Genomic DNA, 55,721 nt, shown 5'->3' with positions numbered 1-55,721 from the left:
GAGCCGGTGCGCGACCGGCATGCACATCGCGACATCCATGGATATCAGCGGAACGTGACCGATTACAAGTACTGGACGTGACCAGCGCAGCGTGTTTTCGCGCTGATAAAAGCGGGCGATTTGTGTCAGACAAATCGCCCGCTTTCTTTTCCAATCCTGTTGAACGGCGAGCGCGGTTTTTATTGGCTGCTCCCTAAAACGAGGCATCAAACCCATCGCTCGCAGCTTCGATCACCTCGCAATCAGTCAGGCAACTCCGTGTGGAAATAAAACCAGCGGGCAAACAGGCAAGACGCTTTGTTTCCGTGACCCGATCATTCGCTCAATGACACTGGTTCGACTGAACAGGAAACGGAAATGGGCAAAAAAAAGGTGATCCGCATTTACAGCGACCCCGCAGGCGGTTGGGGCGCGCTCAAGGCAACGGGTGAAGCGCTGACGCTTCAGGGCATCCCCGTCTCCGGCGCCAAGACGCTGCTGCACATGAACCAGCCGCAAGGCTTCGACTGTCCGGGTTGCGCGTGGCCCGACCCGAAGCACACGTCGTCTTTCGAATTCTGCGAGAACGGCGCGAAGGCCGTCGCATGGGAAGCGACCGTGAACCGCTGCACGCCCGAGTTCTTCGCCGCGCACAGCGTTTCCGAGCTGACCGCATGGGACGACTACGACCTCGAAATGGTCGGTCGTCTGACGCATCCGATGGTCTATGACGCGATCACGGACCGCTATGCGCCCATCAGCTGGGAAGATGCCTTCGCGCTCGTGGGCCGCCATCTGAACGCGCTCGATCATCCCGATCAGGCCGATTTCTATACGTCGGGCCGCGCGTCGAACGAAGCGGCATTTCTCTACCAGCTGTTCGTCCGCGAATTCGGCAGCAACAACTTCCCCGACTGCTCGAACATGTGCCACGAAGCGACGAGCGTCGGCTTGCCGCAATCGATCGGCGTCGGTAAAGGCACCGTGCTGCTGGAAGACTTCGAACACGCCGATGCGATCTTCATCTTCGGGCAGAATCCCGGCACCAACAGCCCGCGGATGATGAGCGACCTGCATTCGGCATCGCGCCGCGGCGCGAAGATCGTGTCGTTCAATCCGTTCCGCGAGCGAGCGCTGGAGCGCTTCGCGTCGCCGCAGAATCCCGTCGAAATGGCGACGCTCGGCTACACGCCCATCAGCACGTTCCTGTATCAGGTCAAGGTGGGCGGCGACGTCGCCGTGCTCAAGGGAATGATGAAGGCCATCGTCGAAGCCGACGACGCCGCGCTCGCCGCCGATAAACCGCGCATCCTCGATATCGAATTCATCGAAGGCCATACGCACGGCATCGATGCGTTGCTCGACGATCTGCGCGCAACGTCATGGGATGCGATCGAACGGCATTCGGGCCTGTCGCGCGCCGATATCGAGAATGCGGCCAACCTCTACATGCAGGCCAAGAACGCGATTCTCGTGTACGGCATGGGCATTACGCAGCACCATCGCGGCACGGAAAACGTCCAGCAGATCGCCAATCTCGCGCTGCTGCGCGGCAACGTCGGCCGCGAAGGCGCGGGCATCTGCCCGGTGCGCGGACACTCCAACGTGCAAGGCAACCGCACGGTCGGCATCACCGAGAAACCGAGCAAGGGCTTGATTGAAGGCATCGAACGCGCCTTCGGTTTTCGGCCGCCCGCCAACCACGGCAACGACGTGATCGCGACGCTCGAAGCGATGATGCGCGGCGACGCCAAAGTGTTCATCGGCCTGGGCGGCAATTTCGCGGCCGCGATTCCCGACTGGGTGCGCATGCAGGAAGCGATCCGCAAGCTCGATCTGACCGTGCACATCGCGACCAAGCTCAATCGCAGCCATCTCGTGCACGGCAAGGAAGCGCTGATTCTGCCGTGCCTCGGCCGCACGGAAATCGACATTCAGGCGGGCGGTCCGCAATCGATCACCGTCGAAGATTCGATGTCGATGGTGCACGCGTCCGCCGGGCGCAACGAACCTGCGTCGCCGCATCTGATGAGCGAGCCGGCCATCGTCGCGGGCATTGCGCGCGCGACGCTCGGCGAAAAGTCACGGGTGCCCTGGGAGCAGATGGTGGCGAACTACGACCATATTCGCGATGCAATCGAAATCGTGTTCCCGATTTTCCAGGCATACAACGAACGTATCCGCGTGCCGGGCGGTTTCCATCTGACGTCGAGCGCGCGCGAACGCGTGTGGGACACGCCGACGGGCCGCGCGAATTTCCTCGTCTTCAAGGGGCTCGACGAGAACCCGTGGCACGACGATCCCGACGCACTGTGGCTCACCACCATGCGCAGCCACGATCAGTACAACACCACGCTCTATTCGCACTCGGACCGCTATCGCGGCGTGTTCGGCCAGCGTGACGTCGTGTTCATGAACCAGCATGAGCTGCAAAAGCGCGGGCTGCATCCGGGCGAGCGCGTCAATATCGTCGCGCTCTCGACGGATGGCATCGAACGCGTGGTCCGCAGCTTCAAGGTGGTCGAGTATTCGCTGCCCGACGGATGCTGCGGCGCGTACTACCCCGAGGTGAATCCGCTAGTGCCGCTCTACGCGTTCGATCCGCAAAGCCGCACGCCGTCGTACAAGTCTGTGCCCGTGAAGATCGTGCGCGCCGCCGCCGTCGGCCCCGACTCCGCGACGCGCGCCATCGTCGTGCAAGCCGCGCCGCAAGCCGAGGAGGCCAGCCATGCTTGATCATGTTGCCAACCTGTCGCGTGCGCAGTTCGCGATGACCGCGATCTTCCACATCCTGTGGCCGATCCTGACCATCAGCCTGTCCGCTTTTCTCTTCCTCATCGAAGCGCTGTGGATCAAGACGGGCGACGTGATGTACTACCGTCAGGCGCGCTTCTGGAGCAAGCTGCTGGTGCTGAACTTCGCGGTGGGCGTGGTCAGCGGCATTCCGATGGAGTTTCAGTTCGGCACCAACTGGGCCGGCTTCTCGCAGTACGCCGGCCAGTTCATCGGCAACATTCTCGGCTTCGAAGGCGCGATGGCCTTCATGCTCGAAGCGGGCTTCGTCGGCGTGATGCTGCTCGGCTGGGGCCGCGTGCCGCGCGGCGTGCATCTGTTCGCAACGGGGATGGTCGCGCTCGGCTCCAGCATCTCCGCGTTCTGGATCATGGTCGCCAACTCGTGGATGCAGACGCCCGCGGGTTACACCGTGGTCGACGGCAAGATCGAGGTGACCAACTATCTGGCCGCGATCTTCAATCCCGACATGGTGTGGGGTGTGTCGCACATGTGGGTCGCGGCAATCGAAACGGGCATGTTCGTGATCGCGGGCATCTCCGCGTACAACCTGTTCCGCCAGCGCCACCCCGAGTTCTTCGCGCGCTCGTTCAAGATCGCGCTCGCCGTGCTCGTGATCGCTGCGCCGTTGCAGATCTGGCTCGGCGATTCGAGTGGCGTGAGCGTGTTCGAAACGCAGCCCGCGAAGGGCGCGGCCATCGAAGGTCACTGGCACACCAATGCGCCCGGTACGGGTGCGTCGTGGTCGCTGCTCGCGTGGCCGGACAAAGCGGCGCAGCGCAACGACTGGTCGCTGGAAGTCCCTGGCATGCTGAGCGTGCTCGGCACGCACTCGCTGCACGGCCAGGTGAAGGGCCTCACCGACTTCAAGCCCGAAGACCAGCCGCCGATGATCCCCCTGCTCTACTACGCGTTCCGCGTGATGGCGGGCATCGGCTTCTGCTTCATGCTGCTGGCGTTCTGGACCGTCTACGCGCTGCGCAAGGCACGCGGCAGCCTCGCTGCGCTGCTGGCGCGCCGCAAGCTGCTGCTCGCGTGGGTGCTGTGCATTCCGCTGCCGTATGTCGCCGTCGAAGCAGGCTGGATCGTGCGTGAAGTGGGACGTCAGCCGTGGGTCGTGTATGGGCTGCTGCGTACCAGCCAGGCGGCATCGACCGTCGCGCCCTCGTCGATCTCGCTGAGCATGGTGATGTTCTTCGCGTTCTATGTCGTGCTGCTCGTCACGTTCTTCGTCCTCGCGCGTCGCTGGCTGCGAAACGGTCCTGATCTGACCAGCGTGCCGCCCGCCATCGTCACAGCGCGTGCCGCGACGACGCCGACTTCCATCTCCGGCTATTGATGCCGCGTACTCCGCTCAAAAGGTTGCCTCATGGATAGCTCTACCCATTCGCTACTGGCCTACACGTGGTTCGGTCTGCTCGGCCTGATGCTGGTCTTCTACGTCGTGACGGACGGCTTCGATCTCGGCGTCGGCATTCTCAGCCTGCTGCGCACGCGGCGCGAAGATCGCGACGTGATGGTCGAGTCGATCGGCCACGTCTGGGACGCGAACGAAACCTGGCTCGTCGTGCTCGGCGGCGGACTGTTCGGCGCATTTCCGCTTGCGTACGCACAGCTGATGCAGGATCTCTACCTGCCCATCATGGCGCTGATCGCCGGGCTCATCATGCGCGGCGCGGCGATCGAATTCCGTCACAGCGTCGATCATGGTCCGCTGTGGGACAAGGTGTTCGGCATCGGCAGCCTCGTCGCCGCACTCGCGCAAGGCGTCGTGCTCGGCAAGATCATCACGGGCCTCGTGCCCGGCGAGATGAGCCAGGGTTTCATCGTCGTGGCGGCGATCGGCGTGGTCGCGGGCTATGCACTGCTGGGCGCGACGTATCTGGTCAAGAAGACGGTGGGCATGATCGAGCAATGGTCGCGCCGTCTCGCGCTGCTGAGCGCGATGCTGACGGTTGCGGCTGCGCTGCTGCTGACCATCGCGACGTGGTTCTTCAGCGATGTCGGCCTCGACCGCTGGACGCAGCCGGGTGTCATGCATGTGCTGATCGCGCTCGGCCTCGCGGCGGCGCTGGCCTTCGCGTTCATCGTGGCGTCGCTGTACATGGGCGCGTCGCGCGGGCCGTTTCGCGGCGCGGTGACGCTGTTCATCGTGTCGTTCGTCGGCCTTGCCGTCAGCCTGTTTCCGGACTTCGTGCCGGGCAAGCTGGGCATCGTGCAGGCCGCTTCCGATTCGCACACGCTCGCGTTCATGCTGGCCGGTATCGGGCTGATCTTCCCTGTGATGATCGGCTACAACCTGTACCAGTACTACATCTTCCGCGGCAAGGTCATCGGCGAAGCGCACGCGGGCGAGTGACGCTTCTTATGTTCGACGATGCGGCCACGCTTCCGGCCGCATCGGCCTCACATTCCTGGAACACCGTCATGTCCCATTCTTATGCCTTTGTCGACGCGACACCCGCTGCGCAGTTCAGGCCTTTCAGCGAACATGCTGTCGAGGATATTTCGTCGCACCTGAACCCGTTGCTCGCCGATGTGTTCGCGCTGTATCTGAAGACGAAGAACTTTCACTGGCATAGGTTCGGTCCGCAGTTCCGCGATTGCCATCTGCTGCTCGAAGAACAAGGCGAGCGCATCTTCGGGATCACGGATGCGATTGCCGAGCGCGTTCGCATGATCGGCGGCACGACGCTGCATTCGATCAACGATATCGCGCGCCTGCAACGGCTCGCCGGGAACGAGGTGCCCGTCGTGCCGCCGCAGCAGATGCTCGCCGAGTTGCGCGCCGACAACCTGCGGCTCGCCGCCTTCATGCTGAGCGCGCACGCGACCTGCGAAAAGCATCAGGATGTCGCGACGGCGAGCCTGCTGGAGAACTGGATCGCCGACGCGCAGCGGCGTGCGTGGTCTCTCGCCGCAGCGAACCGGTAACGCGCCGTCACTCGCGCGAGCTTCAGCCTTTCCAGCCTTCGAGAAAGTCGACCAGAATCCGGTTGACGATCTCCGGCTGCTCTTCATGCGGCAGATGTCCCGCGCGCGGAATCGCGTGCGTCACGACATCGCGCGCCATGCCCTTCCAGACGTTCGCCATGTCGAACATCTGGCCCACCGCATAGAACGCCTCGCCCCACAGCGCGAGCGTCGGCGCTTCGATCAGCACGTCGGCGTCTTCCTTGTCGTGCGCAACGTCGACGGCGTTCGCGCGATAGTCGGCCATCGCGCCGCGCACCGCGCCGGGCGCTTCGTACGCACGCACGTATGTCTCGAATGCCTCGCCCGAAATCGCGTTCGGGTCGTAGCACCAGTCCGAGAAGAAGTGCCGCAGCCATGCACGCTCCTTGCCCGCGATCAGCGTCTCCGGCAGGTCGGGCACCTGATGGAACAGGAAGAACCAGTAGGCCCGCGCGATGTTCGCGTCGATCGATTGCGCGACGATGCGGGTCGGCACGTTGTCCATCACGACGAGACGATCCACCGCTTCGGGATGATCCTTGGCAAAGCGCGTCGCCACGCGCGCGCCGCGATCGTGGCCGACGAGCGCCACGCGATCGATCGACAGCGTCCTCAACAACGCGCGCAGGTCGTTCGCCATGGTCCGCTTGTCGTAGCCGCTCGCGGGCTTGTCGGTATCGCCGTAGCCGCGCAGATCCGGCGCGATCACGCGATAGTGCTGCGCGAGCACGGGAATCTGATGACGCCACGCGTAATGCGTTTCGGGAAATCCGTGCAGCAGCACGACGGGCGCGCCTTCGCCCGCTTCGACATAGTGCTGGCGAATGCCGTTTGCTGTGACCGTGTGAGGCGTGAGGTCGATCGTGTTCGTCATGACTGATTCTCCAATGGTGATCCGGTCGATGCCGGTTGAGAATCAGTCTATTGAGCACGCGGCCTGTGATTAAGCCAGGTGCGGGGATAAAGAGTCTTGATGGCGCTGCGGGTAATCGTATCGATTCAAACGTTGATTCAAGCCCGTTTCGCGGCCGGCTCGACTGCGCGGCTCAGTGCTTCGATGCGTTCGCTGGCGTTGTCGAGCGCGGGCGTCAGCGTCGAACGCAGGTGATCGAGCAAGGTGCGGACTTTCGCCTCCAGATAGCGCCGCGAAGGATACACGGCGTACACCGTGAACGGCTTGAGCCGGTACTGCGGCAACACCCGCACCAGCTTGCCGGAGACGAGATCATCGACAGCGGTATAGGTCGCGAGCGTGCCGATCACGTCGGGCGCGTTGACCTGCAGCGGCGCATGCGCGAGCGTCACCACCTGCGTGTCGTGCGCACTTTCGAGGTGCCATTCGTCGGGGGGCGAAACGGGGGTTTCGAGCTTGAGCAGCGCATGCGGGGCGAGATCGTCGGCTGTGAGCGGCATGCCGTTCTGCCTGACGTAACCGGGCGAGGCCACCATCAACGACCACGCGGAACCGAGCGACTGCGCGACATACGCGGAATCGGGAAGCTGCGTCGCCGAGATCAGCGACACGTCGTAGCCGTCCTCGACCAGATTCGGCATGCTCTGCTCGATCTTCAGCTCGACGGAGACGTCGGGATACGCGCGCTGATAGGCGACCAGCGCCGCCGCTACCGTGCTTTGCGCGAGACCCGGCGCGCAATGAAGCCGCACCTTGCCCGCCGGCGACACGCTCGCATTGCGCGCCTCGTCGGTTGCCGCATCGAGGTCCGCGAGAATCGCCTTCGCGCGTTCGTAGAAACGGGTGCCCGCTTCCGTCAGCGACAGGTGGCGCGTCGTACGATGCAGCAGCGCCGTCTGCAACTGCTCTTCGAGCGCCGTGACCGCACGCGAAATCTGCGCAGCCGTTACGTCGTTCTCTTTCGCAACCGCAGTGAAGGAACCCGTCTCGACCACCCGGGCAAAGACGCGCATGCTGCCGACGATATCTGCCATTCGCTGACCCAGGCAAAGTGAACATTCCATCTCGCGCAATGCGTCCGGTGCGTCTGGTACACCCGTTCGCGGCCGCATTGCGTCCCCAGGCGGGGACTATGCCATACGCGCCGTGTGGCTCGCATGGCAGGGGACATCGCAAGTCGCCGGCATGGCACGATGCGCGCCGTTCAGAGGGTCTCCGCGTCGCGCAGCACGGACGCCAGGATCATCGCATCGCCATTGACGGGGGTGGGCCGCGGGTTCGGCTTGTACACCGCGTCGCCGGGGCGAATGGCCTGGCCGCTCATCGCGCAGAAGCCCGGCAGGCGGGCACGCGCCATGCGCCAGACCTGATCGCCGAAACAGCCGCGCGTCGAATCGCGCCATGCGATGGTAGCCGTCGACGGCGTCGGACGGTCGATCAGCGTGACCTGCGCGCCGACCGGCTCATCCGCGCTGCGCGTCTTGTGACGCGGCTGCGCTGCGGCTTCCGTGACGGCCATCAGGCGCGAGGTCGTTCCTAGCAGACCGATGGTCTGGGTCCATGGATCCATCACGTTTGCGTTTGCCAGCATGTCGAAACTCCTGTGGAAAGCGATCGGTTCGGGCGAGGCTTCTGAACTGTCTGAAGGTCGGGACGGCGCGTTAGCGCGCGTCGCTGGTCTTTTCTTTCCAGCGATGCGGCGTTTCGCCGACGAACTTCTTGAACACCGTCGTGAAGTGCGCCTGGGAGCGGAATCCGCAGCTGAGTGCGACATCCATGACGTTGTGCTTCGATGTCACGAGCAGATGCTGCGCATGCTCGACGCGCCGGCGCAGCAGATATTCATGCGGGCGCACGCCCGTTGCGCGGCGGAACTGCGCGGCGAAATGCATGCGCGTGAGGCCGGCGCTCGCCGCGATGTCGGCGAGTCCGATGGGTTCGGCGAGGTGGGCTTCGACGAATTCGATCACGCGGTTCATGCGCCACTGCGGCAGCGGCGCGGCCTCGCGCGAACGGCGGGTCGCGCCAGCGAAATGACGCCCGACGATATGCGACACGATGGCGAGGCTGACGCTGTCGGTGAACATCTTGCCGAGGGCGGCGTCGTTGCTCTGCGAGACGGCCAGCGCCTGGCCGAGACGCTCGAGCACGGGGTCGCGGATGAGTTCGGGATCGTCGAGCACGATGTCGCCGTCGCGCGAATGCTGGAACAGGTCCTGATGGCACTCGGCGAGCACCTGCTGCGACACGAACAGATGCAGCACGTCGGCGGACGATGCGAACACGGCTCGGGTCGGCACGCCGGGCGCGGTCACCTGCACGGCGCCTGCCGTCAGACGGCCATGCACGAGCCTGCGGCCGGCGTGATCGAAGGTGAGTGCCGCGCACTTCAGATTCAGGCCGATGCAGTGATCGGCGACGCTGCCTTCGTTCGACACATCGAGCGGCGCGTCGCCGCCGTGGGTCCAGCGCATGACGACGACGTTATCGCGTTGGGGCGCGGCGTCGTATGCGGAGGCGTTCATGCGGCGCCATTGCTGCTCGGCGACGATGGGGGATGCCGGGCGGCGCGACACGACATCGGCAAGCGGAGCGGGCAGGTCGATCAGTGCGGTGGTCATGGCAGGTTCTTCCGGTTTCAGTGATTCGGTTGCGGCGTAGATGACGCTGCCGCGATGGAATCAAAGTTAAACGGATGGGCCTGGCGCGACTAGCCGTACATAGGGTTGCCCTTGCAGTCGAATGGTTGAGTCAACCTATATCAAGGTTTAATACCGGGTCTGCCGCGCGGGTGGCTGGGTTGGGTTTTTTGGTTTTTTTTTGCTGGCTCGCTGCGTTGTGGTGGTTTGCCTGTGGGTTCGCTGGCATCCGCGTTTTGCTTTCGTGCTTCACGCGTCGCCCCTGTGCGGGGCGGCACCTACTTTTCTTTGCCGCCGCAAAGAAAAGTAGGCAAAAGAAAGCGGCTAACACCGCCAGTTCTTGTTTCTGCCTGAGGGCCCCCAACCGGTCCTACGCTTCACACGGCAGCATTTCTGCTCGCGTGCGTTGCCAATGCTTTGAATGGATGCCTCACCCGCTTCAAACGCCCGTACAAGCGCCAGCGGCAGCAAATGGTTTGTGCCGCCCAGGCGGCAAACTGTGTGTAGGTTGTAGTGCCGAAAAGGTCCGCGCTCTTACAAGAGACACCGCCCTTGCTTCTCAGTCCGGAGTGATGCGTGTGGAGCACTTGAGCCTACACACAGTTTGCCACCTGGGCGGCGGAGGAATATCTGGCATGGCACGCTGTAATGCGGGTGCCTGAAGCGGGTGAGGCGGACTGAGAGAACGTTGGCAACGAGCGCGGACTGGCGCGTTGCCGTGTGAAGTGTAAGACCCTCCGGGGGCCCTCAGGCGAATACAAGAACTGGCGGTGTTAGCCGCTTTCTTTTGCCTACTTTTCTTTGCGGCGGCAAAGAAAAGTAGGTGCCGCCCCGCACAGGGGCAACGCTTGAAGCACCAATAACATTGCGCGGATGCCAGCGCAAAAAAGCCCGAAACACCAAACGCCACAACCGAACAGACGCGGCCCGCAGCAAATTTAAGACCCGCGCTGCGTCCGCGTAGACCCCGCCCCCGCCTCCAAAGACTTAACCCCAAGCGCTTCAGCCTTAAGAACAAAATCCGCCAACGACCGGGACTCCATCTTCTTCATCGCCTGCCCACGATGAATCTTGACGGTAATCTCACTCAGATTCATCTCAGCAGCAATCTGCTTGTTCATCAGCCCACTGGCAACAAAAGCCATCACTTCACGCTCTCGCGGCGTCAGCGACTCATACCTTTTCCGCAGATCAGAAACCGAACGTTCGGACTTTCTCCGTTCCTCATCTTTAGCGAGCGCAGTCGCAACGGCATCCAGCATGTCCTGGTCGCGAAACGGCTTGGCGAGAAAGTCCATAGCACCGGCCTTCATGGCCTTGACGGACATCGCAATATCGCCATGCGCAGTCATAAAGATAATGGGCACATGCACGTTGCCCGCAGCGATCTGCTCCTGCACAGCGAGCCCGCTCTGCCCCTTCAGCCGCACATCCAGAATCAGGCAGCTAGGAATATCCGGCTTGTCCAGCGACAAAAACTCCTGCGCAGACGCAAACGCCTCGACCCGCAAGCCCACCGACCGCAGCAGCATCGTGACGGCCGCGCGCATCGAATCGTCGTCGTCGACGACATAAACGATCGACTGATTCGCGTCGTTCATTTCATCACTGCTCATCACACGTTCCTTTATCGATCGGCAAAACGAATTGCATCGTTGCGCCCTGTCCTTCCTCAGACTCGGCCCAGATACGGCCGCCGTGCGCCTCGACGATGGACCGGCAAATCGACAGCCCCATGCCCATACCATCCGCCTTGGTCGTGAAGAACGCGTTGAAGAGCCGCCCCACGTTCTCCTCGCTGATGCCCGTTCCCGAATCTTCGATGGCGACCTGCCCATACTGCCCGTCCACCTGCGTCGTGGCGATGCGCATGCGCCGCGCTCGCCCGGTCACGCCCGCCATCGCCTGCACGCCATTCATCACCAGATTGATGACGACCTGCTGCAGCTGCACGCGGTCACCGCAAACCAGCGGCGGCGGCTCCGCGTAGCAGGCTTCCAGCTCGACCCGCGCGGCGTCCAGCTCGCGCCGCACGAGCTCGATTGATTCTCTCACGATACCGTTCAGATCGAGCACCGCCTGGCTCGGATCGCGCTTCTGCGCCATCGAGCGTATCTGGCGGATCACGTCGCTGGCGCGCTTCGCGTCGCGCACCATCTGGCTGATCGACTGGCCCACTTCGCCGAGATCGGGCTTCGCGCGGTTCAGCCAGCGCGTCGCGGCATCGCCCGCCGTGACGATCGCGGCAAGCGGCTGCGTGACTTCGTGCGCGATCGACGCAGCGAGTTCGCCAAGCATCGTCACGCGCGTGACGTGCGCGAGTTCCGCCGTCGAGCGGTCGAGCGCGTCCTGCGCGAGCTGGCGCTCCGTCACGTCCATCAGCGCCCCCACGTATTCGATGCTGTCCGACTTCGGCACGGCCAGATGCGCGACGTAGTGCACGTACTTGATCCGCCCATCGGGCATCAGCAGCCGGTGCTCGTTGTCGATGTACGGCGCGCCCGACAACGCCGATTCGTACGCCTCGCGCACCAGCACGAGATCGTCGGGATGCGTGCGCGCGAGAACCAGCTCGATGCCCGGCGTGTAGTCGGGCGCATATTCGAAGATCCGGTAGACCTCGTCGGACCACCACATTTCGCCCGCGGGCAAGCGCGTCGCGATGCTGCCCGTGCGGCTCAGGCGCTGCGCGTCGGACAGGAACGCCTCGCTGCGCTCCAGCGCCTGCTCGGCCTGCTTGCGCTCCTCGATATCCGTATTGACGCCGTACCAGCGCAGAATCTCGCCGTTCTGATCGCGCAGCGGATCGGCGCCGATATGCATCCAGCGGTACGAGCCGTTGCTCTGGCGAATGCGTGCGACGTTCTCGAACGGCTTGCCCGTGGCAATCGCGCCGCGCCACGCCGCGTGCATCGCCGGCCAGTCGTCGGGATGCACGATCGATGTCCAGACGTCGCCGCTGCCGCCCGTCAGCGTGATGCCCAGCTCGTTCCAGCGGCGGTTGATATAGCTCAGCTCGCCGTCGCGCGACGAACTCCAGACCATGCCGGGAATCGCGTCGATGGTCGCGCGCAGGTCTTCCTGCTGCCGCAGCAACTCAGCTTCCATGCGCTTGCGCATCGTGATGTCGTTGTTGGTCGCGAGTATTGCGCGCGGCTTGCCCTTGTCGTCGCGCCACAGCGCAAAGCGGCTCGACACGACGACGGTGCTGCCGTCGCTGCGAACGCGCTCGAGTTCGCCTTCCCAGCGGCCCTTGTGCACGACCTCGTCGCGCAGTGCGTCGATGGGAATGGCAGAACTGGTGCGCGTCAGTTCGTGGATGCGCTGGCCGATCGCCTGCTCGGCGGTCCATCCATACAGTTCTTCCGCGCCCTGGTTCCAGAACGTGATGCGATCGCTCATGTCGTAGGCGACGATCGCGTCGTGCGTCAGATTCAGCAACTGGATCTGCTCCTGCAGCCGGACCGTGTTCGCCTGGTTGCGCAACGCGAGAAACGACGTCGTGCCGATGGCAAGCAGGCTCACGATGCCGCGCGCAATCGAGCCGCCCGAATAGTTCTCGTCGTGCGACATCAGGAAGGCGATCACCGTCAACGCCGCACACGCGCATCCCGTTGCGATCGTGGCATGCCGCAAGCCCGTCGACGCGACGAGCAGCACGACGACCACGTACAGCACGGCAATGGCGATATCGAGCGGCGTCAGCGCGTCGATCACGAACACGATCACGCCGACAATGCCCGCAAGAGAAAAGAGAACGCGCGCGTCGCGAGCCGACGTCATGCCTGCGCCCGGACGGAGCATCATGACGCCCCGTGAGCGCGCGGTATTGCTGTGGAGTGGAATGGATGGCACATCTTCGGCATAGGCGTCCTCGCGAGCGCTTGTCTGCGGCGTTTATTAGCGGCTATCCGTTGCATTGATCAGCCGCATTTGTCAGCGGGCAGCGGAACCCTGGTTCGCGCCGCCACACGCGTCGCTCGACAGTCGGACATCCCGCAAGCCGGCCCATTTCAATCCGGTAAGGATTCTATCCGAATAGCTCGACAAGCCTTGTCATAGGGGCCGCGGCGCGGCATCCCGCGCCGGCCTCATTCGGCCTGCGAGCCGTCGGGTTCGAGCCGCGAGAGGCAGCGCGACACTTCCGCGCCGTCGACGGGTTTGGTCAGCACGCACATCGCGCCCAGATCGAGTGCCTGGCGGCGCACCGCGTCGGAAGCGAAAGCGGAGATGAAGATGATGGGCTGCGTCACGCCCTTGTCGAGCAGATGACGATACATGTCGAGCCCGCTCATGCCGGGCATTTGCACATCGGAGATGATGCACGCGACCTGGTCTACGTCGGATGCAAGGAACGCCTCGGCCGATGCGAACAGCCGGACGTCCCAATCCAGCGAACGAACAAGGCTAGACATCGCGGTGCGGACGGATTCGTCGTCGTCGATGACTGAAGCGATCGGATGGTTGTGCAAGCGACTTTCCTCGGCCGGTGGTTTGCGACGGCACGGTTTTGCGTCATGCCGTTCAAGATGATTCCATCTTATGGGAAACACCGTGCCGCGAGAATCATATGTAGGTATAGTTCTGCCCCTCCGCGCGGCCCCGAGCCCCGCCCGTCAAGCCCGGCCGGCCGGCCTTACGGCTGATTCCGGCCTGCCGCCGTGCGTTTCAAAACCCGCGCGTGCCTTGCGGAAACCCGCCGGCGCCCGACCTCCCTACATTGTCGACGTCGCGGGCGTATGCCCGGCTCAACCCCTATCGACGGGATGACCCGTCTTCTTGCAAACGAGGAAACACAACGTGTCCGCCGTCATTGAACATCTCGAAGGCGAAGCGCGCGAGCGCCTGATTGTCTGGCTCAAACGCCGCATGCAGGAGTGCAATATCACATTGGAAGCACTGCAACACGCGCTGCAGCAGGATATCGACGAAGCGAACAGCATCCGCTACCGCGATGCATGGGGCAATACGTGGACGGGCGACGGCGAGCACCCGGAATGGTTGCGCCGCGCGGTCGCGGCGGGGCAAAGCATCGATCACTTCCGGTGCGAGTGACGCGGCTGGCCAGCATGGCGCGAACGACGCAAATGCGACATCGCGCCGGGCCTTAAGCGTCTCTTCATCTTTGCGTCCTTATCATGGCGACGGTTCCTGTGCACCCCCTCGTAACCACGGGAACCGATTCAGCCGACGACGACGTCGGCTTTTTTTCGCGTCGATCCAGGGGCGCGGCGGCTGTCGCGCTATGCCTGGCGCTCGGGCGGCACGGCCCCTGTCAGCACGTCCAGCACATATTCCTTGACCAGCGCGCGCACGTCGCCCGAGGTATTGCCGAACTCGGCGCCCACCAGGGTTTCCCCGTCCTTGGTACGGCGGTTGCGCGCGATGCAGTTCAGCGGCGCCGTGCGCACGCGCCCGGCACGCGTGAGCGGCAACGAGAGCTTGAAGTGCTCGCCCGGCGCGAGCGAATTCGCGTTCGAATTCACCAGCAGGCCGACGCCCGCGGCGCTGAGATCGACTGCTCGGACTTCCGTTCCTGCCATGGGCCGGTCGTTTTGCGAGAGGCGCGCGGTCACGTCGATGCCGACGCGCACATGCCGCCGCAGTGCGCGCGAGCGGACTTCCGTGGGGTAACGCAGATACAGCACGTCGAACGGCGTCGCATGCCGGCCGATGACTTCCGATTCGAACGCATGGCGATAACGCCCCGCGATGAACTGCCCTTCGACAGCCTCGCCCGGCGCGAATGCGGGATCGACGCCCGCGCCCGCCAGCAGCAGACTGACGTCGTCGAGCGCGCCGACGAAACGCGTGCGCGAGGAAACGGCCGGGCCGTTTGCCAGCGTGATCACGAAGTCTTCGGGAATGCAGCCCGACACGGGAAATGGACCCACCAGCGTCTGGTCTTCATGGCCGCGCCGCGCGCGCCCAGCGGACGCGGGCGTGGTGTCTCCGTCCTCAGGCGCCGCGTCGTCGCGGCGCTCGCCGGGGAACGGCTGCCTGAACGGCCCTTGCGCGAAGAGCCGCTCGCATTGCTCCGCGCTGTGAACGATATGCCCGCGCGCCATCAGCAGCCTGCCGTCCGCCGTATAGACGGAAAACGGCAATGGAACGCCGATCGTGACCTCCCGTTGCGACAGCGGCACCAACGGCATGACTCGTTTTCTCCTCTCGAATTTTTTACCGCATCGCATTCGCGCAGTGCGTGCAGGCAGCAAGTATGCACGACGGCGACCTCCGGACCAACCAGGCAAACGTTTGTCCGACCCGATTGTTTCGATAGACGTATGCAAAACGCCAACGCGCGCAATGCCGGTCGCCGCAAAGGTTGGTTTCCTGCGGCTCAAGAATCTTCGCGGCGTCGCGTCCCTATAATGGCCGGCATCACCGGCGTTTGCGTCGACGCGTTTGCGTTACTGCGTTTCGCGTGCTATCACGGGACAAGCCGCCCGCTCACTGCACAGGACAATTCGACATGACTACCCAGGCACTCACCTCCGGCATCGATCACGTCGGGCTCGCCGTTCGCGACCTGAAGCTGACGCGCGACTTCTTCGTCGAATGCCTGCAGTGGAAGCAGGTCGGCGAGAAGCCGGACTACCCCGCCGCGTTCGTGTCGGATGGACACGTGATGCTGACGCTGTGGCAAGTCACGAATCAGGCGAACCTCGTCGAGTTCGACCGCAAGACCAACGTCGGCCTGCATCATCTGGCGTTGCGTGCCAGCAGCGAAGAGGCGCTCAATGAGATCTTCGCGCGCGTCTCGCAGTGGCCGGGCATCAAGGTCGAGTTCGCGCCTGAGAACCTCGGCGCGGGACCGAAACGTCACACGATGATCTATGAACCCGGCGGCATCCGGCTCGAGTTCGACTTCGATCCGCGTCTGACGGCGGCGAGCTGAATCGCACCAGGCCCGCCAGGCCCTGATCCATGCCCCACAGGAAAGGCCGCGGTGATGAGCTATCACCGCGGGTGATACCCCTATCAAAACAAACCGCGCGATCTCCCCGTGATCTGTTGCTAGAGTGATGCCAGTGCAGTTGGGCAGCGACAGAGCAGAGGTTGAGCATGGACCAGCTTTACATGTTGAGGGCGTTCGTCTCGGCGGCGCAGCATCAGAGTTTCAGCAAGGCGGCGACCTCGCTGGGCGTGACGACCGGCTCCATTTCGAAGGCCATTGCGAAGCTGGAAGCGTCCATCCAGACGCGCGTACTGCATCGCACGACGCGCTCCGTCACGCTGACGGAAGAAGCGCAATCCTATTACCTCAGTTGCTGTCGCCTGCTCGAAGAACTCGACGAAGCGAATCGCCGCATCATGCGCGAGCGCGAAGTCGACAGCGGCAAGCTGCGTCTGGTGATTCATCCGATGCTGGTCAGCGAGACCTTCTCGCAGTTCTTGTCCAGTTATCGCGCGGTCGCGCCGAACGTGAACCTCGTGGTCTCCGTCGATGAAGACGCCGTCAATCTCTATGACGGGCAGTTCGACATGGCAATGCTTCCGCCACATCAGGTCGAGCAGTCGGCTGTGATTCGCAGAACCTTGTTCAAGTCGTCGCGATCCCTCGTCGCCTCCGCCGACTATCTTGCGCAACGCAGCACGCCACATCACGCGGCGGATCTCACCGAGCACTTTCTGCTGTTGCCGTCCCAATCGCGCCAGCGAAACACGAACTACGTGCAGGTAATCGAAAACGGCGAACCGGTGCAGGTGATTCCGATGTCTTCGATGGACGGCAACGACGTGCTGTTGCGCGCCGCGGCGCTGGCGGGCGCGGGCATTGCGGAGTTACCGGAAGCGATGGCGCGAGAAGACGTGGCGATGGGCAAGCTGGTGCCCGTGTTGCCCGGCTGTTCTATCTCCGACAGTGAAGTCGAAATCTGCCTGTTCTATTCGCACCGGGAATTGCTACCCGCGCGCTTCAGAACCTTTGTCGACTTTTGCACCGAGTTCTTTCGCCTCAACAGCGCGCGTCGGCGGGCACCTCTGCTGGATGCCCAACCGCAGGCTGCTTAAGCTACTGAATCAGGCTGCCGCCATCACAGGGCCGAGACGCGAGCGCGTCACCTCGACGAAGGCCTGCATCGCGCTCGAGACATAGGCGTCATGCCGACGGATAAAGAGCGTGGCGACCTGCGCTTTCTCCGGCGGCAATGAATGCAGCGCGACGATATCCTGTTCGGCCGCGTTCGACACCACGCCGCGCGGCAACAACGTCACGCCGATGCCTGCCGCGACGCACGCGATGATCGCATCGAGCGAACCAAATTCGAGCGGCGTCGCCGTCACGATGCCCATTTCCGCCAGCAGCGCTTCAAGCCGCTGACGATACGAGCACCCCAATCTGAACACGATGGTCTTGAGGTCGGGCACGGTGCGTAGCGCATCCATCGACCGCAGATTGCGCGGCGTCACCAGCACCAGTTCTTCCTGGAAGATCATCTCGGCGTGCAAGTCAGGATGATCGACGGGGCCAGCCACGAACGCGCCGTCGAGCCGGCACGCAGCCACCTCTTCCGTCAGGCTGCAACTCGTGCCCGTGGTCAGGGACAGGCGCACTTGCGGGTAGATTCTGGCGAAGTTGCTCAGTATCGGCGACAGGCGCAATGCGGCCGTCGTTTCGAGCGTGCCTAACGCGAGTGCTCCGGCGGGCGGGCCGTCGTCGAGCGCCGCGAGCCGTGCGTCCGCCAGCAGTTTTGCAATGCGCGCGGCGTACGGCAGCATGCGTTGCCCAGCGGGCGTCAGGCTGACACCGCGCACATGGCGCTGAAACAGCGTGACACCGATTTCCCGTTCGAGAGAACGGATTCGCGCTGTCACGTTGGACTGAACGGTATGAAGTTCGGCAGCCGCCCGGTTCATGCTGCCGTGACGGGCCACTGCCTCGAACACCTTGAGGTCGGCGACATCCATGCTGTGTACCTCGATGAGATCGACAAGGCCTTGATATGGTCATCACAGGCCTGCACTGCGCTGCGGCGCAGGTCGATCGTCATCCTACACCAAAGCCGGATTGCGCATCGGCGCGCTGATCACGGCGGTTGCTTCTGGCAAGGCCTCAACCCGTCTTTTGGGCCTTGAATTCCTCGCCATTGATACGGCTCGATATGCTGATGTTCTCGCGCGGATGCTCATGCAGAATCACATTGATGATCTTCGGGTCCGAACCGATCGCGTCGTGCGTGACCTGAATGATGTCGCGCATCAGTTGTTCGCGGCGCGCTGGCGTCAATCCGGCCGCAATATGGCATTCGATAAAAGGCATGCTGCTACTCCTGCTGGGGTTTCGGGCAATGAAACTATTTAAGGCGGCTGATCAGTTCTTTGTCGTTGGCTGCGCCTTCCACGTATTCGGGAAGATGCTCGCCATGCTCGACGAAATTGATCCCCCTGCCCTCGCGAAACACAATGAAGATATCGTTCTTCGTTTCGCCTGTCGCCTCGCTCACCACACGCAGCAGACCCGCTGCTAGCTGACGCTTCTGTTCGTCGGTTCTACCGTATCGCATATCACATGAAATCAGGGCCATTCGTCTCTCCTGTATGCCTGAACAATTATTGAATTCCCGGATGTTTTACCGGGTACACCGCTTCTCGACTGACTTTTTCGAGGAGTTGCATCAACTCCGAGATCTTGTGTGTTTCGAGCGTGGAAACGAGATCGATAATCTGACTGCGCAGCGTTTCGTCTGCAAATGGCTCGCTTAGCCAGTTGAATTTTTCGACGGTCCGCTCCCAGGTGAACGGATTGTCGAGACCGCCTTCAAATCCCACGTGCTCCTTCGACACCACACGCCCATCGCGGCAGCGGATCGTGACGCGCGTATTCAGTGCCTTCGGGTATTGCGCCGAGAAGGCCGCGTCGGGACGTATCGTGACTTTCTTCAGCAGCGCTTGTGCATCGGCTGCCTGGACTCGCGCGGGTTCCAGTTGCGCGGGACCGACCTGGTCGTCGAGCAACGCCGCGGCAATCAGATACTTGAGGTTGTAGTCAGCCTGTTCTTTCGTTTGCGGATGGTCTTTTGCGCCGAAGCCGCCGCCGCCCGCAATGTCGTAGCCCATCTGGAAGATGTCGCACACCACGTCTTCGACGTCGTCGCCCGTTATGCCGTGTGCGCGCTTGAGTTCCAGCGTGGCCTCGAGCACGGGCTGGCCGTGAATCAGCGAGCAGTACTTCTTCATGACGGTCTGATGGACGACCTCAAGTCGCGAATCCTCCCAGTCCACTTCGACGGGCTGATCGAACATGCGCACGAGTCCGTTCGGTCCTTCGAAAAGGCGTAGCGGCCCTGTAAAGCCGCGCTTCGCGAGCGATGCCGAATAGACGGCTCGCATGCATGTGATGCCGGGCGAAAAGCCCTTCCAGTACGACACGGGTTCGGAGTGAACGCAGGAGAGCGAGATGTTGTCGACGGTTGCGATGGCGATCGCATGCGCAAGTTGATCCGCGTCGAGGCCCAGCAATTTCCCCGAAGCGGCGGCTGAGGAGATTGCCAGTTGAACCGCGTGATTGAAGCCCTTCGCCATGACGGGAACGATGGCCGTGATGCGGCAGCCGATCTCATAGGCAACCGCGAGCGCGAGCATGAACGATTCGCCATCCGCCGATGCGTGCTCGGCAGCGGCCAGTATTGCGCCGAAGTTGTCGCTCGGATGACAAAGACCGCCAGGCGACATGTAGCTATCGAGCAGATCCACGTAACGCACGAGTGCCGAGTTGTACAGCGCCGCCTGATCGGGAGACGTCGAGCCGCCGCCGATCAGCGTACAGGTGCCGCCGCTGCGATATTCGTCGAACTGCTCTCTGAGCGCCTTGAAAGGCGAGCCAGGCAACGCGGCGATGGCGCATCCCAAACTGTCCAGGATGTTTCGCTTCAGCAAGTGCCGCGTCTGCGGCGTGAGATGACTGGCATGCGCAACATCGGCAAACCGGCCGATACGTTCGACAGCGGTAAGAGTACTCATGGCGTGAAGGTCTCGCGTGAAGAACGGGTGACTCAATGTCGCACCGCTCACTGCGGAGATCAAGCGAAGGGTTTGGATACCGCTATCTGTTGCGCTGATAGTGACGACACTTTTTCAGGCATGACTTATCGCATACAAAACTCTACACAGGCGATGTACGGCAGACACAAATCAGATACATGCGCACGTTTCAATCTTTCGTCGCTTATCCTCGAAGAGATTGATTACCGTGTCAGAAGAACTATCTAATCGCCGCCGCTTTATGTTTGCGGCAGCGGCCAGCGTCGCGACCTTGACGACGCTCGGCAACTTGCCGCAAGCGCTTGCCGCATCGACTCGCGTGGCACCGACCACAGTAACGCTGCCTGTGCGCCAGGTTCGCACGGATCTGCTCGACATCGGCTATCACGAAGCGGGACCCGCCGAAGGCCGTCCCATCATTCTTCTCCACGGCTTTCCCTACGACATTCACAGCTATGTCGACGTCGCGCCGATGCTCGCGGCGCAGGGTTTTCGCGTGATCGTGCCGTATCTGCGCGGCTTCGGGACGACGCGCCTGCTGTCCGCGGAAACGCCGCGCGCCGGCCAGCAGGCGGCCGTCGGTCAGGACGTGATCGAACTGATGAATGCACTGGATATCCCCGAGGCCGTGCTCGCCGGATACGATTGGGGTGGACGTGCAGCGTGCGTCGTCGCGGCGATCAAGCCTTCGCGCTGCGTCGGCCTCGTTTCCGTGAACAGCTATCTGATCCAGGATATCGCCAAAGCGGGCGCGCCGTTGCCGCCTGCGATCGAGCGCGGCCTCTGGTACCAGTACTATTTTCAGACCGAACGTGGCCGCGCAGGGCTGGAAGCCAATCGACGCGAGCTCGCGCACGTTCTGTGGAAGAACAATTCGCCGACGTGGCATTTCGACGAAGCGACATTCGAGCGCTCGGCGAAAGCATTCGACAATCCGGACTTCGTGGATATCGTCATCCATTCATACCGGCATCGACTTGGCCTTGCGGCCGGCTATCCGCAATATGACGAGATCGAGAAGAAACTCGCTGCTCTTCCACCCATTACGGTTCCTTCAATCACACTGGATGGCCTCGCGGACGGCGTAATCCCCGCCACCGACGGCCGTGTATCCGCAGCGAAGTTCACCGTTCGGCGCACGCACCGACAGATTCCGAATGCGGGCCATAACCTGCCGCAGGAAGCGCCTAAGGCATTTGCCGATGCTTGCGCGGAACTCGCGCGCACCGGCAAATGGAGAACCTGAGTTTCAGACGCGCGCCGATGTTCTCCGGCGCTTTTGCTGCACACCGCTGGCCGTCATCAGGTCGCACTGAACGGGGTGAATGATTTCCGTTGCGAGCCCGCCCGCGAGAAAGAAGAAGATTGCCAAAAGCCGTTTCATGATTGCCTCCAACATTGAGTCACGGCTTTGTTATAGCGCAGAAGATGCGCCCATTTGTGTCCCAATGTATCGAAGCACCCCACTGATACAAGACGATTCAAACACGCGACACGGCGACACAGCAGAGATACGCGCGGACGTTCCAATACAGCCATGTCTTCCAATCAAAGGACGCCGACATGCTCTCCCGAATCAAAACCCTGACTACCGTCGTCGCCATTGCCGCCGTTGCCGGGCTGGGCGCAATGATCGCCAATAGCGGCGCTGCGACGGCCGTTCCCGTCGAAGCCAATCGCGTCGCACCGGAATTCACCGGCATCGATCAATGGCTGAATTCACCGCCTCTGACCATGCAGCAATTGCGTGGGAAAGTGGTGCTCGTCGATTTCTGGACCTACACCTGCGTCAACTGCGTCAATACGTTGCCGCATGTCGAGAAGCTGTATCAGAAGTACAAGGATCAGGGTCTTGTCGTCGTCGGCGTGCACACGCCTGAATACGCGTTCGAGCGCGAGACGAAAAAGGTCAAGGCGGCGATTGCCGAATACGGGCTGCATTACCCCGTCGCGCAGGACAACCAGTACGCGACGTGGAACGCCTATGGCAATCAATACTGGCCAGCCGTCTATCTGATCGACAAGCAGGGGCATATCGTCTATAGCCATTTCGGCGAAGGCGATTACGACAAGACGGACGCCGCCGTCCGCGAGCAACTGGCGCGCGCGGGTTGAGATTGGCTGAGGTAGTCAAGGCGCGGCGTTTTCGCCGCACCATCCGCTCAAAATGCGCTGCGATACGCGTACAGTCCCGGCAGGCCACCCGTCATCAGGAACATGACCCTGGAGCCCGGCGCGATCGTTTTGCTTCGGATGTCGTGCAGCAGGCCGGCGAACGCCTTGCCGCTATACACGGGGTCCAGAAGCAGGCCCTCGACGCTCGCCAGAAGCCGCATGGCTTCGCGCATCGCGTCGGTGGGAATGCCGTAGCCTTCGCCGCGCTGCCCGTCCTCGACGATCACGCTCGCGTCGGAAAAAACCGCCTCGGGCCGCAGCAGCGCGAGCGTTTCCTTCGCTTTCAATTGCGTATTGGACAACGTGTTCTCGTGCGTCGCGAGCACGTTATGCGAGACGACGCGCGTCGGGTCCTCGCCCATCGCCAGCAAGCCGGCAACCAGACCCGCCTGCGTGCCGCCGCTGCCATTGGGCACGGCAATGCGGTCGAACGAAACGCCCAACGCGCGCGCCTGTTCGAGGATTTCCGCTGCGCACGCCGCATAACCCAGATTGCCGACGGCAGACGAGCCGCCCAGCGGCGCGAGATACACCTTATGTCCGGCCTTGCGCAGTTCGTCCGCGCGATTGTGCGCGAACGCCATCGCGTCGGCACTGCCGGGCAGATCGTGAATGCGCGCGCCGAGCAGCGCGTCGAGCAGCACGTTGCCGTTGTGGACGTAATCGTCGTCTTCGCGCGGCACCATGCGCGTCAGTACGACCTCGCACGCCAGGCCCGCACGCGCCGCCGCCGCGGCCGTGAGCCGCGCGTGATTCGACTGGCGCGCGCCCACCGTGATGATCGTGTCCGCGCCCTGCGCGAGCGCTTCGCCCAGCAGGAACTCGAGCTTCCTGAGCTTGCTGCCGCCACCGCCGAGGCCCGTCAGATCGTCGCGCTTGACGTAGATATCCACGTCGCCGACCCGCTCGCTCAAGCGGCTGAGATGCTGGATCGGCGTGGGCCCTTCGATCAATGCATAGCGAGGAAAGGCGGTGAGATCGAGAGCGAGTGCGTGCGACATGCGGAAATCTCCAGGTATTCGGCGTCGTTAATCGCGCAAATGTTAGCGCATCGATGCGTACTCCGCATTCGGCGTTCAACCGACATCAATGTCTGCAAATATTGAACATCAGGAAACAATCGATGAACTCACTACTCGCGTTCGCACGCGCTTTTGCGGGCTCATGGCCCGGCTTTCCACTCTCGCTCGCTCGATCCAGCGAGATTCTCGAATACCACGCCATTCCTCTTTTACATATATATCGCACGCGATTTACTCGCAACCGATTGACAAATCCGAAGACCCAGGTATCATCTCGCATCTGATTACATCGCATGCGATTTAAATAGTTCCAACCACCCCACTGGAGATGATGATGAAAAGCACCCGCGCAGCACTCGCCGCTACTTTCGCCCTTTCGCTCACTGTCCTCGCGACTGGCGCACATGCAGGCTCCGATCAGCCCAAGCCTCAAGAGAAATGCTTCGGCGTGTCGCTCGCCGGCAAGAACGATTGCGCAGCCGGTCCCGGCACGAGTTGCGCGGGCACGTCGAAGGTCGACTATCAGGGCGACGCTTTCGTCATGGTCGACAAGGGCACCTGCACGACGATCAAGACGCCGAAGGGCTACGGCGCGCTGAAGGCAAAGTCATGATGCTGCATTCCCAGACCCGTGACGCGCGCGTTGCCCGCTCGTCCCTTGCGAAACAGGGCGGCGTGGCGACACTCCGCGCAGCCGTCACCGAACGCCTGTCGCGTGCGCTTTCGCCTTCGATGCTGTTGCTGGTGGCGCGCTTCGGTATCGCGGCGACCTTCTTTCTGTCGGGACGCACGAAAGTAACGGGCCTGCTGACGATCAAGCCGTCGACGTACGCCCTGTTCAGCTCGGAGTACGCATTGCCGCTGATTCCGCCGGAACTGGCCGCGCACCTCGCCACGTATGCAGAGCATCTGTGCCCGATCCTGCTCGTGCTCGGACTGTTCACGCGTTCCGCCGCGCTCGTGCTGCTGGGCATGACGGCCGTGATCGAAATCTTCGTCTATCCGGACGCCTGGCCGACCCATCTCACCTGGGCGGGTCTGCTTCTTCCGCTGATCGCGCATGGCGCAGGCAAATGGTCATTCGATCATCTGCTGGGCCGCTCGCGCACCGCGGACTGACCGAACCCTCGTCATCCGCTATCAACAACACGGCCCGCGTGGCCTCCACTCAAAAACACTATGCGCATTCTTTCGACTTTGACCCTCGCCGCAGCAGCGCTCGCCGCTACTGGCGCGGCATTCGCCGCAACGCCGGACGCACCGGCAGGCGTGAAGAACATCGTGATCGTTCACGGTGCATTCACCGACGGCTCCGGCTGGCGCGCGGTGCACGACATCCTGATTCATAAGGGCTACAACGTCCGCATCGTCCAGCAACCGATGACGACGCTCGAAGAAGACGTCGCCGCCACCAACAACGCCGTCATCGGACAGACGGGCCCCGTGGTGCTCGTCGGCCATGGCTACGGCGGCAGCGTCATCACGGAAGCGGGCGCGCGTCCCAAGGTGAAGGCGCTGGTCTATGTCGCCGCGTTTCAGCCCGATGTCGGCGAAAGCGTGAACCAGCTGGCAGGCTCGATGCCGAAGCTCACGGACGGCGTGCAGAAGACCATCGACGGTCACTACTATTTCGACCCCGCCAAGTTCGGTGCCGACTACGCCGGCGATCTCGTGTCGAACCGCACCGACTTCATGGCCGTTTCGCAAGTGCCCGCCACCGTCGCCGACTTTGCCTCGGCGCCGTACACGGTCGCATGGCACGACAAGCCGACCTACGGCATCGTCGCCACCGACGACCGCGTGATCAACCCGGACCTGCAACGCTGGATGTACAAGCGCGCCGGCTCGAAGGTCACGGAAGTGAAGGCCAGCCACGCCATCGAGATTTCGCAGCCTGAAGCGGTCGCGAAGGTCATCGAAGAAGCCGCGCTGCGCGCGAAATAAGCGCGCCATTTTCCAATCGCATTTCACTCAACCCACCATGGAGCAACCATGAACAGCAACGTCAAATCCCGCGTCAGCTTCGCTGCAGCTGCAGCCCTCCTCGCCATCGCATCGGCAACCGTCGCGACCTCGGCGAGCGCCGCTACGGGCGAACAACCCGGCCGCTGCTACGGCGTCAACGCGTGCAAGGGCCAGGCGCTGTGCGCGACGGCTCACAACGACTGCAAGGGCCTCAACACCTGCAAGGGCAAGGGCGTGGTCGTGAAGACGCCGAGCGAATGCCTGTCGCTGGGCGGCACGCTGACCGAGCCGAAGTAAGTCACGCCAGCACCGGCCCGGCTATGCGTCGCCGGGCCAGTCCATTCACCGACACTCCGCAGCCGGGTACGCCTCATGCTCTCACCCAATCCGCGTTTTGCAGGCTATGGCCTTGGCCTGCGCAAGGAACACTATCGCGACTTCCTGGAAACGGATGTTCCCATCGATTTCGTCGAAGTCATTTCCGAAAACTTCATGGTCGAAGGCGGCCAACCGCGCGACATTCTGCGGCGCGTGCGCGAGAAGCATCCCGTCGTGCTGCATGGCGTGTCGATGTCGATCGGCTCGGCGGATGGCATCGACCGCGATTATCTGCGCCGCCTGAAGTCGCTCGTCGACGAGATCGAGCCGCTGTTCGTGTCCGATCATCTGAGCTGGTCGCGTATCGGCCGCTTCAATTCGCATGACCTGTTACCCATTCCCTATACCGACGAAGCGCTCGATACCGTGTGCGCGAATATCGACATCGCACAGAATGCGCTGGGCCGCCAGATGCTGTTCGAGAATCCGTCCAGTTACCTCGCGTTCGACGGCGCGACGATGACGGAGTGGGAATTCATTTCCGCCATGTCGACGCGCACCGGCTGTGGGCTGCTGCTCGACGTGAACAATATCTTTGTGAGCGCGACCAATCACGGTTTCGATGCGCTCGCCTATCTCGACGGATTGCCTGTCGATCGCGTGCATCAGGTCCATCTCGCAGGACACTCGCAAGGCCGCGATCTTCTGATCGATACGCACGATAGCCCCGTGTGCGATGAAGTCTGGGCACTCTACGAGAACGCGATGGCGCGGCTCGGCCCCGTCGCGACGATGATCGAGCGGGACGGCAACGTGCCGCCCCTGAAAGAACTGCTGCGGGAACTGTGGATTGCGCGCAAGCTCGGCGCGCATGCGCAACAAGTCCCACAGGACACGCGTATCGCGGAGGCCGCATGACACTCGCTGCGTGGCAACAGGACTTCCGCTCGTGGCTCACGGATGCATCGGATGAAGCCGCCCGGCGCGTCGGCGGCGATGCATCACGCGGCCTGTCCGTGTATCAGAACAACTATCGCGGGCAACTGATCGAATGCCTCGAGCATTCGTTTCCACAGGTACGGACGTTGCTTGGCGAGGGCGCGTTCCTTCACGCGGCCGTCATGCACATCAACCATCATCCACCGCACGCGTGGACGCTCGACGCCTACGCATACGGTTTCGGCGACACGCTCGGCGTGCTGTTCCCACATAACCCCGACGTGCACGAACTCGCCTGGATCGAGAATGCGCTGGCCGAAGCCTTCGTCGCGCATGACGCGCCGCCGCTGCCGCTCAACACCCTCGCGTCCGTCGACTGGGACGCCGCCCGCTTGCGCTTCGCGCCGTCGCTCAGGCATCGCCCCGCCACGACGAATGCGGACAGCATCTGGTCGGCGCTATCCAACGATGCCGAGGCGCCCGAAAGCGAAATGCTCGACGCGCCGGGCGGTCTGATCGTCTGGCGGCGGCAGTTCGTATCGTGCCTCAAGCGCGTCGATGCCGCCGAGTACGAAGCGTTCCTTCATCTGCAGGAAAATGAAAGCTTTGCAACACTATGCGATCTGCTCGTCGAGCGTCTGGGTGACGCGGACGGCGTGGCGAAAGCGGGTGCGCTGCTGGCGGGATGGCTGGGCAGCGAACTCATCGTGGGCGTGGAGAGCATCTGACTGTCGCTAGCGCACGCCGCTAGCGCACGCCCTGTTCCTCAACTACGATCGAGGGGAGCGAGATGCCGATTGTCACAATTCAGGTAACGCGTGAAGGGACGAAACCCGGTGCGGATTGCGTGACGGCCGAAGAAAAGGCGCAACTCATCAAGGGCGTGAGCCAGGTGTTGCTCGACGTGCTGAACAAGCCGCTCGAATCGACCTTCGTCGTGATCGAGGAAGTGCCGACGGACAATTGGGGCTGGGGCGGTCTGCCCGCCCTCGAATATCGAAAGCTCAAAGCAGCGAAATCAGCCTGACCCTGCAGTCTTCCAACGCCACGTAGGACTTCAACGAAGGAGATAGCCATGTCGCTAGAAAAGGCGCTTTACACTGCACACGCAACCGCGACGGGAGGCCGCGACGGCCGCGCGACGGTGCCCGAAGCGAACCTTGATTTCAAGCTCACCACGCCGAAGGAACTGGGTGGAAAAGGCGGTGAAGGCGCGAACCCGGAACAGCTGTTTGCCGCCGGTTACAGCGCATGCTTTATCGGTGCGATGAAATTCGTTGCCGCACGCGACAAGATCGCAATGCCCGCAGATGCGTCAATCGACAGCAGCGTCGGAATCGGGCCGATTCCGAATGGGTTCGGCATCGAAGTCGAGATGAAAATATCATTGCCGGGTATGGAGAAAGATGCTGCGCAGGATCTGGTCAACAAGGCTCACATCGTGTGCCCGTATTCGAATGCGACGCGCAATAACATCGACGTGAAACTCACGCTCGTCTGACACATCCATTCATGCTTTACATTGCAGGCCGCGCATTTACCGCGGCCTGCAATACGCTATTGCGAATTTGAACGGCAATTCGCAATACGCATTCAGTCCAGCAACTCCGTCACGCCAGCCGGGCTATGCGAGTCCATCCAGTCGTATGAATCGCTGAAATGCGCCCATGCCCAGTTGCGCGGCACAGCAGCGGCTTGCGCGTGTTCGCTCGATACCACTTCAAGCCGCGTGCGTACGCCTGCGCCGCTATGGTCGTCGATATTCCGGAAGTTCAAAGATTCGCGCTTCATTGCCTGATCCTCAGTAGAGCCTGTCGCGACGTCGAAATTGAAAACGTCGGCCTATGAACGTAGGGTAAACCTCCTGACGCAATCATCAACGGGGCTGCGCAGAATTCACAGTTTTCAAATCGGGAACAATGCGTGCTATCGGTTCGATTGACTGTATCGTCAAACATCAGATCAAAGCGCACAAATGAAAACAGCCCTTCAGAAAGGGCTGTACCTGATAGGGTTTAAAGCGTGTTACTTCGCGGTCGGCATCGCGAATTCAGCGCCCTTCTCGATACTCTCCGACCAGCGCTGCATGATCGACTTCTGCTTCGTATAGAAACGCACGCCTTCTTCGCCGTAGGCATGCGTGTCGCCGAACAGGCTGCGCTTCCAGCCGCCGAAGCCATGCCATGCCATCGGCACCGGAATCGGCACATTGATACCGACCATGCCGACCTCGATGCGGCGGCCGAATTCGCGCGCAACATGGCCGTCGCTCGTGAAGCACGCCACGCCGTTACCGAATTCGTGCGCGTTGATCAGTTCGACGGCTTCCGTGAAGTCCTTCACGCGCACGCAAGCGAGCACCGGCCCGAAAATCTCTTCCTTGTAGATGCGCATTTCCGGCGTCACGTTGTCGAACAGCGTACCGCCCGTGAAGAAGCCGTCTTCATGACCCGCCACCTTCAGCCCGCGGCCGTCGACGACCAGCGTCGCGCCTTCCTTCACGCCCTCGGCGATATAGCCTTCGATCCGCTCCAGCGCCTGCCGCGTGACGATCGGGCCCATTTCCGCATCCGGCTCCATGCCGTTCTTCACGATCAGGCTGCGGGCGCGCTCGGCGAGTCGCGGCACGATCTTGTCGGCCACGTCGCCGACCAGCAGCGCCACCGAGATCGCCATGCAGCGCTCGCCTGCCGAACCGTAGCCCGCGCCGATCAGCGCATCGACGGCCTTGTCGAGATCGGCGTCGGGCATCACCACCATATGGTTCTTCGCGCCGCCCAGCGCCTGCACGCGCTTGCCGTGCTTCGCGCCCGTTTCGTAGATGTAGTTCGCAATCGGCGTCGAGCCGACGAAGCTCACGGCCTTCACGTCCGGATGCGTGAGCAGTGCATCCACGACGACCTTGTCGCCCTGCACGACGTTGAACACGCCGTCGGGCAAGCCAGCCTCTTTCAACAGTCCCGCCATGAACAGCGCCGCCGACGGGTCACGTTCGCTCGGCTTGAGAATGAACGTATTGCCGGCCGCGATCGCGACGGGGAACATCCAGCACGGCACCATGCACGGGAAGTTGAACGGCGTGATGCCCGCGACGACGCCCAGCGGCTGACGCATCGTCCAGTTGTCGATACCCGTCGACACCTGTTCCGTGTAGTCGCCCTTGAGCAGTTGCGGAATGCCGCACGCAAATTCGATCACGTCGATGCCGCGCGCAACTTCGCCTTGCGCATCGGAAAACACCTTGCCGTGCTCGGCCGTGATGATGGCCGCGAGTTCGTCGTGGTGACGGTTCATCAGTTCGAGAAAACGCAGCATCACGCGTGCGCGCCTGATGGGCGGCGTGTCGGCCCACTTCGGAAACGCCGCCTTCGCGCTCGCGACGGCGGCATCGACATCGGCAGCCTCGCCGAGCAGCAGCTTGCGGGCCCGGGCACCCGTGGCCGGATTGAACACGGCCTGGCTACGGCTTCCCGTTCCGCTGACACGTTCCCCGTGAATGAAATGTCCCACGTCTGCGCTGTCGGTATAGGCTTGCATGTCTCGGCTCCTTCGTGATTGGCTTGAGATGCAGTGTAGGAAGGTGCGGACACGCTGGAAAGAGGCTAACATTGAAATCAATGTTTTCCATCGTGAACAATGAGTGTATGGATACGCAAAATATCGAAGAACTCTGGACGCATCTGCACTGGCTCACCATGCTGGCCGAACAGGGAACGTACACGGCGGCGGCCGCGCGCCTCGGCGTGAGCAAAGCGGCGATGAGCCAGCGCATCTCCGAACTGGAGCGCGCCGCGGGCATTTCGCTGGTGCAGCGCACGACCCGCAGCGTCCGGCTGACGGAAGCCGGCCAGCAGCTCGTCGACAGCACGCGCGGGCAGTATGCGCAGATCGCCGCCAGCTTCGCGCAGGTGCGCGAACTGTCGGGCGTGCCGCGCGGTCTCGTGCGCGTGACGGCGCCTGTCGCGTTCGCACGGCAGCAACTGGTGCCGAAAGTGCCCGAGTTTCTGGCGGCCAATCCCGCGGTCCGGGTGCAACTGGAAGTGTCGGACCGGCTCGTATCGCTCGCCACGGAAGGCTTCGATCTCGCGATCCGTCACAGCGCCGAGCCACCCGATACGCACGTCGCGTGGAAGCTGTGCGACACGCATTCCGTGATCGTCGCGACGCGCGCCTATCTGCGAAAGCGCGGCACGCCGAAGTCACCGGAAGAACTGGCTTCTCACGATTGCCTGTTCTATCCGCGCTCGTCGGGCGAGCCGATGTGGTCGTTCGAGCGCAAATCGGCGCGAAAGGCGGGTACGCGGCCCGTCACCTTGCCCGTCAACGGACAGTTCTGCGCCAACAACAGCGAGACGCTGCGCGACGCGGCGCTCGAAAGCCTGGGCATTGCGCTGGTGCCGGACTTCACCGCGCAGGCCGCCGTGCAGGCGGGCAAGCTGGTGGTCGTGCTGCCGGACTGGCGCGTGACGGGGGCGTTTGCGGAGCAGCTTTATATCGTGCGACCTTATGCGTCGCATGTGCCGCGTGCGGTCGGGCTGTTCGTCGGCTATTTGCGCGAGCGGTTTGCGGATGGCTTTCCTGTTTAAATCAGACTTGATCCGTAAATAAACGATACGGGCCATTGATTGGCCCGTATCGCCCACTCAAAACGTAGTGGGAAAAGTGCTGGCGGTGGAGACGCCTGCAAAACGAAAAGCGCCTATCTGTACTTTCCTGCGAGCGTCGACACCTTCTCGATGTTCTGCGGCGTGATGAACCCCGGACCCGAACTGATATTGCGCGCCTCGTAGACAGGCTTCAGCCCATAGTCCTGCAGCCGCTTGATGAACTTCGGGTCCTTCTCCAGTTCATTGCGGGCCTGCGCGACGTCCGTGTTGTGATTCTTGTGCATGATCGCGAGCATCGCGACGGGAATATAGCCCTGCAAATAGGGCTGCTGATCGGTGCAGAACTTGATCGTGCCGTCCTTGATTCCCTTGGCGACGTCAGAGTCAATATCGAAGGTCGCGAACCAGATCTTGCCCGCGAGCCCCATCTTCGTGACGGCGCGAATGGTCGGGTCGGCGGAAGTGGGCCCAAGGGTCAGCACGGCCTGCGTGTTCGGATGCGCGCGCAGATAAGCGCTGACTTTCGATTCGATATCCGTCGGATCGGTGCCCGCGTCCAGAACCGATGTTTTCATATCGGCGCCGATCGCTTCGGCAAACCCACGGCAACGCTCGAACGACAGCGGGTTCGTCGCATAGTGATTCACGCACAGGAACGTCTTGATGCCGTCGGCCTTGGCGCGCTGTCCCGCCTCCTTGCCCGCAAGATACTCCGGCTGTCCCACATGCAGCAATGCGCCGAGATCGGCGCTCTGCTTCTCCGTGCCCGTGTTGGCCGTGACGAACGGAATGTTCTTCGCCTTCAGACGCGAGACGGAGCCTTTGAGCAGATCGAAGTCGGCGATGGTCGTCACCACGCCGTCGTAGTTGCGCGCCGCCGCCTGATTGACGAGCTGGACCATATCGGCGATATCGCCATTCGGCGGGTTGCGATAGTCGGTCTGTACGTTGAAATCTTCATCCGCCTGCTTGATACCGTTCTTGACGGTGTTCCACCATGCATCCGAATCCGGCGCATGCGTGATGAAATCGAAATGCGCTACAGGCCCCGCATTCGCATCGATATGCAGGCCCATGCTCAGGACGGCTGCGGCGACGCAAAGCGCCTTCATGACGGGTAATCTCATCGCTGTCTCCATGTTTGTGGCTGCCGGCGTCTCGCGCCGGCAGTTTTGCTGCGTTGCCTTGCTCGATCAATCGGCGGCGAGGCCGATGAATACGTTGCCGTCTTCCGTCTTCACGGGATATGTGACGAGGTTCACACACACGGGCGCGCCCTTCGCGGCGCCCGTCGGGATGTGAAAGCGCCCCATGTGCATCGGGCACTCGATCACCTCGCCGAACACAAAACCATCAGCGAGCCGCGCCGTTTCATGCGTGCAAAGTCCCGCTGTTGCGTAGAATCCCGTGGCCGTGTGATAGACCGCGTACAGCTTGCCTTCGTGCTCGAACTCCATCACGTCTTCTTCGTCGATGTCGTCGCATGCGCAGACCTGATGCCATTGCAGGATGTTCATTGCGTGCTCCGTTCGTGTTCAGCGTGGCTGGGCGACGAGTGCTTCGTCGTCGGAGGGTTGCGCTTGCGCGGCGGGCGCCTTGTCCGGCACGCGCGGCGTGATCATGTATTCCGGGTCGTGCCGCTGCGTGCGCAGGAAGTGCAGAATCTCGCTCCAGGCGCTGAACAATCCGTCGTAAGCGGGCGGCAGGTCCGCCTCGATTGCCTTGCGCAATTTCGGCAGCGCGTGAAACGGCACGTTCGGAAACATGTGATGCTCGACGTGATAGTTCATGTTCCAGTACAGCAACTGGAGAACAGGATTGAGCCGGATGGTTCGCGTCGAGAAGCGGTGGTCGAGTTCGTTCTCGCGCAGCCCCGTGTGCTGCGTGATGGCCAGCAGTTCATGCAGCCATGCGCCGTACGCACGCGGCAAAAGAAGAAACATGACAGGCAGCCAGCTATGCGCGACGATCGCCCACGCAATCACACCCACATATAGCGCGAGGACGATCCTCGAATTCCGGCACATCGCGCGATATTCGATCGGAGGCACGACGGCTTTCGCGCTGCGCGACACGATGCCGAGGCTGTGGAGCACGATGTTGCCGAGATGATGAATGCCGTGCGAGACGCGCAGAAAATCGGTTGCGAGCTTCAGATAGTTCGGCGGCCGCTTCACGGCGATTTCGACATCGGCGGGCACGGTTGCCGTCAGATGCGTGTACGTGTGATGTTGCGCATGCGACCAGCGGCTGTAGATCTGCTCGCGCCACGTCATGAAGCAGATCAGCCAGTGCACCGACGCGTTCAGCCATTCGCTGCGAAACGGCGTGCGATGGCGCAGTTCGTGTTCCATCGCTTCGGCGAACGCGTAGATCGTCCCGTAGAGCAGGAACGCGGGCACGCACCACCACGTGCCGAGCGACAGCGACGCGAGCACGCCGCTGCCTGCGACCATCGCGAGAAAGCCGCTCAGGTAGAGGAGCGCGTCGCGGTCGTTGCGGCGCGTGAGTTCCTTGAGCACCTTGCGGTCGAGCGGGCATTTGTACCAGTCGTCCATCGTGATTGGTTTCGAGTTGTCTTGCTGTGCGGACATGCATGGCTCCTGATGCTGAGGCAGTGATCATCGTTGAGTGCATTAAAGCCTCGTTATGAGCACCCGTCAAAGCCGTTTATGCCTCATTTTGAGTTATCAAGGGTAATCCATGACATTGACGGCGTGACAATGCGGCGCCGCTAGCTGACACCTCACACAAACGCCTCAAAATGAATCAAAATCGAGCCAACGCAAATCACTCAAACCGCCGCGCGGGGACCCACGATGAAAAGCAAGCCGACGCTCAAGCAACTCATGGAGATCACGCAGCTCAGCCGCGCGACGATCGATCGCGCGCTGAACGACAGGCCCGGCGTACACCCGCGCACGCGCCATGCAGTCGAGGCGGCGTTGAAGCAACTCGGCACAGGTTCATCCGCAAAGTCAGCCGTTCGCGCGAAGCAGGCCGCCTATGATTTCCGGCTGCTCGCGCAAGCAGGCGATGCGTTCACCGACGAGTTGATCCGAACGGCAATAGCGCTCGAAGCGGAGTTCGACGCCAACGGTGTGCGGCTCGAGGTAGAGAGATGCGTCGGGGAATCCGACGAAGAAGTCGCGGCCCGTATCCGGAAGGCGACGGCGGAAGTGGACGGCATCGGCATCATCTGCACGAACACCGCGACGACGTCGTCGGCATTGCGCGAATGCATGGCGGCGGGCAAACCCGTCGTCACGCTGATCACGGATGTGGACGCCGACGCGCGTCACACATACGTCGGCGTCAACAACCGCGCGGCCGGACAGTCGGCGGCTTTTTTACTCGGACGGCATCTGCAGGCGCATGCGTCGCCCGATGTCGCCGTGATCGTCGCGACGTTTTCGTACACCTGTCACGAGGATCGCGAGATCGGCTTCCGTTCGCTATTGCGCCAACGGTTCCCGCATGTGAATCTGGTCGAGGTGATTAAGGGCGCTGACTCCGGCGCAGCGACTTACGAAGCGACAACCCGCTTCCTGAAGGCGCACGGCAAGCTCGACGGCATCTACAACGTCGCGGGTGGTAACGAGGGGCTTGCTGCCGCGCTGCGCGAGCACAATCTGACGGGCCGCACGCTCTATGTAACTCACGAGGTCAACCGCATCACGGAGCCTCTGTTGCGCTCCGATGCGATCGACTATCTGTTGACGCAGGACATGCGCCTCATGCTGCGCACCGCCGTCGATCATCTGAAGGCCGCGCGCGAAGGCGCGGCCGTGCCTTCACAAGCCATCATTCCGATCGAGACGTACTCGCGCTATTCGCTGTATTGAACGCAGGCGCGAGACCGAGATGATCGAGCATGCGTCCAAACGTTTCGAGCCGCTCTTTCACATACATGTCGACATCGACGTTGCGGTAATCATAAAACCCCGTCTTATCGCGCAAGCCTTTACGTGACGCCGCCATATTGCCGCTGACGATTTCCGCGGGCAGGAACCGCTCGCCCTTCTCCTTCGCGAGGTAGTGCGACGCGTAGTAGAGAATGTCGCAGCCGCCCCAATCGATAAATTCAAGCAAGCCGAGCACCGCAAAGCGCAGGCCGAAGCCCGTGCGTATTGCCGTGTCGATATCCTCGGCGCTCGCGACGCCTTCTTCGACCATGCGCGCCGCCTCGTTCATCGCCAGTGCCTGAATACGCGGCACGATATAGCCCGCCGACGGCGCACACACGACGGGCTTCTTGCCGATCCGCGCAAGCAGATCGACCACTTGCGCGACGACCGCGGCATCCGTCGTTTCGCTGCGGCTGACTTCGACCAATGGCATCAGATGGGCCGGATTCAACCAGTGCGCATTCAACAGCCGCTGCGGATGCGTGACGATCCGCTGCAACCCGGTGACGAGAAATGTGGATGTGGTCGATGCGATCACGGTGCTGGCAGCGGTAAATTCACCGAGCCACGCGAACACTTCTTTCTTCGCATCGAGCACTTCGGGCACCGCTTCGAATACGATCCGCGATGCGGCCAGCCCCTGTTGCGCCTCCTCGCGATCGACGATATCGACACGCTGCATCGCCTCATCCGCCTGCTGCCGCGTGATGCGTCCGAGTGCCGCTTGCACCTGCAGCTGTTTCGCGATGTCAGCGAGGGCGGTTCGCGCGAACGCTTCACGCGCAACCGGATCGCGCGCCTTGAAATCGATCAGCGTCGCGCGCAACCCGGCGAACGCAAACGCCAGCGCAATCCCCTGCCCCATGCGCCCCGCGCCGACGATATGCACATGCCGCACCGGCGACAGCGTCGTGTCCGTCATGACGCGATCCCGTTCGCCAGCAACGCGGACATGTCCGCGCGCGACAACGCCGCGAGTCCGAGCCGCTCCAGCGTGCGTCCCTCGCCGTACAGATCGCGCCCGACAGCCGCGCCCGCGATGCTCAGCAGCCCCTGCGCGACAGGCGTCGGCACGCCGGCCCAGCGTCCGCACGACACGATGAACGACAGCCCCAGTCGCGTGTCTTCCAGCATGTAGCGATGCGTGCGCAGATCGATATGCTCGCGCCAGTCGCCGCTGTCGGTCAGCTTGCCGTGCGCGCCACGTCCGTACATCCATTCGTCGCCCTCGCTCGCGTAGTGATCGGCGAGCGGGAAATGCGGCGCGCGATAACCGAGCGCCTCACGCACCGCCACGCGTTCCGCGTCGAGCGCGCTGGTCACGCTGCGGATCGACGGCTGCGTGCCTTCGTTGTGAATATCCCACGACGCGAAGTGTTCGAGCGGTCCCGCGTTCATCATGATGAGCGGCGGATGTATCACGGGGCCGGCGTTCATCAGCGCACCCGACAATGCGTCTTCGATCGGCTCGATGGACGGATACGCGTCCTGCAGCAACGGCAGCGCCCATTGCGACGCATTGGCGGGAAACACGCCCGTCGGCAGGCGCGTGGCGTAGGCGCTGATGACGACATCGTTCTCGCCGTGCTTGCGCACCAGGTAGGGCAGCGTGCCTGTTTCAGCGAACGCGACGCGGCTCGTGTTGTCCGCGTCGGCCATCGCCTTCGCGAACACATAGCTGCCGAACGTGCCCGGCGGAAGATAGACGACCTGCCCGTCCGTCAGCAGCGGCGCGAGTTGCGCAGCCAGTGCTTCGTGTGTGATCGCAGGCAGCGGAATGACGATGAGCTGCGCCGTGCGCGTCGCATCGGCCAGTTCGTCGACGATGTGAATCATCCCCGCGCCATCGCCAATCGGCACGCGCCGTTGTCCGTGATAGTCCGTCACGTGCAGCGCGCCCAGTTCGCGCAGCCGCGCCGACGCCGCGAGATCGCGGCGCCACCATGTCACGTCATGTCCCTTCTCGATCATGTCGATCACGGCCGCATAGCAACCGTGCCCGCCGCCCAATACGCTGACTTTCATCGTGAGCCTCCTTGTGCAATGGCATCGAGACTACGCGGCATGTCGCGGCGCGGCGCTTCAATACGCGCAACGGGCATTCAAAACCGGCAATGTCGTCGCCGATACATACAGCCCCACATGCAATACGGGTCATTCCGTCCTTGCGCGGACAATTTGTCTCCTCCATCATCGACGGCGGCGCAATGTATTAGCCGTCAGGCAAAACTCATGGAAATCGCGATCTCCCGCACTCATCGCAACCGGCTCGATGCTTCGCATGCATGTGAAGACATCGAGCGCGAAGTGTCGCAACTCTTGTGTCCGCACCGCATGGAAGTGGCCGGGCGCGGTCCGCTGCGCGCCGAACTATATGGCGTCGCGCTGCATCGCGCGAGCCTGCTGGAGCTGTGCTACGGGCGTGAGACGTCGATCGAAGCGGGTGATCTCGCTGGCCAGTATCTGTTTCGCTCGACATTGGCGGGCCGCTGCGAGCTGCAGTCGGGCGGCGAGCGCGCGTCGGTGAGCGCGGGCGGCATGAGCGTGTCATCGCCGACGCGCGCGGTGCGCATTCGCACCGACCGCGATTGCCGCAATCTGCTGTTGCGCATCGACCGCGCCGCCCTCGAAGTGAAGCTCGCCGAGATGCTGCAAACCACGCTGCGCGAACCGCTCGAATTCGATCTCGCAGTCGACCCTTCGCATACGGGCGCAGGCGTGTTCCAGGGCACGCTGCGCTATCTGTGCGCGCTGTCCGGCCAGATCGACGCCAGCGCGCGAGCGAACGTGCTCGGCCCCGATCTGACCCAATGGCTGATGACCGTGCTGCTCACGCAATTGCCGCACAGCTATTCGGATGCGCTCCTGCGTGGCGCGCCCTCGCCGCTGCCCGCGCATGTGCGCCGGGCGCGCGACTATATCGACGCGCATCTCGGCGATCCCCTGCCGATGACGACGCTCGCCCGCGAGGCGGGTGTATCGCCGCGTACGTTGCAAAACGGCTTTCGCGACTTTCTCGACACGACACCTGCCGCGTATATCCGCGAGCGGCGTCTCGAAGCCGTGCATGCCGCGTTGCGGCGCGATCCGTCGCGTGCGGTGACGGACGTGCTGATCGAATATGGCGTGAACAGCTTTGGGCATTTCGCCAGGGCGTATGCGCGGCGCTACGGCTGCCTGCCCTCCGCGACGGCAAGGCGCGGCGCATGAGCCGCCCTGCCTCCGCACTGCCCGAGCCGGACGACTTCGCGGCATCGGCTGGCGAGCCCGGCCATGTCGCCGCGCAAGGCGACGGGCTGCGCGTCCAGGACCTCGATCTCAATCTGCTCAAGACGTTTCATGCCGTCTTCATCGAGAAGCATGTCGGGCGCGCAGCGCTGCGGCTCGGCGTCACGCAGCCGTCGGTGAGCCACGCATTGGGCCGCTTGCGTCTGATGTTCCGCGACGCGCTGTTCGCGCGCACAGGCGGCGGTGTCGAGCCGACGCCGCGCGCGCAGCGCCTCGCGGCGTCCGTCGACCGGGCGCTCACCATCCTGCAGGACGTGCTGGACGAAGGCGCGCAGTTCTCCCCTGCGAGCGCGCGCCGCATCTTCCGGCTGCACATGAGCGACTTCGCCGAAAGCGCCTTTCTGCCCACGCTGCTGCGCGAACTCGACGAGCGCGCGCCAGGTGTGGTCATCGAAACGCTGCATGTCGACGAAGCCCAGTTCAACGTCGCGCTCGAATCCGGCCGCATCGATTTCGCGCTCGGTCATTTTCCGCACGCGTCGCCGCACTTCCATCGCAGCGAGTTGCTGCAGGAGCGCTACATGCTGCTGATGCCGCGCCGCGTCGCGGACAGGCTCGGACTCGACGATGCCTTCGTGCTCGAACGCAACGTGCCGCCCGCGCTGCGTTTTATCGCCGTCACCTCGCATCCGCAAGCAATGGCGCTGCTCGAACGTCACGGCCTGACCTCGCGGATTCGCGCGGCCGTGCCGGACTTCATGGTCGTGCCCGCCATCCTGCAGCGCTGCGACTACGCGCTGATCCTGCCGCGCACCGTGGCGCAGGCCTTCTCGGCGCCGGGCGAAACAGCGTCTTTCGAAATCGCCGATGCCGCCACATGGTCGGTCAACGCCTACTGGCACCGGCGCTTCGACGCCGACCCGGGCCACCGCTGGCTGCGCGCGCTGCTGATGGAGCTGTTTCGCATCGGCTCGCGCGAGCCGTTCGACAGCTGGCTCGCGGTGCCGCCCGACGTCGAAGCCTGACGCGCGCGGCCCATCAGAACGCCGTCATCACGCCTGCAACGATCGAACTCGCCGTCGCGCCCGGTTTCGCGACGGGTACGCCGCCGCCCGCCGCGCCGTTGATCGTGAAGCTCGCGTGCGCGTTGTTGCGGACCATCGCCGCGCCCGTGTACAGCACGGTGCGCTTCGACACCGGGTAATCGAGCCGCACGCCATACGAGTCGGCGTTGCCGTCACTATCGGCGACTTTGCGATAGTGACCGTAGCTCAGCAACAGCGAGGCGCGCCCGATGGGGACCGTGGCGTTCAGTTCGTACAGGTCGTTGTGCGGGTTCGCGCTGGTGGCAGGCACCATCGACGCGACGTCAGGCCCGCCGCGATGCCGCAGATAGATGAATGACGGCTTGATCACGCCGAAGTCGTACGAGATCGCTCCGAGCAGATAATTGCCCGCTGCCGTCGGACTGCTCGCCGTCAATGCGGCCGCGCTCGATGTGCTGAACTTCTGCTGCATGTAGTCGACGTCGACCGCAAGCAGCCCGTTCGCGTAGTTCAGCCCTGCGCCGTAGGTGTCGCCGAGCGTCGACGGCTGGTTGGCCACGCCGTTCGCGCCGCGCGCGGCCATCGCGCGCAACAGCAGGCCTGCAAAGCGTGGCGACGTATAGCGCAGCGAGTTGCTCACACGCAGATACGACGGGCCGACGAAGTTGTTCGACGCGTTGCCCCACGCGAGACCCGCGCCGTAGCCGGGCAAGCTGTAGGTGACGAACGACGTGTGCAGAATCGTATAGGTATTGCCTGCCTGCAATGCGCCGAACGGCCCCGTCAGGCCGACCCACGACTCGCGGCCAAACAGCGCGCCGTTGTTGTTGATGGTGCCGTTCGCCGAGTTGAAGCCATTTTCCAGCTTGAAAACCGCCGCGTAGCCGCCGCCCAGGTCTTCGGTGCCCTTGAGGCCCCAACTCGTCGCGAAGATATTGCCGCTGCCCATGCGGGTCACGTGATTGGGTCCGAAGTTCGCGTACTCGATCGCGGTGTCGACTCTTCCGTAGAGCGTCACGCTCGATTGCGCCATTGCAGGCAGTGCCGCCAACCCCAGCAGCGATGCACACCACTTCCAGTTCGTCATGTTTTATTGTCCCGGCGTTGATCGTTTGAACCGGGCCGAGTCTAGGAAGCGCAAATTCGAGCGTCGATCAAACGCGCCGTATAACACTTATAGATTCGATGCATGAGCACGTTCCCAGGCGCGATTGCGGCGCTGCGCGGCTTGATACGCACGGGTTTGCTGCACGCGACCTGGGGAATCCTTTAGACGCATGGGTGAACGCGCCGATATGGACGCGCCATTTGCACCTTTGTCGGCGAAATTTGTTTACGTACTCTGCTTCCCGACCAGTGCGTCCCGTCGCGAAGAGACGCCTGCTCCTCACCGATACACTGGAACACTGGAGAACCGGGATGACTGCCTCATCGGGACATAACCTCGCGGGAAACAACCTCGCCCGCAAACGCTACACCTACGAGTGGTACGTCGTCGTAATCTGCATGCTGGCGTATGTCTTTTCATTCGTCGACCGTCAGGTGCTGGCGCTGATGATCGAGCCGATCAAGCGCGATCTGCATCTCACCGACACGCAGTTCAGCCTGTTGCATGGCTTTGCGTTTTCGCTCTTCTACGCGGTGATGGGCATGCCGCTCGCTTATCTCGCCGACCGCTTTGCGCGCCCGCGCATCATTTCGATCGGCGTGGCGCTATGGAGTGTCGCGACGGCCGCTTGCGGACTCAGCCAGAACTTCGTGCACATGTTCTTTGCGCGCATGAGCGTGGGCGTCGGCGAGGCGGCGCTTTCGCCCGGAACATATTCGATGCTCGCCGACTACTTCCCGAAAGAGAAGCTCGGCCGCGCGGTCGCCATCTATTCGTTGGGGTCGTTTATCGGCGGCGGCATCGCGTTTCTGATCGGCGGCTATGTGATCGCGCTGCTCAAGCACACACCGACGCTCACGCTGCCCGTGCTGGGCGATATGCACGCGTGGCAGCTGACGTTCTTCATCGTCGGCCTGCCGGGTTTGCTCGTTGCGCTGATCTTCGCGTTGACGGTGCGCGATCCGCAACGCAAAGGTCTCGTGCAGGACAGCGCAGGCGAAGTAAAGCGCGTGTCGATGCCCGATGCGTTGCGCTTCATCGCCGCGCACGGCAAGACGTTCTTTTGCCACTACATCGGTTTCTCGTTCTACGCGATGACCCTGTTCTGCCTGATGAGCTGGACGCCCGCCTTCTACATCCGCCGCTTTGGTCTCACGCCCGTCGAAGCGGGCTACACGCTCGGCACCGTGCTGCTGATCGCGAACACGACGGGGGTGTTTTGCGGCGGCTGGTTCAACGACTGGCTGCTGCGCAAAGGCCACAGCGACGCGCCGATGCGCGCGGGCTTCATCGGTGCGGTGTGCATGCTGATTCCGTCGGTCGCGTTCACGCAGGTCGGCAGTCTGGGCGCATCGCTTGCGTTGCTGGTGCTGGCGATGTTCTTCGCGTCGTTCCCGATGCCGACCTCGACGGCCGCGATGCAGACGCTCGCACCGAATCAGATGCGCGCGCAGATTTCGGCAGTGTTTCTGCTCGTGTCGAACCTGATCGCGCTCGGCGCGGGCACGACGATCGTCGCGCTGATCACCGACAAGGTGTTCGCCTCGCCGCTCGCGGTCGGTCATTCGATGGCAATCGTGAACCTCGTCGCGTCGGCGCTCGCGGCTGTTCTGTTGTGGATCGGCTGCAAGCAGTTCCGGGCGAGTCTCGCGCGCGAGGCGTCGAACCGCCGCGCGAACGAGCCCGCTGAAGAACTCGCGACGACGGATAGTGCCGCGCCTGTGCTCGGCGTATCCGTGCGCTGAGCGGGAGGTGAAGCAACGGGCAATCGGCACACGATTGCCCGCGTGACCGTCATCAGGACGCCGTCGCCGGCTTCAACCGGAACGCCCCAACCGACTCGTCGAGCTGCCGCCCCTGGTCTTCGAGCGAGCGTGACGCGGCGGCCGCCTGCTCCACTAATGCGGCGTTCTGCTGCGTGACGTCGTCCATCTGCGTGATCGCGAGGTTGACTTGCGCGATGCCGCGGCTCTGTTCTTCCGAGGCCGCCGCGATCTCGCTCATGATCGCCGTCACCTGACCGACGGCCCGCGTCACTTCCGTCATCGTCTCGCCAGCCTCGCCCGCCAGCGACGAGCCGTCCCGGATGCGATCGACCGACGCGCCGATCAGTTCCTTGATCTCCTTTGCGGCGCTCGACGATCGCTGCGCGAGGCTGCGCACTTCGCTCGCGACGACCGCGAAGCCGCGCCCATGCTCGCCCGCGCGCGCCGATTCGACGGCGGCGTTGAGGGCGAGAATATTCGTCTGAAACGCAATGCCTTCGATGATGCCCGTGATATCGGCGATCCGGTTCGAACTCTGGCTGATATCGGTCATCGTCGACACCACGCGCTCGACGGCCTCGTGGCTGCGGCGCGCCACATCGGAGGCGTCGCTGGCGAGCGAGCTCGCCTGGCGCGCGCTTTCGGCGTTCTGCTTGACGGCGGCCGTCAGCGCTTCCATGCTCGCGGCCGTTTCTTCGAGCGCGGCTGCCTGCTGCTCGGTGCGCGCGGACAGATCGGCATTGCCCGTCGATATTTCGCCCGTCGCGGTGCGCAACATGGCGCTGCTGTCGCGGATCTCGAGCAGCACGCCGTTCAGCTTCTCGACGAACGCGTTGAACTGCTCCGCGAGCACGCCGACCTCGTCGTTGCTGCCCACGGGCAGACGCCTTGTGAGGTCGCCGTCGCCCGATGCGATGTCCTGCATGCTGTTCGACAACACGCGCAGGGGTGCCGTCAGGCGCCGGCCGAGCGCCGTCGTCAGCGCGAGCGCGACCAGCAGCACGATGAAACCCACGGCAATCAGCATCGCGCTCAGCCGATTGGCCGACGCCATCATTTCCGCGTGCGGAATCAGGCCGATGTATTTCCAGCCCAGTTCCGGCGACGTATAGACGACCGTGTCGTAGCGTGCGCCGCCGATATCGACGGACAACGTGCCGTTCGGCATCGCCGCGAGGTCGCGATAACCGTCGCCGAGATCCTTCAGCGCCTTGAAGTTGTGCGCGGCGTCGTGCGGGTCGACCAGCACCGTGCCGCTGTCTTCGACGACCATCAGGTAGCCTGTTTCGCCGAAGCGCACCTGGCCGATCATCTTCGCGAAGCCATCCAGCGAGATATCCATGCCGAGCACGCCAGCGGGCTTGCCCTGGGCGTTCTGGATCGAGCGCACGAAGCTGATGATCACGTTGTTGTCGCCGCCCGTATTCGCGTAGGCGGCCGTGCGCCGCACGCCGCCCGCGGCCTGCATGCCTTGCACGTACCATGGACGCTCGCGCGGATCGTAGTGATCGCTGGTGAACTTGCCTTTCGGCCATTGCACGTAGCCGCCCCATTGCGTGCCCACGTAGACGTAGCGCAGATCGGGATGGCTGTCGCCGAAGCGTTGCAGCAGATGAAAGATATCCGTCTCGACGCCGCCGTTGGTGTCGGGCGTCATCTGCCCGCCGTGCGTCAGGTAGTTGGTGACGGACGGGTCCGCGGACTGCACCAGCGGCAGGTCCGACAGGAACACGACGTTGTCGTGGATGCGCTTGAACGTCTCGCGCAGGCTGGTGTCGATCTGGCGGATCTGGCCGAGGCCGGCGTCGTTGAAGTTGTCGATGGCCTGGCGGCGCACGTTGAGCGTCGCGTATAGCGTGATGGCCAGTATGGTGGCCGCGAGCGCCGCGCCGAATATGAGGCTCAGTTTGACTGCGATGGAGCGCATGCCCATGCGGGGTTCCCTGTGCGAGTGCGTTGACGAATGGATTGACCAATCGCGTATAACGGGCTGGTCGCCCGGGAACTGAACGGGCTGCATTTTTTATAATTGACTCTGTAGCGGGTTTTTTTTGTTTGCAACGGGTTTTGATTTGGGTTTTCGCTGGCGTTTGAGGTTTTTCTTTGCGATGCGCGGTTTGGTTTGCTTGTGGTTTCGCTGGCGTCCGGGTTGCGGTGTTTGCCGTTCGGTGTTTTGGGCTTTTCGCTGGCGTCCGGGTTGTGGTGTTTGCCGTTCGGTGTTTTGGGCTTTTCGCTGGCATCCGGGTTGTGGTGTTTGCCGTTCGGGGTTTTGGGCTTTTCGCTGGCATCCGCATTTTGTTAGCGTGCTTCACGCGTCGCCCCTGTGCGGGGCGGCACCTACTTTTCTTTGCCGCCGCAAAGAAAAGTAGGCAAAAGAAAGCGGCTCACACCGCCAGTTCTTGTATTCGCCTGAGGGCCCCCGAAGGGTCTTACACTTCACACGGCAACGCCATGGTTCGCGTTCGTTGCCAACGTTCTCCCTGTACGCCTCACCCGCTTCATGCCCCCGCGTCGCGGCACACCGTGCCAGACAGTCCTCCGCCGCCCAGGTGGCAAACAGTGTGCAGGCTTTCGCGCCATACGCGCATCACTCCGGATTGGGTAGCAAGGCTGGTGTTTCTGGTAAGAGCACTGACCTGTGCGGTGCGACAACCTGCACACAGTTTGCCACCTGGGCGGCACATACCATTCGCTGACGCTTGCCGGAGTACGGGTATTCGAAGTGGGTGAGGCGATTGTTCGAGGCGTTGGCAACGAACATCGACCATGGCACTGCCGTTTGAAGCGTGGGGGCGTTGGGGGCCCGTGGATAAGAACACGGGCTGGCGGTGTGAGCCGCTTTCTTTTGCCTACTTTTCTTTGCGGCGGCAAAGAAAAGTAGGTGCCGCCCCGCACAGGGGCGACGCCTGAAGCACGCTAACAAAACGCGGATGCCAGCGAAAAGACAAGAACACCGAACGGCGGAACATGAAGCACGAAGCCGTGACGCGGACGCCACCGCAAAAGCAAAAGCAAAAACAAAAACAAAACCAAAACCAAAAGCAAAAACCAGAACCTTGCGCGCCACAGCGCCCTTGAGCGCGCCCCGCGCCAGCGTGTATAACCGTTAAACCAGCGATTCCCGCACCCATGCGGCACGCATAGGCACACCACGTGCGCAGCACAAACAAACCGCCCCTGCGCCTCCAACGGAGCTGCCCACGATGAACGCCAGCCAGGACCGACAGATCGACCACAGCGACACCAACGACACCGCCACGCAACTCCACCGCGAGCGCCTCGCAAACGCACGTTTGAGAAAACTCATTGACGCGCACTCCCGAATCGCCGCCGCGAAACTCGACCTCGACCGCTTTCTGTCGCTCGTCACCGACTCCCTTCTCGAACTCGTACCTGCCGCGCATGCCTCCGTGGTCGAATGGGTCGATGGCGACGAAATGGTGTATCGCGCGTGCAGCGGCACCATCGCGCATCACATCGGCCTGCGCCTCAAACGCCATGGCAGCCTGTCGGGACTGTGCTCGCTCGAAAAACACCTGCTCTACAGCAGCGACACATCGGACGATCCACGCGTCGATGCCGCCGCGTGCAAGCGCGTGGGCGCGACGTCGATGGTCGTCGCGCCGCTGCTCTATCAGTCCGAAGTGGCAGGCGTCGTGAAGCTGATGGCAAGCCGCACCGACGCATTTTCCGCCGATGACATCGAGACGCTCGAACGGATCACGTCGCTCGTCGCGTCAGGCATGGCGCATCAGCGCGTGTTTGCGGAGAACCGCGCGCTGATCGAACAGAACACGATTACGATCGCCCGGTTGCGCACCGAGATCAGCCTGCGCGAAGCGGCCGACAGCAAGCTCGAAGCATCGCTGCGCCGCCGTCGTCTGGTGCTCGACACGACGCACGACGCCTTCGTGTGCACCGACGCCGACGGTGTCATCATCGAATGGAATGACGCCGCGACCCGCACCTTCGGCTATGCGCGCGACGCGGTGATGGGACGCCCGATACTCGACGCGCTGTTCCCGGCGCGCTGCAAGGCGCGCTATGCCGAACTCGACGTTTTCAAAAGCGCGCCGCAACAGAACGCGGACACGCCCTTGCATCGAAGCCGCACGGAACTGATCGCGCGGCGCATCGACGGCAACGAGTTTCCCGCGGAACTGTCGGTATGTCCCGTGCAGTTCGACGGACATACCGAGCTTGCGTACTTCATTCGCGACGTTACCGAGCGCTTCAATGCGCGTGAACTTGACAAGCGCTTTCGCGTGCTGGTCGATGCGATCAAGGACTATGCGATCACGATGCTCGATTCGCACGGTCACATCATGACGTGGAGCGCAGGTTCGACGCAGGTCATGGGCTACACACAGCATGAAGTGATCGGCCGGCCGACGGCCCTTTTCTACACGCCCGAAGATGTCGCGGCGGGCCGGCCGCAGCGCGATCTCGAACTCGCCGCGCGCGAAGGCCGCGTCGAAATGGAAGAGTGGCGCGTGCGCAAGAACGGCACGATCTTCTGGGCGAACATCATCACGACGGCATTGCGTGATCCGAACGGCGCGCTGCAAGGCTTCGCGAAGATCACGCGCGATATGTCGCGGCGGCGGCGTCTCGAAGAACTCGAAGCGTCGAGCCAGCGCATGAGTCAGTTCCTCGCGCTGCTCGGACACGAACTGCGCAATCCGCTCGCGCCGTTGCGCAACGCCGTCAGCATGCTGCAACTGAAGACGGCCGATCATCAGGCGTTCGTCCCCGAGCATGAACTGATCGACCGGCAGTTGTCGCATCTGACGCGCCTCGTCGACGATCTGCTCGACGCCGGGCGCGTCACGCTGGGGCGCGTGCAGATCGAACCGAAGCCGGTGTCGATGCAGGCCATCGCACAACTGAGCATCGAAGGCAGCGCGCCATTGCTCGCGGCGCGCGAACAGACGCTCGATGTGGTGTTGCCCGACACGCCGATGTTTATCGAAGGCGATCTCACGCGAATGGTGCAGGTGGTGCAGAACCTGCTGAACAATGCATCGAAATTCAGTCCGGCGGGCGCGTCGATCAGCCTGCAGGTGTTCCGCTCGGGCCGCCTGCTCGCAATCCGCATTCACGACTCCGGGCGCGGCATCGATCCCGATGCGATCGACGCAATCTTTAATCTGTTCGTGCAGGAAACGCCGACGGAAGAACAGGCCGACAAGAGCGGTCTCGGCATCGGGTTGACGCTGGCGCGTGCGATCGTCGATCTGCATGGCGGGCATATCGACGCGCACAGCGAAGGTCGAGGCAAAGGCAGCGTGTTCACCGTGTGGCTGCCGGAATTCAGTCATGCTATCGACACTGAAGCCGTGCGAGAAGAAGAGCCTTCGCCCTCGCAGCCCGTCGATCTGAAAGTGATGGTGGTCGACGACAACATCGATTCCGCCGACAGCATGGCGACGCTCGTGCAGGTGCTCGGCCACGAAGCGCACGCGGTGTACGACGGCGCAGCCGCCATCGAGCTGGCGCACACGCTGCAGCCGCATCTCGTACTGCTCGACCTGTCGATGCCGAAGATGACGGGCTTCGAAGCGTTGCCGCATATCCGCAAGGCGCTCGCGGCGCCGGGCGCCGTCATCGCCGCGATGACGGGGCTCGGCACCAGTGAAGACCGTGCGAAAACGGAGGCGGCGGGCTTCGATCTGCACCTGACCAAGCCTGTCGATCTGCCGGAACTGGAGGGCGTGTTGCAGATCGCGGTCACGCATGTGCGCGACTGATGTGCACGACCCGCTGCACGCTTACCGATCCTTCCGGATACTCAAGAAGCGAATCCTGCGGACGTTAGCGAAGACAGCAACTTCATTCGAGGATCGAACGTGGATACAGTCAACCCTGAACTCATCGCGCGGCTCGTGCGGATCAATCCTGTCGTCATCGTCAATGGCGAGACGTCGCGCTCGCTGCGTTATCACGGCAAGCGCAACGTGCGCGCGCTAATGGGTTTTCTCGGCATGCATCGCGATATGCGCGCGCTCGTCTACAGTCACTCGGCGAGCGGCCGGCAGATGTGGCTCGACGTGCAGACGGGACGCGTGTCGCAGTTGCCCGTTTTGCTTCCGAACTGAGCGGCGCGCGACTTTCCGCCAGCCGTTCTGGTCGATACGCCGTTGCGTCGTAGTACGCGCGCGACGGCGCGTCACTGCCTCTGCCCTTGCTCCTTGCGGATGCCTGGTTACGCAGGGGTGAAGACGATGGCGCCCCGGTTTTCCGTTTGAGCGAACACTCTCGTAAAGCGATACGTCTGCCCGTCGATACTGACATTGTTGAGGCCCGACTGCGTGGCCTCCAGTATCGCGTCCGACAGTTCACGGTGAATGGTCCCGCAACTCGACCATTCTTCTTTGGGTGCGCTCACGTCACCGAGGTACAGCCTCGCGTCTTCGGCGCCCGTCCGCAGCATGATCAGGCTGAGCGCCTTGTCGAGCGCACGCTCGAGATATTCGGACAGCGTCGATAGTGCTTCCACGTCTGGTGGGAGTCTGGCGGAATTCGTAGTCATTTTTGCCCCAGTGCTTGAGCGTGGTTGCGCTTTTACAGCATACAGCCCTCATTCTCCCCCACACAACCCAACTTCGACAGGTCCGGCCGCACAGTTGCCGCACGAAACCCGCCGACGCGCCGGTCCGTCACGCTTCACGCGTATTGAAGAAAACGATTAACTGATTCAATACGGCCCGCTCCCTCCATAGAAACGACCACCGGCCGTATATCGCGGAAAACACGTACTAGCCAAGCAGCGATAAACCGCCTATTCTTGGAAAAACGTTTTCCCAATGTGACGGAAAAATGCCCGCGCCGCTGACCCAGCGCGACGCATCCCGCACCGGCGCTCGTCGCCGGCCATGAATAAAGACGCGGCGCGACGAGCGATGCCGCGAACGGAGACATACATGCAATCTGCCGTCGTCGGCGTCGTGCGCTCTGCCAGCCGCTTCCGCTGGACCGTCTGCGCGCTGCTTTTCTTCGCGACCGTCATCAACTACATGGACCGGCAGATTCTCGGTCTGCTCGCCCCGGTGCTCCAGCACGAAATCGGCTGGACGCAGGTGCAGTACGGCCGCATCGTGATCGCCTTCTCCGCGTTTTACGCAATCGGCCTGCTGGGCTTCGGGCGCGTCGTCGACTGGCTCGGCACGCGCATTTCCTACGCGGCCGCGATGCTGGTCTGGAGCATCGCCGCGATGCTGCACGCGGCCGTCGGCTCGGTGATGGGCTTCGCGATGGTGCGCGCCCTCCTCGGCATCGGTGAAGGCGGCAACTTCCCGTCGGCGATCAAGACTACGGCCGAATGGTTTCCGCGCCGCGAGCGCGCGCTCGCCACGGGCATCTTCAACTCGGGCGCGAATATCGGCGCGGTGTTCGCACCCGCGATCATTCCGCCCCTCGCCGTGCTGTACGGCTGGCGCGCGGCGTTCATCATCATCGGCGCGATCGGCATCGTGTGGCTGGCCGTGTGGCTCGTCGTCTACCGTCCCGCCGACCGTAGCGACCAGGAAGAAGCGTTCGACGATACGCGCGACGACGCCGACGCGCTCGACGCCCGCAACGTCAATGCGCCCGCTCCGGGCTGGGGCCAGCTGATCCGCAAGCGCGAGACGTGGGCGTTCCTGATCGGCAAGTTCCTGACCGATCCCGTCTGGTGGTTCTACCTGTTCTGGCTGCCGAAGTGGCTCAACGAGTCGCGCGGCATGGACATGCAGCACATCGGCTTGCCGCTCGTCGTCATCTACGCGATCACCACGGTCGGCAGCATCGGCGGCGGCTGGATCTCATCGACGCTGCTGCGCAAGGGCTGGAGCGTAAATGCCGCGCGCAAGACGGCGATGCTGATCTGCGCATGCTGCGTGCTGCCCATCGCGTTCGTGTCGCAGGTGGACAATCTGTGGGTCGCCGTCGGCATCGTCGGTCTTGCCGCGGCTGCGCACCAGGGCTGGTCGGCGAATCTGTTCACGACGGCATCCGATCTGTTCCCGCGCCGCGCGCTCGGCGCCGTGGTGGGCATCGGCGGGATGGCGGGCTCGATCGGCGGCGTGCTGTTCTCCGAAGTGATCGGCCAGGTGCTGCAACGCACGGGCCATTACTGGGTGCTGTTCGCGATCGGCGCACTCGCCTATCTCGTCGCGCTCGTCGTCATGCACCTGCTGACGCCGCGCATGACGCCCGCCAAGCTCGATGCGTAATCCGGCATGCCGCGCGGTATCGCGCGGCGCGCGTGCCAGTGCTGGACGCGCGAGTCTTTCTTCAGCCGCAAGCGGCCGTCGACTCGCGCACGATCAGGCGCGGCTCGAACATCGAATGCTCGGCCTCGGCGTGGCCCGCGAGTCCGTCGATCAGCTTCTGCATCGCCAGTTCGCCCATCTTCTCGCTTTGAATATCGACGGTCGTCAGCGCGGGCGCGGCGTACTCGCCATAGGGCACGTTGTCGATGCCCGTCACGGAAACATCGCGCGGCAGCTTGAAACCGAGCGACGCCGCCTCTTTCATGAAGCCGAGCGCGATCAGATCGTTGTAGCAGATCACCGCCTGCGGCCGCTGCGGCCCGAGCATCACGCGCGAGCAGGCCTGCTCGCCGGCCTGTGCAGTAGGCGCATGCGCGTCGTGCACGTCGAGCGTGAGGCCGGCTTCGTCGAGACACTCGCGCGCGCCGCGAATCCGCTCGTCGTTGATGCGGGCCTGGCCGAAGCCGAGATACGCGATATGCCGGTGCCCGAGGTTCAGCAGATGCCGCGCGAGCATGTACGTGGCAAGCCGGTTGTCGATACCGACGCTTGGAATCGGCAGGCCCGGACTGCGCCGCAGCAGCACGAGCGGCTTGTTGAGTTCGAGCATCCACTGCGATTCTTCGTCGGGCATCCGCGAGTTGACGATCAGACCGTCGACACGTTGCGCCAGCGCCTCGATCAGCGAACGCTCGCGCGCCTGGTTTTCTTCGGTGTCGACGAGCAGCAGCGTGTAGTCGTGCTGGAGCGCGACGCGGTTCGCGCCCTTGACGACGTTCGTGAAGTGCGGATTGCTGATGTCGAGGATCGCGAGCCCGATGGTGCGCGTGCGGCCGGTGATCATCGAGCGCGCAAGCGGGTTCGAGCGATAGCCGAGCCGTTCGATCGCTTCCTTGAGCCGCGCTTCGACGGCGGGAGAAAAACGCTGCGCGCCGTTGATGTACTTGGAAACGGTCGCGACCGACACACCCGCGTCGCCCGCGACATCGCGAATCGTTGGGGAAACTTTTTTCATCCGGAAGGTAACGTTTTCGTTTGCCGTAACCGGATTGTCGCAGAAAACACTGGCAGTGATGGCTGTTCGCTGGTCTCTCACGGCTTGATGAATATGGCAATTGACGCGCACTCGCCGTCGCCTTTATAGTTGGAAAACGTTTTCCTTATTTCTGGTTATTTCGAAGGATTAGCAATGAACGAGACATCTGCTGGGTCGCGCAAGCCGTTCCGCCGCCTGCTGCTGACGGGCGCGGGCGGCAATCTGGGCCGCCAGCTGCGCGACGCGCTGGCCGGCTGGGCCGACATCGTGCGCGTGAGCGACATCGTCCCGGTGAGCGCCGCGGCGGCGCATGAGGAAGCGAGCGTCGTCGATCTGGCGGACCGCGACGCCGTGATGCGCATGGTCGAAGGCGTCGATGCGATCGTGCATCTGGGCGGCATCTCGATCGACGCGCCGTTCGACGATCTGATCGAAGCGAACATCCGCGGCACCTACAACCTGTACGAAGCCGCGCGCAGGCATGGCGTGAAGCGCGTGGTGTTCGCCAGCTCGAATCATGCGATCGGTTTTCATCCCGTCACGGAAGTGCTCGACGCCGACTCGCCGCAACGACCCGACAGCCTGTACGGCGTGACGAAGTGCTTCGGCGAATCGCTGTCGCGCTACTACTTCGACCGCTTCGGCATCGAGACCGTGTGCCTGCGTATCGGCTCGTCGTTCGAGGAGCCGAAGAATCCGCGCATGCTCGTCACGTACCTGAGCTATCGCGACTTCATCGAACTGGTGCGCTGTTCGCTGTTCACGAACCGTGTCGGCCATGCCGTCGTGTATGGCGCGTCGGACAACCCCATCAAGTGGTGGGATAACACGAAGGCGAATTTCCTCGGCTTCCGTCCGCGCGACAGCTCCACGCAGTTCTCGGACCGCTTCCCCGTTACGTCGCCGACGGCCGAATACGACGACCCGGCGCAACGCTTCCAGGGTGGCGCATTCGTGCTCGGCGAACCCATGGAGCGCAGCGCTTAAGCAGTCGCTTCACGCCGCATAGCACGGCAAAAGCGGCAAAAAAACACTCGATATCACGCGCGATGCAGCCCCATTGCCTGCATCGCGCGTCACGCCAACGCATTCGTTGGCGAATTTTTTTTCGCAGGCGCAATGAATTGCCGCTGCAGTTTCGCAACGTGTACCATGTGACCTAGGGCAAAACCCTTGGAGATGATCATGGACAGGCATGCAGTACATTACCGGCGCCACGTCATCATCCCACTTGCGTCCGTGGGCACTCGCGGATACGCGGCCAGCGTGTTCGTCACCGGCCCGAGCGGACGGCGTAAAGCCTTTGGCATCCTCGGCTACTTTTCTTCCGAGGAAGAGGCGATCGAGTACGCGACGTCGTGCGCAAAAGCCCGCATCGAAGGCAATCGGATGCCGGGTTTGCCGCGCAAGCTCAGTGCTGTCCGGCACTGGTTTCTGCGTCATGGCATGCGCCGTCAACAGGGACTGTACGCACCGAATCCCTGGGAATGATCAGACGTTAGTTGTGCAATCGACGCGCCGTTCCTGGCGCGCGTCCTCGACACGCAAACTAAACCGAAGCGTTCGATAATCGGAGAAGCTTCGACTCGCCGCGTTCCATGCGCATGGCGACGATCGTCCCTTTGGGGAAGCACGATTCTCTGGTTATTGCTCGCCTGTTTCCACTCGTCAGGCGTGCCAATTGCTGGCATTTGTCTGATTAATGCCGCGGGCCGTCGTTTATCATGGCCGGCTCGCGACGATTGAACGACCCGTCAGTAAGTATGATGACCACCCGAAAGATTTTGATGATTCTCGCCGGGCTCGTGCTCGGCGCGGCGTTGACCACGTACCTGATGCTGCTTCAGGCCGACCGCCGTGCAACGGCCGAAGCCAGGGCAGGCATGGATGAACCCGTGCGCCCTGCCGCTGTCGATACGCGCGTCAACGAAAGCCATATGACGGAAGGCAGCATCGGCCCGTCGTCGACGCCGCGCGCGACCACGCAGAGCGCCGCCGTCGCGCCGCAGCCGGTGGTGCCTGCGCCCGTCCCTGCTCCGGCTCCGGCTCCCGTTGCTGCAGCTGCACCGACGAAACCTGCGCCGGCGCCTGCGCCCAGCCCTGCCGTCACGCAAAGCGCGGGGCAAGCGAAGCCGGCGCCGTCGACGGCCGTCGCATCCGTGAACGTGCAGGATGCGGGCGCGCCGAAAGTCGTGCCGGCACCAGCACCCCGCACGCAACGCGGACGCGAAAACCTCGACCGTCGGGCAGCAGCGAATCAGGGCACGACGCCGGAAACGGATGAACTCGTCCGGGAATCGGCGAAGCTCGATCCTTCGTTGCCGCCGCCAACGTCGATGCCGGCGCAGACGCCTTCGACGGCCAGCACGGACCCGCGCAGCGCGTCTCGCGGCGCGTATCAAACGGGCGCCGCGCAAACCGACCAGTTGGTGCGCGATTCGGCGAAGGTCGATCCTTCGCTGCCGCCGCCGAACATGTCCGCCGTTCGCGCCGCGACCGAACAGCAGCAACGCGCGATGAAACCCGGCGCGGGTTCGAACCCCGTTGCCGCCGCGGCGACGGACCAACTGGTTCGCGATTCGGCGAAACTCGACCCTTCGCTGCCGCCGCCGAAATAACGCGCATTCCACAACGCGAAGCACAACAGCGCCGCTGCTCTCGCAGCGGCGCTGTTGTTTTCACTTTCGTCCGATCAATAGCGGCTTAGACGGGAAAATCGGTGGACGCTGCCAACGTCTTCCACGCTTGCGTTTCCGTCGTCACGTATTCGTTCTTCTCCGCGATCGCCTTCAACGTGTCGGTGCCGAGCGGCAAACGCAGCGGCGGCGTTTGCGCATCGACGAGCGTCACGAGCGCCGTCGCCAGCTTCTGCGGATCGCCAGGCTGATTGTGGTTCATGCCGACCGCGAAGCGGCGCACGTTGCCCGACGTCTCATCGTAGTCGTCGATGATGTCCTTGCCGACGAGCAGCGACGACCCATCCAGAAAGTCCGTGCGGAAGTAGCCCGGCTCGACCACAGTTGCGTGAATGCCGAGCGGCTTCAACTCCGCATGCAGCGCTTCCGTGATGCCTTCGACAGCGAACTTCGTCGAGCAATACACGCCAAAACCCGCGCCCGAGCGATACCCGCCGATCGACGACATGTTGATCACATGCCCCGAGCGCTGCTTGCGCATGACGGGCAGCACGGCGCGCGTCACATTCAGCAGACCAAATACGTTGGTGTCGTACATGCGACGCACGTCGGCGTCGCTCGATTCCTCGACGGCTGCCAGCAGGCCGAAGCCGGCATTGTTGATCAGCACGTCGATTCGGCCGAACTTCTCGATGGCGGCCTCGACAGCCGCTTTCGCCTGCGCTTCGCTGGTCACGTCGAGCGCGACAGGCAGTAAGGCCGGCGACTCGCCGAGCCGCTCGACAATCGCCGCGGCATTGCGGCCCGCCGCGACGACGGCATTGCCGTCCGCCAGCGCCGCTTCGGCCATCAGCGCGCCCAGACCGCGCGAAGCGCCCGTGATGAACCAGACGCGCTTGAACTGTTGTTGGGTGGCGTTGCTCATGTTCCTGCTCCTACGTTCGTGGTGAAAGTGAACGAAGAATAGGACGTCCGATTCGCACAAACTAGCCATCAATTGCTAGACTGATAATCAACTTTTATTTGCTAATCGGGAACCGCCGATGAACGAGGTCCGCGCCATTTCGATCTTTGTCCGCGCCGCCACGGTCGGGAGCCTGCGCAAGGCGGCCGTCGATCAGGGGATCTCGCCTCAGGCGGCCAGTCACGCCGTGATGCAGCTGGAAAAGTCGCTGGGCGTGCGGCTGTTTCATCGGACCACGCGCAAGCTGAGCCTGACGGAGGAAGGACAGCGGCTGCTGCACAGCGTCGAACCGGCGCTCGCGACACTGTCGTCGGCGATCGACGACGCGCGCCGTACGAAAGACGAAGTCGCGGGCCCGCTGCGCGTGAGCGCGCCGATGGCGCTGGGCCGCGCGGTGCTATGGCCGTCCGTCCTCGAATTCGCCGCGCTCTACCCTGATGTGCAACTGGACGTGCGCTTCGACGATCACTTCACCGATCTCGTCAG

56 protein-coding genes (2 of these 56 cut by a window edge) are annotated in these 55,721 nt (G+C 62.9%); 30 read left to right on the top strand and 26 right to left on the bottom strand.

The features are described 5' to 3' along the window. The 5 genes from PPGU16_RS33095 to PPGU16_RS33075 all read left to right on the top strand — a co-directional run. On the top strand, positions 1-81 hold the final stretch of the coding sequence (locus PPGU16_RS33095; RefSeq protein WP_224031077.1) for a hypothetical protein. The gene continues 270 nt to the left of window position 1, outside the view; only the last 81 of its 351 coding nucleotides appear in the window; its start codon lies off the left edge, out of view; it ends in the stop codon at positions 79-81. 276 nt (positions 82-357) lie between these two features. Further along, on the top strand, positions 358-2,715 hold the full coding sequence (locus tag PPGU16_RS33090) for an FdhF/YdeP family oxidoreductase (RefSeq protein WP_180726913.1): 2,358 nt from the start codon (positions 358-360) through the stop codon (positions 2,713-2,715). Then, complete coding sequence (locus PPGU16_RS33085) at positions 2,708-4,111, top strand: cytochrome ubiquinol oxidase subunit I (protein WP_180726912.1); 1,404 nt, start codon at positions 2,708-2,710, stop codon at positions 4,109-4,111. Before PPGU16_RS33090 ends, PPGU16_RS33085 begins: the two co-directional genes overlap by 8 nt. A 30-nt stretch (positions 4,112-4,141) precedes the next feature. Beyond that, a complete protein-coding gene (locus PPGU16_RS33080) occupies positions 4,142-5,131 on the top strand; it encodes a cytochrome d ubiquinol oxidase subunit II (protein WP_180726911.1) in 990 nt (329 codons plus the stop codon). Positions 5,132-5,199: 68 nt separating this feature from the next. Next, on the top strand, positions 5,200-5,706 hold the full coding sequence (locus PPGU16_RS33075) for a Dps family protein (protein ID WP_180726910.1): 507 nt from the start codon (positions 5,200-5,202) through the stop codon (positions 5,704-5,706). 22 nt (positions 5,707-5,728) lie between these two features. Here PPGU16_RS33075 and PPGU16_RS33070 read toward each other — a convergent pair whose 3' ends face one another. The 7 genes from PPGU16_RS33070 to PPGU16_RS33040 all read right to left on the bottom strand — a co-directional run bounded on the left by PPGU16_RS33070 (position 5,729) and on the right by PPGU16_RS33040 (position 13,751). Continuing rightward, positions 5,729-6,601: an alpha/beta fold hydrolase gene (locus tag PPGU16_RS33070; protein ID WP_180726909.1), complete on the bottom strand. Its 873-nt coding sequence runs from the start codon at positions 6,599-6,601 to the stop codon at positions 5,729-5,731. Between the two features lie 137 nt (positions 6,602-6,738). Continuing rightward, positions 6,739-7,674 carry a LysR family transcriptional regulator gene (locus PPGU16_RS33065; protein WP_180726908.1) on the bottom strand — a complete coding sequence of 312 codons (936 nt, stop codon included), beginning with the start codon at positions 7,672-7,674 and terminating at the stop codon, positions 6,739-6,741. A gap of 170 nt (positions 7,675-7,844) precedes the next feature. After that, a complete protein-coding gene (locus PPGU16_RS33060) occupies positions 7,845-8,231 on the bottom strand; it encodes a DUF3331 domain-containing protein (RefSeq protein ID WP_180726907.1) in 387 nt (128 codons plus the stop codon). Between the two features lie 70 nt (positions 8,232-8,301). Continuing rightward, on the bottom strand, positions 8,302-9,261 hold the full coding sequence (locus tag PPGU16_RS33055; protein ID WP_180726906.1) for a helix-turn-helix domain-containing protein: 960 nt from the start codon (positions 9,259-9,261) through the stop codon (positions 8,302-8,304). Positions 9,262-10,217: 956 nt separating this feature from the next. Continuing rightward, a complete protein-coding gene (locus tag PPGU16_RS33050) occupies positions 10,218-10,895 on the bottom strand; it encodes a response regulator transcription factor (RefSeq protein WP_180726905.1) in 678 nt (225 codons plus the stop codon). Further along, positions 10,885-13,086, bottom strand: a complete 2,202-nt coding sequence (locus PPGU16_RS33045) for a PAS domain-containing sensor histidine kinase (RefSeq protein WP_180726904.1) — start codon at positions 13,084-13,086, stop codon at positions 10,885-10,887. Before PPGU16_RS33045 ends, PPGU16_RS33050 begins: the two co-directional genes overlap by 11 nt. 284 nt (positions 13,087-13,370) lie before the next feature. Further along, positions 13,371-13,751, bottom strand: a complete 381-nt coding sequence (locus PPGU16_RS33040; RefSeq protein ID WP_180726903.1) for a response regulator transcription factor — start codon at positions 13,749-13,751, stop codon at positions 13,371-13,373. Positions 13,752-14,079: 328 nt separating this feature from the next. On the opposite strand from PPGU16_RS33040, the gene PPGU16_RS33035 reads away from it, so the two are divergent. Then, positions 14,080-14,334: an H-NS family nucleoid-associated regulatory protein gene (locus PPGU16_RS33035; RefSeq protein ID WP_238270644.1), complete on the top strand. Its 255-nt coding sequence runs from the start codon at positions 14,080-14,082 to the stop codon at positions 14,332-14,334. A 188-nt stretch (positions 14,335-14,522) separates the two neighbouring features. Here the strand turns inward: PPGU16_RS33035 and PPGU16_RS33030 are convergent, their stop codons facing one another. Further along, positions 14,523-15,434, bottom strand: a complete 912-nt coding sequence (locus PPGU16_RS33030) for a PilZ domain-containing protein (protein WP_180726901.1) — start codon at positions 15,432-15,434, stop codon at positions 14,523-14,525. A 320-nt stretch (positions 15,435-15,754) separates the two neighbouring features. Here PPGU16_RS33030 and PPGU16_RS33025 point away from each other — a divergent pair, with 320 nt between their 5' ends. Together PPGU16_RS33025 and PPGU16_RS33020 are read left to right on the top strand one after the other, a co-directional pair. Next, positions 15,755-16,180, top strand: coding sequence for a VOC family protein (locus tag PPGU16_RS33025; protein ID WP_180726900.1), 426 nt, complete (start codon positions 15,755-15,757; stop codon positions 16,178-16,180). Positions 16,181-16,347: 167 nt separating this feature from the next. Further along, positions 16,348-17,295 (top strand): LysR family transcriptional regulator, encoded by a 948-nt coding sequence (locus tag PPGU16_RS33020; protein WP_180726899.1) that lies wholly within the window; start codon positions 16,348-16,350, stop codon positions 17,293-17,295. A gap of 9 nt (positions 17,296-17,304) precedes the next feature. Here the strand turns inward: PPGU16_RS33020 and PPGU16_RS33015 are convergent, their stop codons facing one another. The 4 genes from PPGU16_RS33015 to PPGU16_RS33000 all read right to left on the bottom strand — a co-directional run bounded on the left by PPGU16_RS33015 (position 17,305) and on the right by PPGU16_RS33000 (position 20,244). Then, positions 17,305-18,192: a LysR family transcriptional regulator gene (locus PPGU16_RS33015; protein WP_180726898.1), complete on the bottom strand. Its 888-nt coding sequence runs from the start codon at positions 18,190-18,192 to the stop codon at positions 17,305-17,307. A 145-nt stretch (positions 18,193-18,337) separates the two neighbouring features. After that, on the bottom strand, positions 18,338-18,544 hold the full coding sequence (locus tag PPGU16_RS33010; RefSeq protein ID WP_007579041.1) for a tautomerase family protein: 207 nt from the start codon (positions 18,542-18,544) through the stop codon (positions 18,338-18,340). A 34-nt stretch (positions 18,545-18,578) separates the two neighbouring features. Continuing rightward, on the bottom strand, positions 18,579-18,809 hold the full coding sequence (locus PPGU16_RS33005; protein ID WP_007579042.1) for a tautomerase family protein: 231 nt from the start codon (positions 18,807-18,809) through the stop codon (positions 18,579-18,581). Positions 18,810-18,834: 25 nt separating this feature from the next. Continuing rightward, entirely contained in the window at positions 18,835-20,244 is a 1,410-nt protein-coding gene (locus PPGU16_RS33000; protein ID WP_180726897.1) for an MmgE/PrpD family protein, read from the bottom strand. A 262-nt stretch (positions 20,245-20,506) separates the two neighbouring features. On the opposite strand from PPGU16_RS33000, the gene PPGU16_RS32995 reads away from it, so the two are divergent. Then, positions 20,507-21,511 carry an alpha/beta fold hydrolase gene (locus PPGU16_RS32995; protein WP_180726896.1) on the top strand — a complete coding sequence of 335 codons (1,005 nt, stop codon included), beginning with the start codon at positions 20,507-20,509 and terminating at the stop codon, positions 21,509-21,511. 3 nt (positions 21,512-21,514) lie between these two features. On the opposite strand, the gene PPGU16_RS43140 is transcribed toward PPGU16_RS32995, so the two are convergent. After that, positions 21,515-21,649, bottom strand: coding sequence for a hypothetical protein (locus tag PPGU16_RS43140; RefSeq protein ID WP_274600000.1), 135 nt, complete (start codon positions 21,647-21,649; stop codon positions 21,515-21,517). 179 nt (positions 21,650-21,828) lie between these two features. Here PPGU16_RS43140 and PPGU16_RS32990 point away from each other — a divergent pair, with 179 nt between their 5' ends. Beyond that, positions 21,829-22,380: a thioredoxin family protein gene (locus PPGU16_RS32990; RefSeq protein ID WP_180726895.1), complete on the top strand. Its 552-nt coding sequence runs from the start codon at positions 21,829-21,831 to the stop codon at positions 22,378-22,380. Positions 22,381-22,427: 47 nt separating this feature from the next. On the opposite strand, the gene PPGU16_RS32985 is transcribed toward PPGU16_RS32990, so the two are convergent. Beyond that, the gene (locus PPGU16_RS32985) at positions 22,428-23,441 is read right to left on the bottom strand and encodes a D-cysteine desulfhydrase family protein (RefSeq protein WP_180726894.1); all 1,014 of its coding nucleotides are present in this window, start codon (positions 23,439-23,441) and stop codon (positions 22,428-22,430) included. 355 nt (positions 23,442-23,796) lie between these two features. On the opposite strand from PPGU16_RS32985, the gene PPGU16_RS32980 reads away from it, so the two are divergent. The 8 genes from PPGU16_RS32980 (at position 23,797) to PPGU16_RS32945 (ending at position 28,185) form a co-directional block, all read left to right on the top strand. Beyond that, on the top strand, positions 23,797-24,075 hold the full coding sequence (locus PPGU16_RS32980) for a BufA1 family periplasmic bufferin-type metallophore (protein ID WP_180726893.1): 279 nt from the start codon (positions 23,797-23,799) through the stop codon (positions 24,073-24,075). A 119-nt stretch (positions 24,076-24,194) separates the two neighbouring features. Next, a complete protein-coding gene (locus PPGU16_RS32975) occupies positions 24,195-24,581 on the top strand; it encodes a DoxX family protein (protein ID WP_180727154.1) in 387 nt (128 codons plus the stop codon). Between the two features lie 60 nt (positions 24,582-24,641). Then, positions 24,642-25,406 carry an alpha/beta hydrolase gene (locus PPGU16_RS32970; protein ID WP_180726892.1) on the top strand — a complete coding sequence of 255 codons (765 nt, stop codon included), beginning with the start codon at positions 24,642-24,644 and terminating at the stop codon, positions 25,404-25,406. A 48-nt stretch (positions 25,407-25,454) separates the two neighbouring features. Next, complete coding sequence (bufA2, locus tag PPGU16_RS32965; protein WP_180726891.1) at positions 25,455-25,724, top strand: BufA2 family periplasmic bufferin-type metallophore; 270 nt, start codon at positions 25,455-25,457, stop codon at positions 25,722-25,724. Positions 25,725-25,799: 75 nt separating this feature from the next. Then, on the top strand, positions 25,800-26,663 hold the full coding sequence (gene bufB / locus PPGU16_RS32960) for an MNIO family bufferin maturase (RefSeq protein WP_180726890.1): 864 nt from the start codon (positions 25,800-25,802) through the stop codon (positions 26,661-26,663). Further along, positions 26,660-27,412 (top strand): HvfC/BufC N-terminal domain-containing protein, encoded by a 753-nt coding sequence (locus PPGU16_RS32955; RefSeq protein WP_180726889.1) that lies wholly within the window; start codon positions 26,660-26,662, stop codon positions 27,410-27,412. The genes bufB and PPGU16_RS32955 overlap by 4 nt, the downstream gene beginning before the upstream one ends. Before the next feature lie 62 nt (positions 27,413-27,474). Then, positions 27,475-27,711 carry a tautomerase family protein gene (locus tag PPGU16_RS32950; RefSeq protein ID WP_180726888.1) on the top strand — a complete coding sequence of 79 codons (237 nt, stop codon included), beginning with the start codon at positions 27,475-27,477 and terminating at the stop codon, positions 27,709-27,711. Positions 27,712-27,759: 48 nt separating this feature from the next. Next, positions 27,760-28,185: an organic hydroperoxide resistance protein gene (locus PPGU16_RS32945; protein ID WP_180726887.1), complete on the top strand. Its 426-nt coding sequence runs from the start codon at positions 27,760-27,762 to the stop codon at positions 28,183-28,185. A gap of 92 nt (positions 28,186-28,277) precedes the next feature. On the opposite strand, the gene PPGU16_RS32940 is transcribed toward PPGU16_RS32945, so the two are convergent. Together PPGU16_RS32940 and PPGU16_RS32935 are read right to left on the bottom strand one after the other, a co-directional pair. After that, the gene (locus PPGU16_RS32940) at positions 28,278-28,475 is read right to left on the bottom strand and encodes a hypothetical protein (RefSeq protein ID WP_180726886.1); all 198 of its coding nucleotides are present in this window, start codon (positions 28,473-28,475) and stop codon (positions 28,278-28,280) included. 234 nt (positions 28,476-28,709) lie between these two features. Next, entirely contained in the window at positions 28,710-30,221 is a 1,512-nt protein-coding gene (locus PPGU16_RS32935) for a CoA-acylating methylmalonate-semialdehyde dehydrogenase (protein ID WP_180726885.1), read from the bottom strand. Between the two features lie 107 nt (positions 30,222-30,328). Between PPGU16_RS32935 and PPGU16_RS32930 the strand changes: the two genes are divergently transcribed. Next, the gene (locus tag PPGU16_RS32930; protein ID WP_180726884.1) at positions 30,329-31,270 is read left to right on the top strand and encodes a LysR family transcriptional regulator; all 942 of its coding nucleotides are present in this window, start codon (positions 30,329-30,331) and stop codon (positions 31,268-31,270) included. Between the two features lie 113 nt (positions 31,271-31,383). On the opposite strand, the gene PPGU16_RS32925 is transcribed toward PPGU16_RS32930, so the two are convergent. From PPGU16_RS32925 to PPGU16_RS32915, 3 genes are all read right to left on the bottom strand, one after another. Continuing rightward, the gene (locus PPGU16_RS32925) at positions 31,384-32,418 is read right to left on the bottom strand and encodes a sugar ABC transporter substrate-binding protein (protein ID WP_434064446.1); all 1,035 of its coding nucleotides are present in this window, start codon (positions 32,416-32,418) and stop codon (positions 31,384-31,386) included. Positions 32,419-32,484: 66 nt separating this feature from the next. After that, the gene (locus PPGU16_RS32920) at positions 32,485-32,808 is read right to left on the bottom strand and encodes a non-heme iron oxygenase ferredoxin subunit (protein WP_007579065.1); all 324 of its coding nucleotides are present in this window, start codon (positions 32,806-32,808) and stop codon (positions 32,485-32,487) included. 18 nt (positions 32,809-32,826) lie between these two features. Then, positions 32,827-33,885 carry a fatty acid desaturase gene (locus tag PPGU16_RS32915; RefSeq protein ID WP_180726883.1) on the bottom strand — a complete coding sequence of 353 codons (1,059 nt, stop codon included), beginning with the start codon at positions 33,883-33,885 and terminating at the stop codon, positions 32,827-32,829. A gap of 225 nt (positions 33,886-34,110) precedes the next feature. Here PPGU16_RS32915 and PPGU16_RS32910 point away from each other — a divergent pair, with 225 nt between their 5' ends. Next, positions 34,111-35,136 carry a substrate-binding domain-containing protein gene (locus tag PPGU16_RS32910; RefSeq protein WP_180726882.1) on the top strand — a complete coding sequence of 342 codons (1,026 nt, stop codon included), beginning with the start codon at positions 34,111-34,113 and terminating at the stop codon, positions 35,134-35,136. Here the strand turns inward: PPGU16_RS32910 and PPGU16_RS32905 are convergent. Together PPGU16_RS32905 and PPGU16_RS32900 are read right to left on the bottom strand one after the other, a co-directional pair. Continuing rightward, positions 35,096-36,121: a 3-hydroxybutyryl-CoA dehydrogenase gene (locus PPGU16_RS32905; RefSeq protein WP_180726881.1), complete on the bottom strand. Its 1,026-nt coding sequence runs from the start codon at positions 36,119-36,121 to the stop codon at positions 35,096-35,098. The two genes, PPGU16_RS32910 and PPGU16_RS32905, sit on opposite strands and share 41 nt — an antisense overlap. After that, on the bottom strand, positions 36,118-37,224 hold the full coding sequence (locus tag PPGU16_RS32900; RefSeq protein WP_180726880.1) for an NAD/NADP octopine/nopaline dehydrogenase family protein: 1,107 nt from the start codon (positions 37,222-37,224) through the stop codon (positions 36,118-36,120). Before PPGU16_RS32900 ends, PPGU16_RS32905 begins: the two co-directional genes overlap by 4 nt. A gap of 207 nt (positions 37,225-37,431) precedes the next feature. On the opposite strand from PPGU16_RS32900, the gene PPGU16_RS32895 reads away from it, so the two are divergent. Both PPGU16_RS32895 and PPGU16_RS32890 read left to right on the top strand, forming a co-directional pair. Beyond that, entirely contained in the window at positions 37,432-38,409 is a 978-nt protein-coding gene (locus PPGU16_RS32895) for an AraC family transcriptional regulator (protein ID WP_180726879.1), read from the top strand. Beyond that, a complete protein-coding gene (locus PPGU16_RS32890) occupies positions 38,406-39,452 on the top strand; it encodes a LysR family transcriptional regulator (protein ID WP_180726878.1) in 1,047 nt (348 codons plus the stop codon). The genes PPGU16_RS32895 and PPGU16_RS32890 overlap by 4 nt, the downstream gene beginning before the upstream one ends. Before the next feature lie 13 nt (positions 39,453-39,465). Here PPGU16_RS32890 and PPGU16_RS32885 read toward each other — a convergent pair whose 3' ends face one another. Beyond that, positions 39,466-40,560, bottom strand: a complete 1,095-nt coding sequence (locus PPGU16_RS32885) for a porin (protein WP_180726877.1) — start codon at positions 40,558-40,560, stop codon at positions 39,466-39,468. 332 nt (positions 40,561-40,892) lie between these two features. Here PPGU16_RS32885 and PPGU16_RS32880 point away from each other — a divergent pair, with 332 nt between their 5' ends. Beyond that, positions 40,893-42,326: a spinster family MFS transporter gene (locus PPGU16_RS32880; RefSeq protein ID WP_180726876.1), complete on the top strand. Its 1,434-nt coding sequence runs from the start codon at positions 40,893-40,895 to the stop codon at positions 42,324-42,326. A 52-nt stretch (positions 42,327-42,378) separates the two neighbouring features. Here PPGU16_RS32880 and PPGU16_RS32875 read toward each other — a convergent pair whose 3' ends face one another. Continuing rightward, positions 42,379-44,280 carry a methyl-accepting chemotaxis protein gene (locus PPGU16_RS32875; RefSeq protein ID WP_180726875.1) on the bottom strand — a complete coding sequence of 634 codons (1,902 nt, stop codon included), beginning with the start codon at positions 44,278-44,280 and terminating at the stop codon, positions 42,379-42,381. A gap of 1,270 nt (positions 44,281-45,550) precedes the next feature. Here PPGU16_RS32875 and PPGU16_RS32870 point away from each other — a divergent pair. Both PPGU16_RS32870 and PPGU16_RS32865 read left to right on the top strand, forming a co-directional pair. After that, complete coding sequence (locus PPGU16_RS32870) at positions 45,551-48,097, top strand: PAS domain S-box protein (RefSeq protein ID WP_180726874.1); 2,547 nt, start codon at positions 45,551-45,553, stop codon at positions 48,095-48,097. 99 nt (positions 48,098-48,196) lie between these two features. After that, positions 48,197-48,445 (top strand): hypothetical protein, encoded by a 249-nt coding sequence (locus PPGU16_RS32865; RefSeq protein WP_131242184.1) that lies wholly within the window; start codon positions 48,197-48,199, stop codon positions 48,443-48,445. A gap of 107 nt (positions 48,446-48,552) precedes the next feature. Here the strand turns inward: PPGU16_RS32865 and PPGU16_RS32860 are convergent, their stop codons facing one another. Next, positions 48,553-48,879 (bottom strand): hypothetical protein, encoded by a 327-nt coding sequence (locus tag PPGU16_RS32860; protein WP_180726873.1) that lies wholly within the window; start codon positions 48,877-48,879, stop codon positions 48,553-48,555. Positions 48,880-49,270: 391 nt separating this feature from the next. Here PPGU16_RS32860 and PPGU16_RS32855 point away from each other — a divergent pair, with 391 nt between their 5' ends. Then, complete coding sequence (locus tag PPGU16_RS32855; protein WP_180726872.1) at positions 49,271-50,560, top strand: MFS transporter; 1,290 nt, start codon at positions 49,271-49,273, stop codon at positions 50,558-50,560. Positions 50,561-50,621: 61 nt separating this feature from the next. Here the strand turns inward: PPGU16_RS32855 and PPGU16_RS32850 are convergent, their stop codons facing one another. Continuing rightward, positions 50,622-51,614 (bottom strand): LacI family DNA-binding transcriptional regulator, encoded by a 993-nt coding sequence (locus tag PPGU16_RS32850; protein WP_224028395.1) that lies wholly within the window; start codon positions 51,612-51,614, stop codon positions 50,622-50,624. 174 nt (positions 51,615-51,788) lie between these two features. On the opposite strand from PPGU16_RS32850, the gene PPGU16_RS32845 reads away from it, so the two are divergent. The 3 genes from PPGU16_RS32845 (at position 51,789) to PPGU16_RS32835 (ending at position 54,253) form a co-directional block, all read left to right on the top strand. Beyond that, the gene (locus PPGU16_RS32845) at positions 51,789-52,622 is read left to right on the top strand and encodes an NAD-dependent epimerase/dehydratase family protein (protein ID WP_180726871.1); all 834 of its coding nucleotides are present in this window, start codon (positions 51,789-51,791) and stop codon (positions 52,620-52,622) included. Between the two features lie 198 nt (positions 52,623-52,820). Next, positions 52,821-53,126, top strand: coding sequence for a hypothetical protein (locus PPGU16_RS32840; protein WP_180726870.1), 306 nt, complete (start codon positions 52,821-52,823; stop codon positions 53,124-53,126). Between the two features lie 272 nt (positions 53,127-53,398). Further along, entirely contained in the window at positions 53,399-54,253 is an 855-nt protein-coding gene (locus PPGU16_RS32835; RefSeq protein ID WP_180726869.1) for a hypothetical protein, read from the top strand. Positions 54,254-54,338: 85 nt separating this feature from the next. Here PPGU16_RS32835 and PPGU16_RS32830 read toward each other — a convergent pair whose 3' ends face one another. Next, the gene (locus tag PPGU16_RS32830) at positions 54,339-55,196 is read right to left on the bottom strand and encodes an oxidoreductase (RefSeq protein ID WP_180726868.1); all 858 of its coding nucleotides are present in this window, start codon (positions 55,194-55,196) and stop codon (positions 54,339-54,341) included. Positions 55,197-55,314: 118 nt separating this feature from the next. Here PPGU16_RS32830 and PPGU16_RS32825 point away from each other — a divergent pair, with 118 nt between their 5' ends. Then, positions 55,315-55,721, top strand: partial view of a LysR family transcriptional regulator gene (locus tag PPGU16_RS32825; RefSeq protein WP_180726867.1) — the beginning only. Its footprint extends 523 nt past the window's final position; only the first 407 of its 930 coding nucleotides appear in the window; it begins with the start codon at positions 55,315-55,317; the stop codon falls past the right edge of the window.

This window comes from Paraburkholderia largidicola (assembly GCF_013426895.1).
Classification (GTDB): Bacteria; Pseudomonadota; Gammaproteobacteria; order Burkholderiales; family Burkholderiaceae; genus Paraburkholderia; species Paraburkholderia largidicola.
The sequence above is the reverse complement of the archived record's forward strand: the minus strand, read 5'-3'. Positions and strand labels throughout refer to the sequence as shown.

Coding starts and splice junctions, on each gene's coding strand:
- PPGU16_RS32970 (WP_180726892.1), top strand. CDS start 24,642: ATGCGCATTCTTTCGACTTTGACCCTCGCCGCAGCAGCGCTCGCCGCT.
- PPGU16_RS32935 (WP_180726885.1), bottom strand. CDS start 30,221: ATGCAAGCCTATACCGACAGCGCAGACGTGGGACATTTCATTCACGGG.
- PPGU16_RS33075 (WP_180726910.1), top strand. CDS start 5,200: ATGTCCCATTCTTATGCCTTTGTCGACGCGACACCCGCTGCGCAGTTC.
- PPGU16_RS32900 (WP_180726880.1), bottom strand. CDS start 37,224: ATGAAAGTCAGCGTATTGGGCGGCGGGCACGGTTGCTATGCGGCCGTG.
- PPGU16_RS32905 (WP_180726881.1), bottom strand. CDS start 36,121: ATGACGGACACGACGCTGTCGCCGGTGCGGCATGTGCATATCGTCGGC.
- bufB (WP_180726890.1), top strand. CDS start 25,800: ATGCTCTCACCCAATCCGCGTTTTGCAGGCTATGGCCTTGGCCTGCGC.
- PPGU16_RS32925 (WP_434064446.1), bottom strand. CDS start 32,418: ATGAGATTACCCGTCATGAAGGCGCTTTGCGTCGCCGCAGCCGTCCTG.
- PPGU16_RS32920 (WP_007579065.1), bottom strand. CDS start 32,808: ATGAACATCCTGCAATGGCATCAGGTCTGCGCATGCGACGACATCGAC.
- PPGU16_RS33050 (WP_180726905.1), bottom strand. CDS start 10,895: ATGAGCAGTGATGAAATGAACGACGCGAATCAGTCGATCGTTTATGTC.
- PPGU16_RS33015 (WP_180726898.1), bottom strand. CDS start 18,192: ATGGATGTCGCCGACCTCAAGGTGTTCGAGGCAGTGGCCCGTCACGGC.
- PPGU16_RS33055 (WP_180726906.1), bottom strand. CDS start 9,261: ATGACCACCGCACTGATCGACCTGCCCGCTCCGCTTGCCGATGTCGTG.
- PPGU16_RS33010 (WP_007579041.1), bottom strand. CDS start 18,544: ATGCCTTTTATCGAATGCCATATTGCGGCCGGATTGACGCCAGCGCGC.
- PPGU16_RS32860 (WP_180726873.1), bottom strand. CDS start 48,879: ATGACTACGAATTCCGCCAGACTCCCACCAGACGTGGAAGCACTATCG.
- PPGU16_RS33020 (WP_180726899.1), top strand. CDS start 16,348: ATGGACCAGCTTTACATGTTGAGGGCGTTCGTCTCGGCGGCGCAGCAT.
- PPGU16_RS32830 (WP_180726868.1), bottom strand. CDS start 55,196: ATGAGCAACGCCACCCAACAACAGTTCAAGCGCGTCTGGTTCATCACG.
- PPGU16_RS32940 (WP_180726886.1), bottom strand. CDS start 28,475: ATGAAGCGCGAATCTTTGAACTTCCGGAATATCGACGACCATAGCGGC.
- PPGU16_RS32890 (WP_180726878.1), top strand. CDS start 38,406: ATGAGCCGCCCTGCCTCCGCACTGCCCGAGCCGGACGACTTCGCGGCA.
- PPGU16_RS32875 (WP_180726875.1), bottom strand. CDS start 44,280: ATGGGCATGCGCTCCATCGCAGTCAAACTGAGCCTCATATTCGGCGCG.
- PPGU16_RS32850 (WP_224028395.1), bottom strand. CDS start 51,614: ATGAAAAAAGTTTCCCCAACGATTCGCGATGTCGCGGGCGACGCGGGT.
- bufA2 (WP_180726891.1), top strand. CDS start 25,455: ATGAACAGCAACGTCAAATCCCGCGTCAGCTTCGCTGCAGCTGCAGCC.
- PPGU16_RS33030 (WP_180726901.1), bottom strand. CDS start 15,434: ATGCCGTTGGTGCCGCTGTCGCAACGGGAGGTCACGATCGGCGTTCCA.
- PPGU16_RS33000 (WP_180726897.1), bottom strand. CDS start 20,244: ATGAGTACTCTTACCGCTGTCGAACGTATCGGCCGGTTTGCCGATGTT.
- PPGU16_RS33060 (WP_180726907.1), bottom strand. CDS start 8,231: ATGCTGGCAAACGCAAACGTGATGGATCCATGGACCCAGACCATCGGT.
- PPGU16_RS33045 (WP_180726904.1), bottom strand. CDS start 13,086: ATGATGCTCCGTCCGGGCGCAGGCATGACGTCGGCTCGCGACGCGCGC.
- PPGU16_RS32930 (WP_180726884.1), top strand. CDS start 30,329: ATGGATACGCAAAATATCGAAGAACTCTGGACGCATCTGCACTGGCTC.
- PPGU16_RS43140 (WP_274600000.1), bottom strand. CDS start 21,649: ATGAAACGGCTTTTGGCAATCTTCTTCTTTCTCGCGGGCGGGCTCGCA.
- PPGU16_RS33065 (WP_180726908.1), bottom strand. CDS start 7,674: ATGGCAGATATCGTCGGCAGCATGCGCGTCTTTGCCCGGGTGGTCGAG.
- PPGU16_RS32845 (WP_180726871.1), top strand. CDS start 51,789: ATGAACGAGACATCTGCTGGGTCGCGCAAGCCGTTCCGCCGCCTGCTG.
- PPGU16_RS32910 (WP_180726882.1), top strand. CDS start 34,111: ATGAAAAGCAAGCCGACGCTCAAGCAACTCATGGAGATCACGCAGCTC.
- PPGU16_RS32995 (WP_180726896.1), top strand. CDS start 20,507: ATGTTTGCGGCAGCGGCCAGCGTCGCGACCTTGACGACGCTCGGCAAC.
- PPGU16_RS33090 (WP_180726913.1), top strand. CDS start 358: ATGGGCAAAAAAAAGGTGATCCGCATTTACAGCGACCCCGCAGGCGGT.
- PPGU16_RS32955 (WP_180726889.1), top strand. CDS start 26,660: ATGACACTCGCTGCGTGGCAACAGGACTTCCGCTCGTGGCTCACGGAT.
- PPGU16_RS32895 (WP_180726879.1), top strand. CDS start 37,432: ATGGAAATCGCGATCTCCCGCACTCATCGCAACCGGCTCGATGCTTCG.
- PPGU16_RS32950 (WP_180726888.1), top strand. CDS start 27,475: ATGCCGATTGTCACAATTCAGGTAACGCGTGAAGGGACGAAACCCGGT.
- PPGU16_RS32980 (WP_180726893.1), top strand. CDS start 23,797: ATGAAAAGCACCCGCGCAGCACTCGCCGCTACTTTCGCCCTTTCGCTC.
- PPGU16_RS32885 (WP_180726877.1), bottom strand. CDS start 40,560: ATGACGAACTGGAAGTGGTGTGCATCGCTGCTGGGGTTGGCGGCACTG.
- PPGU16_RS33005 (WP_007579042.1), bottom strand. CDS start 18,809: ATGGCCCTGATTTCATGTGATATGCGATACGGTAGAACCGACGAACAG.
- PPGU16_RS32835 (WP_180726869.1), top strand. CDS start 53,399: ATGATGACCACCCGAAAGATTTTGATGATTCTCGCCGGGCTCGTGCTC.
- PPGU16_RS33085 (WP_180726912.1), top strand. CDS start 2,708: ATGCTTGATCATGTTGCCAACCTGTCGCGTGCGCAGTTCGCGATGACC.
- PPGU16_RS33070 (WP_180726909.1), bottom strand. CDS start 6,601: ATGACGAACACGATCGACCTCACGCCTCACACGGTCACAGCAAACGGC.
- PPGU16_RS32975 (WP_180727154.1), top strand. CDS start 24,195: ATGCTGTTGCTGGTGGCGCGCTTCGGTATCGCGGCGACCTTCTTTCTG.
- PPGU16_RS33080 (WP_180726911.1), top strand. CDS start 4,142: ATGGATAGCTCTACCCATTCGCTACTGGCCTACACGTGGTTCGGTCTG.
- PPGU16_RS32990 (WP_180726895.1), top strand. CDS start 21,829: ATGCTCTCCCGAATCAAAACCCTGACTACCGTCGTCGCCATTGCCGCC.
- PPGU16_RS32880 (WP_180726876.1), top strand. CDS start 40,893: ATGACTGCCTCATCGGGACATAACCTCGCGGGAAACAACCTCGCCCGC.
- PPGU16_RS32870 (WP_180726874.1), top strand. CDS start 45,551: ATGAACGCCAGCCAGGACCGACAGATCGACCACAGCGACACCAACGAC.
- PPGU16_RS32985 (WP_180726894.1), bottom strand. CDS start 23,441: ATGTCGCACGCACTCGCTCTCGATCTCACCGCCTTTCCTCGCTATGCA.
- PPGU16_RS32855 (WP_180726872.1), top strand. CDS start 49,271: ATGCAATCTGCCGTCGTCGGCGTCGTGCGCTCTGCCAGCCGCTTCCGC.
- PPGU16_RS33025 (WP_180726900.1), top strand. CDS start 15,755: ATGACTACCCAGGCACTCACCTCCGGCATCGATCACGTCGGGCTCGCC.
- PPGU16_RS32840 (WP_180726870.1), top strand. CDS start 52,821: ATGGACAGGCATGCAGTACATTACCGGCGCCACGTCATCATCCCACTT.
- PPGU16_RS32915 (WP_180726883.1), bottom strand. CDS start 33,885: ATGTCCGCACAGCAAGACAACTCGAAACCAATCACGATGGACGACTGG.
- PPGU16_RS32945 (WP_180726887.1), top strand. CDS start 27,760: ATGTCGCTAGAAAAGGCGCTTTACACTGCACACGCAACCGCGACGGGA.